The sequence below is a fragment of the Streptomyces sp. NPDC043861 genome (assembly GCF_056435905.1).
Window position 1 is genome coordinate 615,993 of sequence record NZ_JBWKDP010000001.1, and the last position, 57,671, is coordinate 673,663.

General features: G+C 70.9%; 52 protein-coding genes and 3 pseudogenes (2 of these 55 cut by a window edge). 27 read left to right on the forward strand and 28 right to left on the reverse strand.

Translation table 11 applies throughout. From position 1 onward, the window contains the following. From AC068D_RS02490 to AC068D_RS02515, 6 genes are all read right to left on the reverse strand, one after another. Positions 1–2,103, reverse strand: partial view of a type I polyketide synthase gene (locus AC068D_RS02490; RefSeq protein ID WP_478821046.1) — the start only. Its footprint begins 2,496 nt before the window's first position; only the first 2,103 of its 4,599 coding nucleotides appear in the window; the start codon lies at positions 2,101–2,103; its stop codon lies off the left edge, out of view. Next, positions 2,100–3,983 carry an amino acid adenylation domain-containing protein gene (locus tag AC068D_RS02495; protein ID WP_478821047.1) on the reverse strand — a complete coding sequence of 628 codons (1,884 nt, stop codon included), beginning with the start codon at positions 3,981–3,983 and terminating at the stop codon, positions 2,100–2,102. Before AC068D_RS02495 ends, AC068D_RS02490 begins: the two co-directional genes overlap by 4 nt. Further along, positions 3,973–5,691, reverse strand: a complete 1,719-nt coding sequence (locus AC068D_RS02500; protein WP_478821048.1) for a condensation domain-containing protein — start codon at positions 5,689–5,691, stop codon at positions 3,973–3,975. Before AC068D_RS02500 ends, AC068D_RS02495 begins: the two co-directional genes overlap by 11 nt. Next, positions 5,688–6,038: a hypothetical protein gene (locus tag AC068D_RS02505; RefSeq protein WP_478821049.1), complete on the reverse strand. Its 351-nt coding sequence runs from the start codon at positions 6,036–6,038 to the stop codon at positions 5,688–5,690. The genes AC068D_RS02500 and AC068D_RS02505 overlap by 4 nt, the downstream gene beginning before the upstream one ends. Positions 6,039–6,364: 326 nt before the next feature. Beyond that, positions 6,365–7,363 carry a LysR family transcriptional regulator gene (locus AC068D_RS02510; RefSeq protein WP_478821050.1) on the reverse strand — a complete coding sequence of 333 codons (999 nt, stop codon included), beginning with the start codon at positions 7,361–7,363 and terminating at the stop codon, positions 6,365–6,367. A 412-nt stretch (positions 7,364–7,775) separates the two neighbouring features. Then, positions 7,776–7,994 carry an MbtH family protein gene (locus tag AC068D_RS02515; RefSeq protein ID WP_478821051.1) on the reverse strand — a complete coding sequence of 73 codons (219 nt, stop codon included), beginning with the start codon at positions 7,992–7,994 and terminating at the stop codon, positions 7,776–7,778. Between the two features lie 353 nt (positions 7,995–8,347). Between AC068D_RS02515 and AC068D_RS02520 the strand changes: the two genes are divergently transcribed. The 6 genes and pseudogenes from AC068D_RS02520 to AC068D_RS02545 all read left to right on the forward strand — a co-directional run bounded on the left by AC068D_RS02520 (position 8,348) and on the right by AC068D_RS02545 (position 13,950). Further along, positions 8,348–9,418 carry a DUF8094 domain-containing protein gene (locus tag AC068D_RS02520; RefSeq protein ID WP_478821052.1) on the forward strand — a complete coding sequence of 357 codons (1,071 nt, stop codon included), beginning with the start codon at positions 8,348–8,350 and terminating at the stop codon, positions 9,416–9,418. 207 nt (positions 9,419–9,625) lie between these two features. Continuing rightward, on the forward strand, positions 9,626–9,763 hold the full coding sequence (locus tag AC068D_RS02525) for a hypothetical protein (protein ID WP_478821053.1): 138 nt from the start codon (positions 9,626–9,628) through the stop codon (positions 9,761–9,763). Between the two features lie 2 nt (positions 9,764–9,765). Further along, complete coding sequence (locus tag AC068D_RS02530) at positions 9,766–10,335, forward strand: hypothetical protein (RefSeq protein WP_478821054.1); 570 nt, start codon at positions 9,766–9,768, stop codon at positions 10,333–10,335. Between the two features lie 73 nt (positions 10,336–10,408). Next, positions 10,409–10,630, forward strand: a pseudogene (locus AC068D_RS02535) (IS256 family transposase); the annotation flags it as partial. Positions 10,631–10,815: 185 nt separating this feature from the next. Beyond that, positions 10,816–11,562, forward strand: coding sequence for an SAM-dependent methyltransferase (locus AC068D_RS02540; protein WP_478821055.1), 747 nt, complete (start codon positions 10,816–10,818; stop codon positions 11,560–11,562). A gap of 882 nt (positions 11,563–12,444) precedes the next feature. Further along, a complete protein-coding gene (locus AC068D_RS02545; RefSeq protein WP_478821056.1) occupies positions 12,445–13,950 on the forward strand; it encodes a PP2C family protein-serine/threonine phosphatase in 1,506 nt (501 codons plus the stop codon). A 545-nt stretch (positions 13,951–14,495) separates the two neighbouring features. On the opposite strand, the gene AC068D_RS02550 is transcribed toward AC068D_RS02545, so the two are convergent. Both AC068D_RS02550 and AC068D_RS02555 read right to left on the reverse strand, forming a co-directional pair. Continuing rightward, complete coding sequence (locus AC068D_RS02550) at positions 14,496–14,873, reverse strand: hypothetical protein (protein ID WP_478821057.1); 378 nt, start codon at positions 14,871–14,873, stop codon at positions 14,496–14,498. A gap of 90 nt (positions 14,874–14,963) precedes the next feature. Next, a complete protein-coding gene (locus AC068D_RS02555) occupies positions 14,964–16,151 on the reverse strand; it encodes a hypothetical protein (protein WP_478821058.1) in 1,188 nt (395 codons plus the stop codon). Between the two features lie 267 nt (positions 16,152–16,418). On the opposite strand from AC068D_RS02555, the gene AC068D_RS02560 reads away from it, so the two are divergent. Continuing rightward, positions 16,419–16,811 (forward strand): hypothetical protein, encoded by a 393-nt coding sequence (locus tag AC068D_RS02560; protein WP_478821059.1) that lies wholly within the window; start codon positions 16,419–16,421, stop codon positions 16,809–16,811. 20 nt (positions 16,812–16,831) lie between these two features. Further along, positions 16,832–17,215 carry a hypothetical protein gene (locus AC068D_RS02565; protein ID WP_478821060.1) on the forward strand — a complete coding sequence of 128 codons (384 nt, stop codon included), beginning with the start codon at positions 16,832–16,834 and terminating at the stop codon, positions 17,213–17,215. Positions 17,216–17,285: 70 nt separating this feature from the next. Here AC068D_RS02565 and AC068D_RS02570 read toward each other — a convergent pair whose 3' ends face one another. The 6 genes from AC068D_RS02570 to AC068D_RS02595 form a co-directional block, all read right to left on the reverse strand. Beyond that, positions 17,286–17,696: a hypothetical protein gene (locus AC068D_RS02570; protein ID WP_478821061.1), complete on the reverse strand. Its 411-nt coding sequence runs from the start codon at positions 17,694–17,696 to the stop codon at positions 17,286–17,288. Beyond that, complete coding sequence (locus tag AC068D_RS02575; protein ID WP_478821062.1) at positions 17,690–18,463, reverse strand: M23 family metallopeptidase; 774 nt, start codon at positions 18,461–18,463, stop codon at positions 17,690–17,692. The genes AC068D_RS02570 and AC068D_RS02575 overlap by 7 nt, the downstream gene beginning before the upstream one ends. 61 nt (positions 18,464–18,524) lie before the next feature. Next, complete coding sequence (locus AC068D_RS02580) at positions 18,525–19,532, reverse strand: C40 family peptidase (RefSeq protein ID WP_478821063.1); 1,008 nt, start codon at positions 19,530–19,532, stop codon at positions 18,525–18,527. Then, a complete protein-coding gene (locus tag AC068D_RS02585; protein WP_478821064.1) occupies positions 19,529–20,167 on the reverse strand; it encodes an RNA polymerase sigma factor in 639 nt (212 codons plus the stop codon). The genes AC068D_RS02580 and AC068D_RS02585 overlap by 4 nt, the downstream gene beginning before the upstream one ends. 97 nt (positions 20,168–20,264) lie before the next feature. Further along, positions 20,265–20,924 carry a M15 family metallopeptidase gene (locus AC068D_RS02590; RefSeq protein WP_478821065.1) on the reverse strand — a complete coding sequence of 220 codons (660 nt, stop codon included), beginning with the start codon at positions 20,922–20,924 and terminating at the stop codon, positions 20,265–20,267. Between the two features lie 173 nt (positions 20,925–21,097). Beyond that, complete coding sequence (locus AC068D_RS02595; protein ID WP_478821066.1) at positions 21,098–21,496, reverse strand: hypothetical protein; 399 nt, start codon at positions 21,494–21,496, stop codon at positions 21,098–21,100. A 331-nt stretch (positions 21,497–21,827) separates the two neighbouring features. Between AC068D_RS02595 and AC068D_RS02600 the strand changes: the two genes are divergently transcribed. The 3 genes from AC068D_RS02600 to AC068D_RS02610 all read left to right on the forward strand — a co-directional run bounded on the left by AC068D_RS02600 (position 21,828) and on the right by AC068D_RS02610 (position 25,971). Next, positions 21,828–24,932, forward strand: coding sequence for an AfsR/SARP family transcriptional regulator (locus tag AC068D_RS02600; RefSeq protein WP_478821067.1), 3,105 nt, complete (start codon positions 21,828–21,830; stop codon positions 24,930–24,932). Positions 24,933–25,054: 122 nt separating this feature from the next. Next, positions 25,055–25,522: an SH3 domain-containing protein gene (locus AC068D_RS02605; protein WP_478821068.1), complete on the forward strand. Its 468-nt coding sequence runs from the start codon at positions 25,055–25,057 to the stop codon at positions 25,520–25,522. A 23-nt stretch (positions 25,523–25,545) separates the two neighbouring features. Next, positions 25,546–25,971 (forward strand): peptidase M23, encoded by a 426-nt coding sequence (locus AC068D_RS02610; protein WP_478821069.1) that lies wholly within the window; start codon positions 25,546–25,548, stop codon positions 25,969–25,971. Between the two features lie 41 nt (positions 25,972–26,012). Here AC068D_RS02610 and AC068D_RS02615 read toward each other — a convergent pair. Then, positions 26,013–26,257: pseudogene (locus AC068D_RS02615) on the reverse strand (methionyl-tRNA formyltransferase); the annotation flags it as partial. 45 nt (positions 26,258–26,302) lie between these two features. On the opposite strand from AC068D_RS02615, the pseudogene AC068D_RS02620 reads away from it, so the two are divergent. Then, positions 26,303–26,425 (forward strand): annotated as a pseudogene (locus tag AC068D_RS02620) (MerR family transcriptional regulator); the annotation flags it as partial. A gap of 305 nt (positions 26,426–26,730) precedes the next feature. Here the strand turns inward: AC068D_RS02620 and AC068D_RS02625 are convergent. The 6 genes from AC068D_RS02625 to bfr form a co-directional block, all read right to left on the reverse strand. Beyond that, positions 26,731–28,563: a protein kinase domain-containing protein gene (locus AC068D_RS02625; protein ID WP_478821070.1), complete on the reverse strand. Its 1,833-nt coding sequence runs from the start codon at positions 28,561–28,563 to the stop codon at positions 26,731–26,733. 418 nt (positions 28,564–28,981) lie between these two features. Beyond that, positions 28,982–29,287 (reverse strand): hypothetical protein, encoded by a 306-nt coding sequence (locus AC068D_RS02630; protein WP_478821071.1) that lies wholly within the window; start codon positions 29,285–29,287, stop codon positions 28,982–28,984. Between the two features lie 250 nt (positions 29,288–29,537). Then, positions 29,538–30,608 carry an ABC transporter ATP-binding protein gene (locus tag AC068D_RS02635; RefSeq protein WP_478821072.1) on the reverse strand — a complete coding sequence of 357 codons (1,071 nt, stop codon included), beginning with the start codon at positions 30,606–30,608 and terminating at the stop codon, positions 29,538–29,540. 1 nt (position 30,609) lies between these two features. Then, positions 30,610–32,013, reverse strand: a complete 1,404-nt coding sequence (locus tag AC068D_RS02640; RefSeq protein WP_478821073.1) for an ABC transporter permease — start codon at positions 32,011–32,013, stop codon at positions 30,610–30,612. A gap of 161 nt (positions 32,014–32,174) precedes the next feature. Beyond that, on the reverse strand, positions 32,175–33,224 hold the full coding sequence (locus AC068D_RS02645) for an iron ABC transporter substrate-binding protein (protein ID WP_478821074.1): 1,050 nt from the start codon (positions 33,222–33,224) through the stop codon (positions 32,175–32,177). Positions 33,225–33,447: 223 nt separating this feature from the next. Further along, entirely contained in the window at positions 33,448–33,927 is a 480-nt protein-coding gene (gene bfr / locus AC068D_RS02650; RefSeq protein WP_478821075.1) for a bacterioferritin, read from the reverse strand. Positions 33,928–34,284: 357 nt separating this feature from the next. On the opposite strand from bfr, the gene AC068D_RS02655 reads away from it, so the two are divergent. The 7 genes from AC068D_RS02655 to AC068D_RS02685 all read left to right on the forward strand — a co-directional run bounded on the left by AC068D_RS02655 (position 34,285) and on the right by AC068D_RS02685 (position 40,281). Beyond that, complete coding sequence (locus AC068D_RS02655) at positions 34,285–34,989, forward strand: DUF2470 domain-containing protein (protein WP_478821076.1); 705 nt, start codon at positions 34,285–34,287, stop codon at positions 34,987–34,989. Positions 34,990–35,691: 702 nt separating this feature from the next. Then, positions 35,692–36,252: an RNA polymerase sigma factor gene (locus AC068D_RS02660; RefSeq protein WP_478821077.1), complete on the forward strand. Its 561-nt coding sequence runs from the start codon at positions 35,692–35,694 to the stop codon at positions 36,250–36,252. Further along, on the forward strand, positions 36,249–37,064 hold the full coding sequence (locus AC068D_RS02665; protein ID WP_478821078.1) for a zf-HC2 domain-containing protein: 816 nt from the start codon (positions 36,249–36,251) through the stop codon (positions 37,062–37,064). The genes AC068D_RS02660 and AC068D_RS02665 overlap by 4 nt, the downstream gene beginning before the upstream one ends. Further along, complete coding sequence (locus AC068D_RS02670) at positions 37,061–37,894, forward strand: ABC transporter ATP-binding protein (RefSeq protein ID WP_478821079.1); 834 nt, start codon at positions 37,061–37,063, stop codon at positions 37,892–37,894. The genes AC068D_RS02665 and AC068D_RS02670 overlap by 4 nt, the downstream gene beginning before the upstream one ends. Continuing rightward, positions 37,891–39,270, forward strand: a complete 1,380-nt coding sequence (locus AC068D_RS02675; RefSeq protein WP_478821080.1) for a hypothetical protein — start codon at positions 37,891–37,893, stop codon at positions 39,268–39,270. Before AC068D_RS02670 ends, AC068D_RS02675 begins: the two co-directional genes overlap by 4 nt. After that, the gene (locus AC068D_RS02680; RefSeq protein WP_478821081.1) at positions 39,267–39,839 is read left to right on the forward strand and encodes a hypothetical protein; all 573 of its coding nucleotides are present in this window, start codon (positions 39,267–39,269) and stop codon (positions 39,837–39,839) included. Before AC068D_RS02675 ends, AC068D_RS02680 begins: the two co-directional genes overlap by 4 nt. A 316-nt stretch (positions 39,840–40,155) precedes the next feature. Continuing rightward, complete coding sequence (locus AC068D_RS02685; protein ID WP_478821082.1) at positions 40,156–40,281, forward strand: hypothetical protein; 126 nt, start codon at positions 40,156–40,158, stop codon at positions 40,279–40,281. A 174-nt stretch (positions 40,282–40,455) separates the two neighbouring features. Here the strand turns inward: AC068D_RS02685 and AC068D_RS02690 are convergent, their stop codons facing one another. Continuing rightward, positions 40,456–40,971, reverse strand: coding sequence for a cupin domain-containing protein (locus AC068D_RS02690; protein ID WP_478821083.1), 516 nt, complete (start codon positions 40,969–40,971; stop codon positions 40,456–40,458). Positions 40,972–41,286: 315 nt separating this feature from the next. Further along, entirely contained in the window at positions 41,287–42,024 is a 738-nt protein-coding gene (locus AC068D_RS02695) for an SDR family oxidoreductase (RefSeq protein ID WP_478821084.1), read from the reverse strand. A 598-nt stretch (positions 42,025–42,622) separates the two neighbouring features. Between AC068D_RS02695 and AC068D_RS02700 the strand changes: the two genes are divergently transcribed. Beyond that, positions 42,623–43,069: a cupin domain-containing protein gene (locus AC068D_RS02700; RefSeq protein WP_478821085.1), complete on the forward strand. Its 447-nt coding sequence runs from the start codon at positions 42,623–42,625 to the stop codon at positions 43,067–43,069. Positions 43,070–43,269: 200 nt separating this feature from the next. Here AC068D_RS02700 and AC068D_RS02705 read toward each other — a convergent pair whose 3' ends face one another. From AC068D_RS02705 to AC068D_RS02715, 3 genes are all read right to left on the reverse strand, one after another. After that, positions 43,270–43,668 carry a DUF6221 family protein gene (locus AC068D_RS02705; RefSeq protein WP_478821086.1) on the reverse strand — a complete coding sequence of 133 codons (399 nt, stop codon included), beginning with the start codon at positions 43,666–43,668 and terminating at the stop codon, positions 43,270–43,272. Positions 43,669–43,881: 213 nt separating this feature from the next. Beyond that, a complete protein-coding gene (locus tag AC068D_RS02710) occupies positions 43,882–45,456 on the reverse strand; it encodes a sensor histidine kinase (RefSeq protein ID WP_478821087.1) in 1,575 nt (524 codons plus the stop codon). Next, positions 45,449–46,195, reverse strand: coding sequence for a response regulator transcription factor (locus AC068D_RS02715; RefSeq protein ID WP_478821088.1), 747 nt, complete (start codon positions 46,193–46,195; stop codon positions 45,449–45,451). Before AC068D_RS02715 ends, AC068D_RS02710 begins: the two co-directional genes overlap by 8 nt. 95 nt (positions 46,196–46,290) lie before the next feature. Here AC068D_RS02715 and AC068D_RS02720 point away from each other — a divergent pair, with 95 nt between their 5' ends. Together AC068D_RS02720 and AC068D_RS02725 are read left to right on the forward strand one after the other, a co-directional pair. Further along, complete coding sequence (locus AC068D_RS02720; protein ID WP_478821089.1) at positions 46,291–47,721, forward strand: DUF2079 domain-containing protein; 1,431 nt, start codon at positions 46,291–46,293, stop codon at positions 47,719–47,721. Positions 47,722–48,087: 366 nt separating this feature from the next. After that, the gene (locus tag AC068D_RS02725) at positions 48,088–49,971 is read left to right on the forward strand and encodes a hypothetical protein (protein WP_478821090.1); all 1,884 of its coding nucleotides are present in this window, start codon (positions 48,088–48,090) and stop codon (positions 49,969–49,971) included. 452 nt (positions 49,972–50,423) lie between these two features. Here AC068D_RS02725 and AC068D_RS02730 read toward each other — a convergent pair whose 3' ends face one another. Further along, positions 50,424–51,296, reverse strand: coding sequence for a dienelactone hydrolase family protein (locus tag AC068D_RS02730; RefSeq protein ID WP_478821091.1), 873 nt, complete (start codon positions 51,294–51,296; stop codon positions 50,424–50,426). Between the two features lie 237 nt (positions 51,297–51,533). Between AC068D_RS02730 and AC068D_RS02735 the strand changes: the two genes are divergently transcribed. The 4 genes from AC068D_RS02735 (at position 51,534) to fusA (ending at position 56,647) form a co-directional block, all read left to right on the forward strand. After that, on the forward strand, positions 51,534–52,064 hold the full coding sequence (locus AC068D_RS02735; RefSeq protein ID WP_478821092.1) for a GNAT family N-acetyltransferase: 531 nt from the start codon (positions 51,534–51,536) through the stop codon (positions 52,062–52,064). A gap of 288 nt (positions 52,065–52,352) precedes the next feature. Then, positions 52,353–52,718: a hypothetical protein gene (locus AC068D_RS02740; protein WP_478821093.1), complete on the forward strand. Its 366-nt coding sequence runs from the start codon at positions 52,353–52,355 to the stop codon at positions 52,716–52,718. Between the two features lie 630 nt (positions 52,719–53,348). Next, positions 53,349–54,131, forward strand: a complete 783-nt coding sequence (locus AC068D_RS02745; protein WP_478821094.1) for a thioesterase II family protein — start codon at positions 53,349–53,351, stop codon at positions 54,129–54,131. Between the two features lie 446 nt (positions 54,132–54,577). After that, positions 54,578–56,647, forward strand: a complete 2,070-nt coding sequence (gene fusA / locus AC068D_RS02750; RefSeq protein WP_478821095.1) for an elongation factor G — start codon at positions 54,578–54,580, stop codon at positions 56,645–56,647. Between the two features lie 203 nt (positions 56,648–56,850). On the opposite strand, the gene AC068D_RS02755 is transcribed toward fusA, so the two are convergent. Beyond that, complete coding sequence (locus AC068D_RS02755; RefSeq protein ID WP_478821096.1) at positions 56,851–57,138, reverse strand: ribosomal protein L7/L12; 288 nt, start codon at positions 57,136–57,138, stop codon at positions 56,851–56,853. A 144-nt stretch (positions 57,139–57,282) separates the two neighbouring features. On the opposite strand from AC068D_RS02755, the gene AC068D_RS02760 reads away from it, so the two are divergent. Then, a protein-coding gene (locus AC068D_RS02760) for an HD domain-containing protein (RefSeq protein WP_478821097.1) crosses the window boundary here: on the forward strand, positions 57,283–57,671 show its 5' portion. The gene runs 208 nt beyond the window's last position; only the first 389 of its 597 coding nucleotides appear in the window; its start codon is at positions 57,283–57,285; the stop codon falls past the right edge of the window.

Consider the following 57,671-nt stretch of genomic DNA (forward strand, 5'->3'; position numbering starts at 1 on the left):
CGTGCCCGCGACCACACACGAACCGGGCGCGTTGACGGCGGCGATCACGGCGCCCGACCCCTGCAGCGCCTCGGCGGCGGACGCCTCGTCGAGCAGCACGGACAGCATCCGGCCGGGTGGCAGGTCCTGCATCAGCCCGGCCCGCCGCGCCACCACGCGCAGTGCGTCCTCCAGGCTGAACACGCCTGCCAGGCAGGCCGCGACCAGCTCCCCGAGGCTGTGCCCGGTCATCGCGTCCGGGAACACGCCCCAGGACTGCAGGAGCCGTGCCACGGCGTAGTCCACGCAGAACACGGCCGGTTGGGTGCGACTGGTCTGCCGCAGCCGCTCGCCCGCGCCCTCCTCGTCCGCCGCGAAGACGAGTTCGCGCACGTCCCAGCCGGTCAGGGGCGCGAGGATCTCGGCGCAGGCGTCGAACGCCTCGCGGAACACCGGCTCGGTGCGGTAGAGCTCCGCGCCCATCCCCGGGTACTGGGCACCCTGCCCCGGGAAGAGGAACACCACTGCGGGCGCCTGACCGTCCTGGGCCGCCGGCTCCGTCACCGCCGCTGCCCTGCGCAGCGCGGCGGCGGCCTCGGCCCGGCCGGAGGCGACGACGGCACGGCGATGGGGGAAGGAGTCCCGTCCGACCTGGAGGGTGTACGCGGCGTCCGCGAGACCCGTCCCGGAGCCGCCGTCGAGCGCATCGGCGAGCCGGTCGGCGGCGGCCCGGAGATCCTCGGGCGTCCGCGCCGACAGGGGCAGCACCTGCCATCCGTCGGCGTCCGCACCGTCCTCGACCACGGGCGCGGCCTCCAGGACCACATGAGCGTTGGTGCCCCCGATGCCGAAGGCGCTCACCGCGGCGCGGGGCGGCTCCTTCGTCTCCGGCCACGGCAGGCCCTCGGCGTCCACCCGGAACGGGCCCTTGTCCAGGGCGAGCCGTTCGTTCGGCGCGGTGAAGTGGGCGGTCGGGGGGATGTGCCGGTGCTCCAGCGCCAGCGCCGCCTTGATCAGGCCGGTCACTCCGGAGGCCGCGTCCAGGTGGCCCACGTTGGACTTCACCGATCCCAGGTGCACCGACCCCGCGGGCAGCCCGGGCCCGAACACCTCGGTCAGCGCCTGTACCTCGATCGGGTCGCCGAGCGGTGTGGCCGTGCCGTGCGCCTCGACGTACTGGATCGAGCCCGGCTCGACCCCGACCACCGCGAGGGCCTCGGATATGACGTCCGCCTGGCCGCGAGCCGACGGGGCCGTGAATCCGATCTTGTCGGAGCCGTCGTTGTTGACCGCCGAGCCCCGGATCACGGCGTGGACGTGGTCACCGTCCGCGACCGCGTCCTCCAGCCTTTTGAGGACCACCACGGCCACGCCGTCACCCGAGACCGTGCCGCTCGCCTCGGCGTCGAACGGGCGGCAGCGCCCGTCCGGGGAGAGGATCGCCCCCTCCTCGTACAGGTAGCCGCGCGGTTCGAGCTCCCTGACCGCCACACCGCCGGCCAGCGCCATGTCGCACTCCCGCGAGAGCAGCGACTGCACCGCCAGGTGCACGCCCACCAGCGACGACGAGCAGGCGGTCTGCACGGTGAGGCTCGGCCCGGTCAGGCCCAGCTTGTACGAGACGCGCAGCGCCGGCATACCCGGGTCGTTGCCGATCCCCACCTGGATCTCGTCCGACACCCGGCCGTCCGGCCCGCCCTGCGGAACACGCTCCCGCAGATGGCCGTTGGCCGCGACACCCGTGAACACCCCGGTGCGGGCGTCGACGGAACCCGCCGGGTACCCCGCTCGCTCCAGCGCCTGCCACGCGGTCTCGAGGAGCAGCCGGTGCTGGGGGTCCGTCAACTCCGCCTCGGAACGGGACATCCCGAAGAAGGCGGCGTCGAAACGGTCGTGACCCTCCAGCGGATAACCGGACTTGACCAGCGCCGGGTCCTCGAGGAGTGCCTCCGGCACCCCCGCGGCCCGCAGCTCCTCGTCGCTGTACCGCGTGGCGCCGTCGGCGCCCGCCACGACCATGCGCCACAGTGCGTCGACGTCGGGGGCACCGGGGAAGCGCCCGCTCATCCCGATGATGGCGACGCTCTGCTCCGGAAGCCCCGCCCCGTCCCTCTCCTCGGTCATGCGTTCCCCCTGTCGGTGTCGTTGTGGCATGCGGCGAGCAGGTCCTCCAGACCGCTCGCGAGTTCCCGTACGGTCGGACGGTCGAAGAGCATCCGCAGCGTCACCGGCACCCCGAGCCGCTCCTTGGCCACGGCCACGGCCTGTGTGGCGAGCATCGAGTGGCCGCCCAGCTCGAAGAAGTCGTCGTCGAGTCCCACCCGGTCGACCGACAGCAGCTCGCCCCAGATGTCGGCGAGGGTCTTCTCCACGGGTGTGGCCGGCGCCGCGAAGTCCGCGCCGAGCTCGGGCCGTTCGGCCTCCGGCGCCGGCAGCGCCCGCCGGTCCACCTTGCCGTTGACGGTCAGCGGCAGCGCGTCCAGGGCCACGAACACGTTCGGCAGCATGTACTCGGGCAGCGTCCGGGCCAGGTGCTCCCGCAGCCGCGTCGTGCCGACCGCGCCCTCGGTGCCCGCTGCGGCCACCCAGTACGCCACCAGGCGCGGGTCGCCGACCGTGTCCCGGTCCACGAGCACCACCGCGTCGCGGACCGCAGGGTGCCGGGCCAGGGTGTTCTCGATCTCGCCGAGCTCGATCCGGTGACCGCGCACCTTCACCTGGTGGTCCAGACGCCCCAGGTACTCGTGGTCGCCGCCCTCGGCCGAGCGCCGCGCGCTGTCGCCCGAACGGTAGCGACGGGCACCCGGCACGGCCGCGTCCGGGTCCGGCAGGAACCGCTCGGCGGTCAGTGCCGGGCGGCCCAAGTAGCCGCGGGCGACGCCCGCGCCGCCCACGTGGAGCTCGCCGGGGGTCCCGGCCGGGGCCTCCCGGCCGTCGGCGCCGATCACCCGCAGCGACCAGCCCTCGAACGCCTCGCCGATCACGGAGGCCGAACCGTCCAGGTCCGCGGCGGTCATCCGGCGGTACGTGGAGTGCACCGTCGTCTCGGTGATCCCGTACATGTTCACCAGCTCGGGGCAGGAGTCGCCGAGCCGGTCGAGCCACGGCCGCAGCGTCTGCGGCGCCAGCGCCTCACCGGCGAACACCACGACGCGCAGCGCCAGTTCCGCCGGCTTCGCGCCCCGCTCGGCCAGCTCCTCCTCGTACCCGACCAGTTGACGGAAGGCGGCCGGCGTCTGGTTGAGGACCGTGACCCCCTCGCGGTGCAGCAGGGCGTGGAAGTCCTGCGGCGAGCGGCGCGTGTCGTCCGGGACGACCACCAGCCGCCCGCCGTGGAGCAGCGCACCCCACACCTCCCACACCGACACGTCGAACGCGGCGGACGAGAACATCGACCACACGTCGTCCGGGCCGAACCCGAACAGGTCCCGCGTGCCGGTGAGCAGCGCGGTCACCTGGCGGTGCTCCACCATGACGCCCTTGGGCGTGCCCGTCGAACCGCTGGTGTAGATCACGTACGCGAGGTTCGCCGCGACCGCGCCCCCGTCGGACGGGGCGGAGTCCGGGTATCCGGACAGATCCGTGCCGCCCGGACCGGTCAGCACCGTGGACACGGGTCCCGCGCCACTGTCGGCCCGGTCGGTGACAAGCACCCTCGCACCGGCGTCGGCGAGCATGAACTCCCGGCGCTCAAGGGGGCTCGCCGGGTCCACGGGCAGGTATGCCCCGCCCGCCTTGAGGACCGCCAGCAGCGCCGTGACCAGACCGGTGGTCCGTTCCATGCACACCGCGACCGGGACCTCGGGGCCGACACCGAGCGACCTCAGACGGTGGGCGAGCCGGTTGGCGTCCCGCTCCAGCTCCCGGTAGGTCAGCCGCCCGTCGACGCCGCTGACGGCGACGGCATCGCCGCGCAGCGCCACCTGCCGGGCGAACCAACTGTGCAGGGTCCCGGCCGGATCAGCGTCCGGACGTGGCCCGGAGACCCGTTCGTCAACGGTCAAGGTCGCTCTTCCTCTCGATGCCGGGGACGACGGCCCGGCCGTTCTCGGGGGTACGGGCGGCGATGGACCGGACGACGGGCAGCTCGGCGACCGGGGTGTCCGGCGAGGCGACGGCCTCCGCGAGGATCCGCTCGTACGCGGTGAGCAGCATGGCTGCCGTGTCCGGCCCGTACAGGTCGGTGTCGTACTCCAGGGACAGCTCCACGACGTCGCCTCCGCGCTCCTCCACGTAGAGGCTCAGGTCGTACTTCGCGGTGTCCTGCGGTCCCGCCAGGTCCAGTTCGCACGGGCCGAGCCCGGCGAAGACCGGCGGGCGGCGCTCGCCCAGGTAGCTGAACATGAAGCGGAACACCGGCATGAAGTCCCGGCCGCGCCGGGAGACGAGCGCCTCGACGAGCTTGTCGAAAGGCAGCTCCTGGTGGGCGGCTGCGTCGAGCACTGCCGCCCGTGTCCGGCCGACCATCGTCCGGAAACCCGGGCCACCGGACAGCCGGGCCCGTACCGGCACCATGTTGATCAGGCAGCCGACCAGTTCCTGAAGCTCCAGCCGGGTGCGGCCGGCGGCAGGGATGCCCACCGTCATGTCGTCGGCCCCTGACCAGCCCGCCAGCAGCGCGTACACCGCCGCCAGGTGCGTCATGTTCACGGTGGCCCGCTCGGAGCGCGCGAACGCCCTTACCGAGCGCACAAGTTCGGCAGGCAGGACGCGGCCGGCGACGGCGCCCCGGAAGCTCTTGCCGACCGGCCTCGGGTGGTCCGTCGGCAGCTCCGGGGCACGCGGGTCGTCGCCGAGGACGGAGCGCCAGTGGTCGATCAGGACCCTCAGCACGTCGCCGGTGAGCCGATCGCGCTGCCACCCGGAGAGGTCCGTGTACTGCAGGGCGGGTGCGGGCAGCGCGTCCGGTGAGCCGTACAGCAGACCCAGCTCGCGTAAGAGGATCTCCACCGAGGCGCCGTCGACGGCTATGTGATGGAACGTCAGCAGGAGCCTGTGGTCGTCGGGTGCGACCCGCACCAGACGGGCGGCCAGCGGAGGAGCGGACGCCAGGTCGAACACCCGCCGGGCCTCATCGGCGGCGATCCGCCGCGCCTCCGCCTCCGGGTCGCCGGTGCCGGACACGTCGGTGCACGGCAGGGGCACCGTTGTGGGCGGGGAGATCACCTGGTGCGGTACGCCGGAAGTCGCCCCGTACGTCGTGCGCAGCACCTGGTGGCGGGCCACCACCCCGTCGAGCGCCCGGCCGAGCGCCGCCCGGTCCAGCATGCCGCGCAGCCGCAGCACGGTGGGGACGTTGTAGAGGGTGCTCTCGGGGTCGATCTGCTGCATGAACCACAGCCGCTGCTGGGCGAAGGAGAGCGCGGGCCGGGCATCCGGGTCGTCCGGCAGCGGTCGGGGCCCGTCCGAGGGGGCAGGGGAGGCCGTGCCCGACCCGGCCCGCGAGGCACCTGAGCCGGTGGGCGCGGAGACGGGGGCCTTCATGGCGGCGTGGACCACCGAGGCCATGTCCTTCAGGGTGCCGGCGTGGAGGAGCGCGGCCGGAGACACCCGGGCGCCGAGCTCCTCGTCGATCAGTTCGGCGAGCCGTGCCGCGGTCCGATTCCCACCTCCGAGTGCGGCGAACTCCGCACCGGGCTCCACCTCCCGCACGCCGAGCAGCTCCGACCAGAACCGGGCGAGCTCCTCCGCGACGAATCCGCTCGAGGTCATGCGAACCGGACCCCCTTCCGGGCGTTGCGCACGGTCTGGTGGAGCAGATCGAGGAAGCGCCGGGGGAGTGAACCGAGGAAGCGCCGGGGGAGCGAACCGAGGTGGAATCGGCCGCCCTCGAAGAGGTGCGCCTCGGCGTCGCCGACGGCCGAGTGACGGCCCCACAGTCCGGCGTTCGCCGCAGGAGGGTTCGGGTGCTCGTCCGCCGCGAACACCGGGACCGGGCACGGCACGGTCACGTCGGGAGCCACCCGGTACCGCATCGGCGCGGCGAGGTCGGCGCGGAGGGCGGGCTCGTGTAAGCGGCGGACCCAACGATCCGCTTCGCCGGCGTTGTCGTGCGTCAACGTAAACGTGCCGTCTCTGTCCGACCGGCAGTGTGTCGCATCAGGCCCCCGAATGTGTGTGCGGTCCCTCGCTGTTCACGGAACCGATCACAGCCTTGATCATGAAGATCAACGAGGTCAATCGATCACAGGGTGACATTTTTGATCGCAGGCATCGAAGAAAACGATCGACGCGAAACTGCTGGCAGACCGGAATGAGCCGGACCGCAGGGCCTGGCAGCGCCGCAGTCATCGCCACGGCGGTGCCGAACCGGCGGCCGGCCCCGGTAGAGCCTCCAGGACGACCGCCGGCAGGGCCCGGCATCTGCACCGTGTCGCAGTCGCGGTCAATCCACGAGCTCGAACTCGGGGCGCACCCCTCGCAGGACGAGCGGATCCGTCCCGTCCTCGACATCCCGGTCCAATGCGTACGGCAAGCCCGCGCTTTGAGGAGAGTACGTCCCGCACGATGCCGCGGACGTCCGGTCGATGAACGCCCGCATGGCGCGGGTGAGCTGCCGGCTGCGCCGCCAGGCGACTTGGGTGTAGACCTTGAACGGCGGCTGCCACTCCAACTCCACCAGGCTTCCCGCTGCGATCGCGTCCGTTGCGGCGACCTCCGGCACGACGCTGGTGCCCAGCCCGGCGGCGACCCCGCGCTTGATGGATTCGACGGTGCCGAATTCCAGGAGCGCGGCCCCGGACCCGTCGTTGGCGTCGGCCAACTCGGCTTCCAGCAGTCGTCGGTAGCAGGCGCCGGGTTCGGGGACCAGGACCGGAGTGCTGCCGAGGTCCCTGGTGGTGGGTCCGGACATCCCGGCGAGACGGTGCCCGGGCGCGGCTATGGCGACAAGCGGCTCGGCCCCGAGGACTTCGGTCTGCAGCCCCGAGTGCTCGGTGCGCGCGTCCATGAACAACCCCATGTCCAGTGTGCCCTGCCGCAACGCCTCGCAGATCTGGGCGGCCGATCCAGGACGCACCGAGAGCCGCAGTCGCGGATAGTGGTGATGGAAGAACTCGAGAACCGGCGGCATCCGGTACGAGGTGAGGCTTTCACTCGCGCCGATGGTGAGCACACCGGAGGGTTCGACCCAGCTCGCGGTCTGCTCCCTGGCTTCGTCGACGAGCGACAGGATGCGTTCCGCGTACGGGGCGAGCTGCTCGCCGGCCGGGGTGAGCCGGACCTGGCCCCGCAGGCGCTCGAAGAGTTCCACCCCCAGCGACACTTCGAGATTCTTGATCTGACTGGTCACGCTGGACTGGGCGTAATTCAGCTCGGATGCGGCCTTGGTGAAACTGCGCAGTGTCGCGACGCGGTGGAAGGTGGCGAGCTGCCTGAGATCCAACGGGCCCACTGCTCGGCTCGGCCGGCTCACGGGCATCGCTGCCCTACCGGTTTCTCCCCGGACCGCGCTCTGGACGGCCACGTCAGGGCTGGTCGGATGTGCACCGCGGTGACGCGGGCAGTGCCGTAAGCCGCACTTGTGTCATGTGTGTGGAACATGGCGCATCCTTCGGGTTCATCTTCCCGGGGCAGGCAGGTGAAGCAGCCACCGCCCTTGCAGTGGCCAGACGATAGTCACGCATCAGCCAACTCGCACATGGGTTTTGAGGGATCGTCAAGTACGGTCAAGTACGTGCTCTGCCGCTGGACTGCGGGCGCGGGCGGCCGTCCGGCGGGCGTTGTGAAGGGCTCGTCGCCGCGTCGGGCGGGCCATGGCAGGCGAGTGCGCCACCAGCGCACTCGCCTGCCATGCATCAGCTGACGGCGTCCCGTCGCACGCTCAGTGGCCGCTGGTCCGTCCAGACCTGCTCGACGTGCGCGAGGCACTCCTCCTTCGTTCCGGCGAACCCTGCCTCCCGCCATCCCTCCGGCAGCTCGCGCCCCTCGCCCCAGATGGAGTACTGCTCCTCGATGTTCACCACGACCACGAACCGGTCGTTCACACCCGTGCTCTGCACCGTGATTCCCTCCACGACTGACTCCACTGCGAAAACACCCTCAGCGTGCGCGCCCCGCACCACTCCCGACAAGATCCCTTCGATGGAGGACCCCGGGCCCTTCCGAGTTCGACCGAGACTCACGACGGTGACTGTGGCCTGGGCTTTCGTGGCTTCATGGGCAGGCTTGGTCGTCTCGTGGCCGACGGGTGGGACGTGTCCGATGTCACCGTGGAGGCAGCGGTGGCACGATCGGAGCTGATCGCGGTGCGGGCCTGACGGGGTGACAGACGTGCGGTCCCGGATTCGCCTACGCTGGCAGCGATCACAGATCCATGGGGGAGGCAGGAACTTTGGGACGCCCGATCGCGCGGCTCTGCATAGCCGGTTTGAGCATCTTGCTGGGGTTGTCGACCGGTTGCACAGCAGAAACTTCAACGCACGGTGGCGCGAAGCCACCGTCCCCAACTGAGCCGACCCCAGTCATCGCGACGGACGAGGCCAGAAGCGTCTACGAGCGCTACGACCGCGAGATTGCGGCCGCCGATGCCGCGCTGGACGATGCGGCCGCCGGCAAGGTCCAGACGGGCGTCCTGCTGAAAGAGTCACTCGCCGGGTACACGATTCACCGCGCGGCGAAGACCAAGGAAGGAGTCTTCCACCTCACCCAACCCCGCTTCCTGATCCCGACCGTGCAGGCCGGTGCACCCTACCCCCGGTCCTTCGCTGTCCTGAGCAAGTGGAAAGGCAGGGAGACGGACCGGTCCTCGCAGCTCCTGTATTTCACCCAGTCGGAAGCAGGAGGCGCCTGGAAGGCCGCCGCGGCCGGATGGGTTGTCACAGAGCCTGCCAAGAAGTCAGCGACCTCTTCGCCGACGCCTTCTCCGGCCCCGACCAAGAACGGCAGGACTGTCGTTCGTCTGCGGCCGAAGGTGCTGCCTGACATTCGCCGCGGCGCCTCCGGAACGGCGCAGCTGTCCGCGACCGCGGCAACCGACCGCACGGTGTGCGACAGGTTCGCCGACTACCTCAGCTTTGCGCCTCCGCTCGGTCGTCCCACAACGGACCGCTTCACGGAAGGCGGGTTCACGAGCGACCTCGTCCGGTTCCACAACGACTGGGCGCACGAGGACCTCGAGCGCAGCTTCTCCTACGAAGTGACCGGCACCGACCTCCCGGTGTTCCGCCTTTCCACAGGCAGTTCGCTCGTCGCCTGCACCTTCGTCCGGCAGCACCGCGTCGCCGGTGCTCCGCCTCACGGCACGGTCCAGTTCGACAAGGGTTCGGACACGGATGTGCTGCTCGGCGGCGGCGGAAAGGAATGGCGCCGGGTCGAGGAGACGAGGAGCATGACGGCATTGATCGAGGTGCCGGCGGGGAAGGCTCCGCCCGCCACGGTCCTGGCGTGCGACTGCTACGACCCTCAGCTGCTCTCGGCGAGCGGCGTCCGTCCCGATTAGCGCGGTCGCGGAGAAGCGCGGGTCACCTGCCCAGTCGGTACTCGGCAGTTGCCCGGTACACGGGCCGGCGCAAAGGGGGCGGTGACCACGCGCGCCGTGCAGAACTCCACCCGGCACCACGCATGGCCGGTATCCGGCAACCGCGCAGCCTTACTCGTCCCTCACGGCTGCGCGGGACCCGGCGCCGGAACCGTCATGGTCCATCGGATGCTCCCCAAGGGTGACCGGTGCGAGGGCCGCCTCGCCCGTGCGGCGGATGCGGTTACGACCATCGAAGGACGCCCGGGCGCAGCGGTGTTGGCGACGATCGACGCGTACGTCATCACCGCCTGGATCGGAGCCTGACCGTGCTGAAGCAGACCCTGCGCGTCGCCGCCGTCATCGCCCTCGTCGCCGCAGTCGCCGCCCCCGCTGTCGCCGCCCCCGCCCCCGCCCCCGAGGCCCCGCCCGCCGCCGCACCCACCACGTTCGCCTCCTCCCTCGAGGGGGAGGCGCGGCTGGGTTACGAGATCGCCGAGGAGGAGGTGCGGGTCACCGTCGACGCCCACTCCACCTACACCGCGGGCAGCATGCCCACCCGCTCCTGGGGCACCTTCCGCATCTCCCACGTCATCGACGGCCGTGACTACTGGGGCGACTTCGAGGTCGACTGCCTCACCACCGGCGGCCCCACCGCCACCGTGACCGGCCGACTCGTCCGCACCAGCGCCGGCCACCCGTGGCAGACGCACCTGGACCCTCACACCCGCATGGGCGTGAGCTTCTACGTCCCCAGGAACGGCAAAGCACGCGCCGGGCTGTCCGGAGCGACCGCCAAGCGCGCGCCCCTGCTGACCAAGTGCATGGCACCCGCCGCCGACATGGCGGTCACCGACGGTGGCTACACCCTGCGGGACAGGGAGACGCGGACCTCCTAGGCCGTTTCAGATCGACCGACTCACCTGGTGAGGGATCGTTCCGGCCGATGTGGCGCGGGTGATCTTTCCGATGACGCCTGGGCTCGAGACGACCTTCGCAACCGTTCACCTGCGTACGAAGGTCACCCGCGGCCCCGGCAGCGCGGCCGCTGCCGGCCATGGTGGTGAAGCTCGTCGAGTCCGCCCGGGCGCGCCGGCGGGCCGTGAACGCACCTCATCTGTCGCCCTCGTACGTGCCGGAGCCCGCTTCGAACGCGGTCAGTTCGTCGGACGTCCGGCGGCCCACATCGCATGACGCGCCTTTCGGCAGGACGTGAAATTCGATGGACGTGACGATCCCAGTGGCCGTACCTTCGACCGGTCCCAGCCTTCACGCGTCCGAAGAGGTGCATTTGATGACGGTTCAGGTAATCGCGGCCAACTTTCAGCGGCCGCCTTCCCCAGCCGTTGTGACCTCCCCGGACCGAAGGAATCCCCATAGTGGATCTGCCACGTAGCTTCACCATCCGCGAGAGCAGCCATCGCCTCTGCAACCCGTTCACCAGCGAGAAACTGGCCATCCTGGGCCAGGCCATCAGCCCGTCCCCGGGCACCCGTGTGCTCGACCTCGCCTGCGGCAAGGGCGAGATGCTGTGCACCTGGGCACGCGACCACGGTGTGACCGGCACCGGAGTGGACATCAGCACCGTCTTCATCGACGCCGCCCGCGCGCGGGCGGTGGAGCTGGACGTGGCCGACCGGGTCGGCTTCGTGCACGCGGACGCGTCGGACCACGTCGCCGACGATCCCGTCGGCATCGCTGCCTGCATCGGCGCCACCTGGATCGGCTCCGGCGTGGCCGGCACCGTCGAACTCCTGCGGCGCAGTCTCGCTCCCGGCGGCATGATGCTGATCGGCGAACCCTTCTGGCGCCGCGAGCCCCAGGACCAGGTCACCGTCGACGGCTGCCACATGGCCCGCAAGGACGACCTGCTCCTGCTGCCGCAACTGCTCGAACAATTCGACGCCCTGGGCTGTGATGTCGTCGAAATGGTCCTTGCCGACCAGGACAGCTGGGACCGGTACGTCGCGGCGCAGTGGCTCAACATCCGCCGCTGGCTGGACACCAACCCCGACGACGAGCTCGCCGACGAGATGCGTGCGGAACTCGCTGCGGCTCCCGTCCAGCACGCCAGGTACCAGCGCGAATACCTCGGGTGGGGCGTTTTCGTACTGATGGACCGCTGACACACCGCTCCGAGTGAGCCCCGGCGCCACTTGCCGGGGCTCACTCGGACACCACCCAACCTCGAACGCCCCGACACCCCGTGGGCTGAACACGCGCCACGTCATCCACCGGTCCCGACAATCACTCGGCACTGTCCTGCCGCCGGGCTGACCGGGCAAGGGGCAGGGGAGCGCCCGGGGTACTGCCACCGACTGCACGGCTCCACGTCACGCAGCCAGCGGACCGCGAAGGAGGCGCAAGTGGTGCGCTCCGGGACGTGCGATCACCGTTGGCGCGATCGCCGGGTCGAGCAGACGCCGGCGTCGGGATCGCGCGGTCCGGCGCCATCACACGCGGGCGACAGCTGAAGCGAATGAAGCTGATGCACCGCGGCGACCGGCCCGCACCGCGGCGCACGGGCCCGCACTGCGGCGACCGCCCCGCAGCGCGCCGGCCGCGCCGGTACCGTCGGGCCCTCGGATGGGTCAGGCAGCAGAGGCACGCAGCAAACGCTCCACACCCCTGTCGACGGACTGGGGGATCTTCCCCCACCAGCCGGCCGCCCATGCACACCGTCGCGGTCGGCTCGTCGGCCGCACCGGTCCCGTTTGCGCTCGGCCGAGGCCCTGGTGGGGCGGGGCCTTTCCTCTCGACGTCGGCTGCATGGATGCGCTGTGCGATGCATCGAGGACTGTCGGTGATCCTCCGTGAACTCCATCCCCGGAGACGCTGCCACCAGCGCCGTTGCGATCCCCGTGTGCAGGCATGAGCGTCGAGGCATGGCGGCGCGGCATGCACGAGCGGCCGGAGGAGAGGGACGATGGGTGAGCCGGCTGTGTACGGCGGCACGGTGCCTGACACCAGCGTCATGCCGGGCGATGGCCGAAAGGAGGTCCCGGAGCATGGGTGCGAGTGGACCCTTGTCTGGTGACCCTGACTCGACCCGGATCACTGCGTCCGGGCCGGGCGGCCTGCTCGATGTGCTGAACGTGGCGGCCGTTCTGCTCGACGCCGAGGGCAGGATCGACCTCTGGAGCCCGCAGGCCGAGATCCTGTTCGGCTACAGCGCAGAGGAGGCCCTGGGACGTCACGCGGGCCCCCTGCTGGTCCACGAGGAGAATCTGGAGCAGGTCCTGGAACTGTTCACCCACGTGATGGAAGGCGGCGAGAGCTGGGCAGGGGTGTTCCCCGTCCGGCGCAAAGACGGCAGCACCCGGCTGGTGGAGTTCCGCAACATGAGGCTGCAGGACGATCAGCAGGACTACTACGCCCTGGGCCTGGCCACGGACCAGACGACCCTACGGCAAGTCGAACGTGACCTGGCGCTGTCGGCCCGCCTGGTCTCCCAGTCGCCGATCGGGCTGGGAGTCCTGGACACGGACCTTCGCTACGTCTCGGTCAACCCGGCGGAGGAGCGCATGAACGGCGTGCCGGCCGTCGATCACATCGGTCGGCACGTGGACGAGGTGCTCCCCTTCCTGGACGAGTCCTTCGCGGCGGCGATGCGCGAAGTCCTGGCCACCGGCATCCCCATCGTGGACCAGTACACCGTGGGACGCACCCCCGCCGACCCGGACCACGACCACGCCTGGTCGATCTCCTTCTACCGGCTCGAGGCGACCAACGGGAAAGTGCTGGGCGTGGCGACCTCCAGCGTGGATGTCACCGAACGGCACCGCGCAGTCGAAGAGCAACGCCGCACCGCCCTCACCCTCCAGCGCAGCATGCTGCCTCACCCACCGCCGCGGCGGCCGGGACTGGAAATCGCCACCCGCTACCGTCCGGCCCAGGCCACCATCGAAATCGGCGGGGACTGGTTCGACGTCATACCCCTGAGCGGTGACAAGACTGCCCTCGTCGTCGGCGATGTCATGGGCAGCGGGGTGAGGGCAGCGGCCACCATGGGTCAGCTCCGCACCGCCACTCGGACCCTCGCCGATCTCGACCTGGACCCTGCCCAGGTCCTCCACCACCTCGACCGCATCACCGACAGTCTGGGGGAGACGATCGCGACCTGCCTCTACGCCATCTTCGACCCGCACACCGCGAAGTGCCACGTCTCCCTCGCGGGGCACTTGCCGCCCGTCCTTCTCCGTCCGGACGGCGAGTGCCTGCTTCTCGACCTGCCGGCCGGCGCGCCTCTGGGCGGTTGCGGCGTCGCCTTTCACACCACCTGTCTCGACATCGAGCCGCGCGCCCAACTCGTCCTCTACACCGACGGCCTGGTCGAGACGCGCGACCAGCCGATCGACGAACGTCTGGACGCTCTCGTGGATGTCCTCGATGATCCCCAACGCTCGCTGGACGACACCTGTGACCTGCTGCTGCGCACCCTGCGCCACCCCGGGGACCATGACGATGTGGCCCTGCTCATCGCGCGGGCCGAACCGGCACATCATCCTTCATGAGCTCGCACACCTCCTGCTGGACCACGGCACCGCAGGTGCCGGCGGGTCCGGGGCGGGCATGGAGTGCCTCTTCCCCGGTCGGGGGCGTACGGACCACTCCGAGGCCCAGGAGCAGGAGGCCCGCCGTTCGGTCTGGGCAGTGCAGGCGCTAAACGAGCGGGCCGAGTGGTCCTTGTCCGCAAGGACGCGTTCGGGCCGGGTCCGGGGCCTCCCCGGACCCGGCCGCGGACGCGGATGCGGCTGATGACGGCCTCGGCCCGGGTGCCGTCCCTGCGGGTACCGGACGTGCCGGAAAGCTCGCTGCGTCCGGTGCCCGGGTGGGGTCCCCCCCGGGGCCGCCAGGGCCGAGGGGAAGCATCGCAGTGGTGGGGGCACTCCCCCTTGGCTTCGCCGGGGGCGCCCCACCCGTCCGGAGGCCGGGAAGAGCGCCCTCGTGCCGCGGACGTACTCGGGCGATTCCGGCAACGCGGCGTGGCGGTACCTCCCAGCGGCAGCCGTTGAGCCGTGCAGGGCGTCGCGAGCCGGTGACCCTTCCGGTCACCGCACTAGCACTCGCCGCGCCATGTCACCTTGGTGAAGACGGCGTTGGCGCCGAAGCTGCGGGAATACCCGCCCGGGCCGGGGTTGTAGTGGAGGCAGTCCGAGAAGTGGCCGCCGTCCTCCCAGCCCCATTCGACCTGGATGTGGTCGTATCCGGGGAGAGGCGTGCCGTTGTTGAAGATGGACATGCCGATCGCCCTGCCCGACCAGTTGCCGGACGACTTCAGGACGAGCCGCCCCTCCTCCATGATGTCGGAGTAGATGCAGAAGTAGCCCTTCCCGCAGCCCGGCGGATTCGGTTCGGCCGAGGCCGCCGGCGCCGTCCCCAGCACGCCCGCGACGGCCGCCACCGCGGCCAGGGCTCCGACCATACGCCTGGTCATCGTCGTTCTCCTCACTCGTAGGTCGTCTCACCACGGGGACGGCGTGCGGGCACATGTCGTATGAGCCCCTCGCCGTCGCTCGCCGCCGGGTCAGCAGACCGGCACTCCTGGAATCTGGTTCTCCGGAACGCTGAGATAGATGTTGGTCATGTAGCCCCCGTACTGCGGCAGATAGGCCCACCAGTCGTTGACGTAGGGCGGTGCGCTGACCTGCTGGCCGCGCTTCTGGCAGCCGACCAGTACCTCGGCGCCGGCGGGCAGTGTCGTGACCGCGCCGGAGGCGGTCGTCGCCTGGGTGCGGACACGGACGCCGCTGCCCCAGGTGCCGATCCAGGTACCTGCCGGGCGTGACGCGCCGGGGACGTTCAGCGAACGGGTCAGGCGCCCCACGTCGGTGTACGCCTTGCCGTAGGACGAACCGCTCGGGTGCAGGGTGAAGACCGCCACGATGGAACGGTCGCCCGCGCCCACCACCCCCGTCGTGTGCAGTGCCGGACGCGTGAGGTCGACCGCATCGGCACGCCTCGGCGTCCGTGCGGCCGATCCTGCCGGCTCCATTGCCGCCGCAGCGGTGGTCGCCGTGCACCCGCCGGAGCTGAAGCCCGACCAGCCCTGCTTGACGGCCCAGGGACGGTTGAAGGAGCCCGCGATGCCGAAGTGCTGGTCGTAACCGTCGGTGGCGCAGCGGGTGGACTCCCGCAGGTTGCCGAGGACGTAGTCGCGTACCGCGGCCGGGGCCGAGTCCAGCAGGTAGCGGTAGATCTTCACGGTGTCGCGGGCCGAGAGTGCCGTGTAACCCCAGTAGCCGGGGTGGGTCGACGGCGGCCGGGCGGTGTCCGTCAGGCCGAGGCGCGCGACCATCCGGTCGACGATCGCCCCCGATCCGTTGTTGGCCCAGAAGGTGCTCGCGGCCGCGTCGTCGCTGCTGCGCAGCATGGCGTCGATGCGGGCCCGGTCGGCGGCCGGGAGGGCGTCGGGGCCGCGGTTCCAGAGCATGTCCAGGGCGATCAGCAGTTTGACCACGGACGCCGACCGGAACTGCCCCGCGGTGTTGAGCTGCTCGGTGAACGTCCCGGTGTGGCGGTCGAAGACGGCGACGCCCGCCGTCACTCCGGCCGGCACGTCGGCTCTGACCGACGGGCGCGGCGAGGGGGACTCGGCGATTGCGGTGTTCGCGGTGGTGCACACGAGTGCGGCGAGAGCGGCGGCCCACACGCCCGCCCGTGTCGTGCCACGACGAATGGACCGGGCGACGCCCCGTCCCTGCGTGCTGTTCAAGGTCATCATGGTGGTCCTCGGATTCGGTGGAGGTGCGTCCGTTCGCACCACCGGCGAGACGGCGTCACGCCCTGCGCCGTATGAGGACCGGACGGGCTGCCGGTCGTACGAGGGTCCCAGCCTCTCGTCGCCGGGACCCTCATACGACCGTCAGCCCGCGCCCGTCAGCCGGGCAGGGGCCGCAAGCCGCCAACCTCCGTACGGAACAGCGGCTTCGCCCCGACACCCATCCGGCCCTCACCGGGCCCGACCCTTCCCGGAGCACCCATGTCCCAGCGCAGTACCCGCCTCGCCGCCGCGGGCCTCGCCGTCGGCGCCGCGCTGTCCCTGTTCGCCACGACGGGCACCGCCCACGCCGACGCCGCGGGGTTCTACGTCTCGCTGCAGACGAAGAGCAACGTCCGCTCGGCGCCCGGTACCCAGAACGTGCCGCTCCTCAACACCGGCTCCATCAAGGACCGTTACTACATGGACGGCGTCTGCTACGTGCACGGCCAACCCGTCACCGCCGGCGGCTACCACACGGACGTCTGGTACCGCGGCACCGTCCACGACTCCGTCGACCTCGGCAAGGGCCCCTACCGCAACGTCTGGGTATGGGGCGGCAACGTGAACGTCGGCAAGGACCCCGCCGACTCCGTCGGCGTCTGCCCGAACTGATCCCCCGAGAAGACGACACCATGGTCGAGCACCACGCTCGGACCGCCGCCGTCAGCCTCGCGCTCGGAGGCGCCCTCACCCTGTCCGGTCGTGGCGCGGGCACCGCCCAGGCGCGTCCCGACGGGCTCGTGGCGACGCTTCGGACGCACAGCAACGTCCGCGACCTCGTCTCCACCCATGGCGATGTGTTCGTCAACACGGGGACGACGCCCGGCCGGTTCTCCCAGGACATCCTCTGCTGGTACCCGGGCGAGCGCGTCACCGCCGGCGGCTGCACGACCGCAGTCTGGTACTGGGGCTACGTCACCGATTCCGCCACCGGCAGGCAGTACCAGGGGGCGTGGGTCCGGGGCGGCAATGTCGATGTCGGCGCGGACCCCTCCCCGTTGGTCAAGGAGTGCTGAACTCCACGCGGACGCCCCTGGGACCGATGTCGTGGTCCCAGGGGCGTCATGTGTGGTGCGCGGTTGTCGTTCAGCAGGTCGGCAGACCCGCGTCGGGCTCGTCGTCGCGGCCCCCGACGAGGAAGATCTCGCTCATGTAGGCGGACGGCGCCATGCCCACTGCCGGGGTCTTCACCCACCAGGTGTGCCAGTAGCCGCCGTAGGTCGCGCGACCGCCCTTGACCTGGCACAGGACCCTGAGGAATCCGCTGTCGGGTGACGTCGCGATGACGGGGGCCTGCTGGTTGGGGGCGGAGCGCAGGTTGACGTTCGCTCCCCAGATCGGGCACCGGAACGTTCCCGGGTAGTCGGGGTCCGGGGTGCAGGGTGCCGAGTCGGCGGCCTGCGCGGACGGGGTGAGGCCGGGGGAGAGGAGTGCCGCGGCGGTGGCCAGGACCACCGCCGCGACACCCCTCGCACCGGCACGGACGCCGGTCAGCATTCGCGGACCCCCGGCAGCCAGGCGGCGGGGTGGTCGATGTAGATGTTGCTGATGTAGCCGCCGAGCGCCGGGATGTAGGCCCAGGCGTCGTTGCTGTAGCCCTCGGCGTTGACGACGTCACCGTGCTTCTGGCACTCCACGAAGACGGGCGTGGGCCCGCTCAGCGTGCGCACGACCGCCGCGCTCAGCCGTGCGTCGGCGCGCACCCGGACGGAGGTGCCCCACGTGGTGAAGTTGGTCCCGGGCGTTCCCCCGCCCGGCGTGCACGGCAGGCTCACACCGCGCGCCGCGAGATACGGCACCGGGTCCATGCCCCGGCTGCTGGACGTGGAGCTGTGCGCCTCGAAGTGCAGGTGGTTGCCGGAGGAGTCGCCCTCGGAGCCCATGCGCGCGATCAGCTGGCCGCTGCTCACCCGCTGGTTCACGGAGACGAGACGCTCGTACATGTGGCCGTACTCGGTGACCGTGCCGTCATCGTGCCGGATGCGGATCCACTGGCCGTAGCCGCTGGCCGGGCCGGAGGCGATGACCGTGCCCGGCCCGGTGGAGTTGATCGGCGTACCGCGGTTGTTGGCGATGTCGACGCCGTCGTGCCCGGAGTGCCACCCCTGGGTGACTCTCCCCGCGGCCGGGCAGGACCCGGCATAGTCGGCGGGCTTGGCGGGCGGGGCGGCGTCGGCCGCGCCGGCCGTGAGCGGGATCAGCCCGGCCGCGGCGACCGCGGTCGCGAGCATGCCGAGGGACGTGGTGCGATTGGGGATGCGCATGACGAGAACTCCTTCGTGGGGAAGGGCGGTCGGATCGAGAGGGGCGGGCGGGGCCCGCGGATCAGCAGGTCGGGACTCCGGGCAGCCACGCCGCCGGGTCGTCGATGTAGATGTTCGAAATCCAGGCCCGGTACTTCGGCAGGTACGACCAGGCGTCGTTGCTGTAGCCCTCGGCGTGGACCATCTCGCCGTGCTTCTGGCACTGCACGTCCACCGCCGTGGGCCCGGGCAGACGGGTCACCGGGGGCTTCTGGGTACCGGCCTCCGGACGGAGACCGACACCGGTGCCCCAGGTCATGAACCGCTTCGTGCCGGCCGGGGGCTGCTCGCCGCCCGCGATGCGCAGGGCGCCCGCGTACTGGGAGTTCAGCCGCACGTCGCTGACCATCACGAGCGTTCCCGACTCGCGGGCCTCGACCATCTTGCCGGCACCGAGGTAGACGGCGATGTGGTGGACGGAGCCGAGGTTGCCCGGGTCCGACGCCCAGAGCAGCAGATCGCCCGGCTGCAGCGGGCCGAGACCCTGGTCGCGGGAGAAGCGGGCGGTGGCACCGCTCCACTGGGCCTGGTTCCATGAGCCTTCCGGCAGGGCGATTCCCGCCCCCTGCCACGCCGCGTACTGCACCAGGTGCGAGCAGTCGAAGCCCTTCACCTGGCTGTCGTGGGCGCCAGGACCGCCGCCGGGGTAGTCCTGACCGTACGTCGGCCCGTGGATGGAGCCGCCGCCCCACGAGTAGGGCACTCCGAGCTGCGAGCAGGCGGCGTTGACGACCGCCTGCGCCTGGTCGGGCGCGTCCGCCAGGGGACGGCAGTCGGCGGCGGCCGCGGTCTTGGCGGAGACCGGTGACGCGGCGGCCATCGCCGTACCGGTACAGCTCAGCATGGTGGCGAGCAGCAGTCCTCCTGCCACCGTCAGTGTGCGGTTGGTGCGGTGCATGCGGGTCCCCCTGAGGTGGTTCGCGCGCTGTGCGGATGAGGTGTGTGCGGACGGATCGTGCGGCTGCGGGGTGTCCGGCAGGTGGACGGTGTGCGGCAGCCGGTCGGGCTGCCCCGGGCCGTCGCCGGTCACGCCGTGGGTGTGGGCCGTGAGGGCCCCTTCGTGGAGGAGACGGGAGCGGAGGCCGGTTCGTATGCGTCGAGTACGGCGCGCATCTTGGCGAGGCCGCGCATACGGTTGCGCTGCACCGTTCCGCGGTGGGCGCCGAGCCGTTCCCCCGCCATGTCGTGGGTCAGGTCCTCGATGTCGATCAGGATCACCGCGGCCGCCTCCTTCGGCGACAGCCCGCGCAGCAGCGCGGTCGCCACCGCCTCGGCCTCCCTGCCGGCGAAGCCGCCGTCCCAACTCTGCTCGGGCAGCCGGTCGGTGCAGCGTTCCTGGCGCGAGGGGTGCCGCCACAGGTCGCGCAGCAGGTTCAGCGCCGCCGCGCAGGTGTAGGCGTACGGCTGCTGCTGTCGCACCAGAGTGCGGGAGCGCGCCCGGCGCGAGAGCCTCAGGTACGTCTCCTGCAGAAGGTCGTCGGCGTCGTGCGGATTGCCGGTCAGGGCGAGCAGCCGGCGTCGCAGCCTCGGCATCACGGCGGTGAAGGCCTCGTCGAACTCGGCCGCGGTCATGTGATCGGTGATGGCCGGCGTGTCCGCGTTCGTGCTCGCGGTCTCGGCGAGCAAGGACGACTTGGTCATCGTCGTCCCGCAGGTGTTCGTCACTGTGTTCCCCCCAGATCTGTCTGTCTCGGACTGCAGTCGGCCCCTGTGCCCCCGCAGCCGTGTGGCGGAGCTGTGCCTTCGAACTGCGGCGGCGGCGCTACGGGTGGCCTGACGTGGCGGGTCCGTACAGGGCCGCGGGCGCCTTGGTCATCAGCGCCCAGTACCGGTCTCCGTACGACCAGTGCCACCATTCGGTCGGGTAGTTGACGAACCCCGCGGCCCTCATCGCCCGGCCCATCACCCCACGGTTGGCGCGGGCCTCGGCGTCGAGGCCGACCGCGGCGGTGCGGCAGCGGCCCCCGCTCTCCTCGGGAGTGGCGTTGACCTCGGTGCCGAGGGGGAGCTCCGCACCGTCCCCGGTGCAGAGGGTCAGATCCACCGCGCCGCCGCTGACGTGCGGGGCGACCTCCGGGGGCGAGATGTACGCGCTCGCCAGTGCGCGTATCCGGTCCGCAGAGGCGTCCGGGTGGGCGGTGCGCAACGTGGCTGCGTACGTGTCGAAGTAGCGGCGCTGCAATGCGGAGGGCCGGAAGCCCTCCACCACCAGCAGGTGGATGCCCGAGGGCAGCGCGTCCTGCGCGAGCAGGAGCCGGCGCAGCACTTCGGCTCTGAGGTGCGCGTACGAGCCGTCGTCGTCGGCCTTGCGCGGGTCGATCCGCAGCGCGGTGACCTCCCGTGCGTCGACGAGGGGTTCACCGTTCTCGGCGACATGCGTTTCGGCCACTCGGTGGTCGGAGAGCAGAATGATGTCCGTCACGCTCACAGCGTGGAGGCGGGCTCTGCAAGAACGATGCAGATCCGCTGCAGGGCGTTTTGCAGCGGTTGTACGGAGCGGGCGGTGCGCGGAGCGAAGTGGCCGGAAAGGCCGTCATCGCCCCGCGCACCGCCCGCCCGATAAACCGTGCCGTACGCGTCTGTGATCGCTCTCTGTCAGAAGCAGTCTTCGAAATTCTCGGAAACTCCGGGAATTGGCTTCATGTTGTCGCCCCCGCGGACGTACACCGCACTGATCCAGCCGCGGGGTCCGCCGGCATCCACCTGGACCCAGTAATTGTTCTTGTACGGCCCGTCCGTGACGGTGTCACCCGTGCTCTGGCAGTACGCCGTGACGTACATCCTGCTGACCTTGATCCCGCTGTACGGGGGGCACGAGTACGAACTGCACGCGCGCATGTTCACGCCGGTCGCCCAGACGTAGACCCTGGTCGTGTCCGCGGCCTGCGGAGCCGGTGCCGCCGCGACCAGGGACAGTCCGGCGCCGCATGCCGCTGCGGCGGCGACCGCCGTCCGGCGTGTTCGGCTGGTTCGCTTGGTCGTTGATCCGGTCATGGAGCCCTCCCGGTCGGTGCGTGTCGGGTCGTCGATGCGCCCGGGTGACGGTTCCGGGGGGCAGGCCGTATGCGTCACCCCGAGGAACGCTCATACGGCAGGGCGGTCATGGCGGTCCCCATGTCGGAAGTCGGACCGTCCTTTCGGTGAATGGGGGAATCCACATCGGATAGCCGGCGATATTCAGCCAACCGCCCTGTCACACCGCTCTGTCGTGCCAAGACAGGCAGGGCGGTAAGAGGCATGCCTGTCGGCGGGTGCCGGTATGTTGTCCCTGACTCGCGGGAACGTGAAATCGGGGGACACGGTGGAGGTTCGCCTTCTGGGTCCGGTGGAAGTATCGAGCGGGGGACAGCGGATCCCGCTGAACGGTGCGAAACCGACGGCAATACTTGCGGCTCTGGTCGTGCATCTCGGTGAGGTCGTGTCCGCCGAACGGCTGGTCGACCTGATCTGGGAGGAGGAGCCGCCCGCCACCGCGCGGGCGCTCGTCGCCTCGCACGTCTCCGGACTGCGCCGTGCCCTGGGCGGCAGGGAGGGCGGCGACGCCATCCGCACCCGTTCCCCGGGCTACATCGCCGAGTTCCCTGCCTCCGCCGTGGACGTCCGGTGCTTCGAGGAGGCGTTCACCGCCGGCCGGAACGCGGCCCTCGAGGGGCGGGCCGAGGAGGCCGTCGACAACCTCGGGACGGCGCTGCGCCTGTGGCGCGGCAGGGACGCCCTGGAGGGACTGGGTCAGAGCTTCGCCCGCGTCGAGGCCATGCGCCTGACGGAACTCCGCCTGGAGGCACAGGAGTTCCGCTTCGCCGCAGAACTGGGCCTGGACCGTCGCACGGACCTCGTCGCCGAACTCGTCGCCCACGTCGCCGCCCACCCGCTGAGGGAACGGCCGCGCGGCCAGCTGATGACCGCCCTGTTCCGCACCGGCCGCGTGGCCGAAGCCCTGCGCTGCTACGACGAGGGCCGCCGTCTGCTCGGTACGGAGCTGGGCGTCGACCCCGGCCCGGAACTGCGGGCACTGCACCGGGCCCTGCTCCGGGCGGACACGACGGTGCTGGGGGAGCCGTCCCGCCGCGCGGCCACGTCATCCGGGAAGAGACCCGCACACGAGGGGACGGCAGTCCCTGCGGACACGGACGGAGTCGCCCCCGTACCCCCTCGTTCCCCGCAGTCCCATGACGGCGCGCACCGCCCTGCTCCCTCCCAGCTCCCGCCCGACGTCGCCGACTTCGTCGGCCGCACCGAGCAGGTCGCCTGGGCGACCGCCCTCCTGGAGCAGGTACGCGACCCGCTGCGCACCGCGCCGCCCATCGGCGTGATCTCCGGCCGGTCGGGCACCGGCAAGACCGCCCTGGCCGTCCACGTCGGCCACCGCGCCGCCGCCCTCTTCCCCGACGGACAGCTCTTCCTGGACCTGCGCGCCTCGGACTCCCAGCCGGTACGGACCGTGGATGCCCTGGCCCGTCTGCTGCGCGCCCTCGGGGCGGATCCCGGCACCCCGGCCCGTGACGAGGAGGACCTCCTCGGCCTGTACCGCACGCAGCTCGCGCGCCGCCGGCTCCTGATCATCCTCGACAACGCCGTCGGCGAAGCCCGGCTGCGCCCCCTGCTCCCCCCGGGCGGTGGTTCGGCCGTGCTGATCACCTGCCGCCGCCGCCTGGTCGCCCTGGAAGGCGCCGCCCACCTCGACCTGGGCGTGCCCACCGAAACGGAGGCGCTGGACCTGCTGGCCCGGGTGGCCGGCCCGACACGTCCCGCCCTTGAGCCCGACCGGGCCGCCGAGATCGTCGCGCTGTGCGGTCGGCTCCCGCTCGCCGTCCGTGTCGCCGGCGCCAGACTCGCCGCCCGCCCCCACTGGACACCGGCCCGGCTCGCGTCCCGCCTCCAGGACGAGCGGCGCCGCCTGGACGAACTGCAGGCGGGCGACCTGGAAGTGCGCGCCAGTCTCGGACTCGGCTACGCCGACCTCGACCCACAGGGGCAGCGCGCCCTGCGCCGTCTGGCCCTGATGGATCTGCCCGACTTCGCCGCATGGATTGCCGGGCCGCTCCTCGACGTGAATGCGGAGGAGGCCGAGGACGCGGTCGAACGACTCGTGGACTGCCACTTCGTGGAGGTCGTCCGCACCGACGAGACGGGCCGGACGCGGTACCGCATCCACGACCTGGCGCGCGAGCACGCCCGGGAACGCTGTCTGGCCGACGAGGACCCGGAGGAGCGAGAGAGGGCGGTACGGAGGCTGGTCGACCGCTGGCTGAGCCTGGCCCGCAGCGCCGCAGCCCGCGGTCCGGGCGGTGCGTCGCGGCTTCTCCCGATCACCACGACGGACGAGTCGGCACCCCTGGTCGGCGAGCCGACGGCGTGGTTCGCGGCCGAGCAGCGGTGCCTGCTCGGTGCGGTCACCCACTGCGCCGAGCACGGCATGTCCGATGCCGCCCGCGAACTCGCCGCCGCCCTCATGGCCGCCTCCGCGGCGCTCTACAACCAGTTCGACGCCTGGTCCCGCTCCCACGACGTGGCTCTGGAGGCGGTGCGCCGGGGCGGGGACGTCGAGGGCGAGGCGTGGCTGCTGAACGGCCTCGGCCAACTCCGCCTGGAGCAGGACCGTTTCGACGAGGCCCACGCCTTCTTCACCGCGGCACTGCGCCTGTTCGAGGAGCGGGCCGTGCGACGGGGACGCGCGGAGGCGTTGGCCGGCATGGGCGCGGTCCGCCGCGAGCAGGCCCGCTTCGACGAGGCCCTGACCCTGCTGACCTCGGCGCTCGCCCAGTACCGGGAGCCGGAGGACATCGCGCCCGTGGCCCACACCCTGTACGGCATCGGGTCCGTCCACCGGGACCAGGGGCGTCACGAGGAGGCATGGGACGCCCTGTCCCGCTCACTCCGCCTGTACGTGACCGCCCGGGACCGCCACGGCGAGGCACTCGCGCTGCGCTCACTGGGTCTGTGCCACCGGGCGCGGGGCGACCTGCCGGCCGCGGAGGCCCTGCTGCGGCAGTCCCTCGCCATCTTCGAGGAGACGGACGACGCCTTCGGCGTCATGTACGCGAGTCAGTCCCTGGCCAAGGTCGAGTTCCGGCAGGGCCGGATGCCCGAGGCCCGACAACGCCTCGACCGGTGCCTGGACATCACCCGCGAGCGCCAGGACATGTTCGGAGAGGCTCTCGTCCTGCGCACGATCGGCGAGTGGTACCTCGCCGCGTCCGACTGGGAGACCGCCACCGAGACCCTGCAACTGGCCCTCGGGCTGTGGGAGAAACTGGCGCTCCCCCTGTGGCGGGCCCGCACCCTGCGAGACCTGGCCCGCGCCGCACTGGCCAAGGGCGCGGCCGCGACGGGGCGCGCGTACGAGGAGGAGGCGCACCGCGTCTTCCGCGAACTCGGCAGCCGCGAGGCCCTGGAGCCCCTGGAGCCGCACGACGCCCCAGGACACTGAGGCGGCCTCAGCCCTGCGAGAGAGCCGGCGCGGTGGTCATACGGGAGACGGCCACCCTCCGTCACCAGGGTGGACGGTGCGGCACCCGCCGCCCGCCACTACTGCCGGGAGATGACTCCACCATGCCGAACACATCACCGCGTACGGACGGACGCGGGCACCGGGACGGACAGGGACGGCGCTACCCCTTCAGGGCTCTGCGCTCCCTCGCCGGACTCCTCGTGGCCGCCGCCTCGATCCTGGTCTCGGTCGCCCAGCCGGCGGCTGCCCACCCGCCGAGTGGGTCCGTGTACGTATGGGCGAGCGACGTAAGGGTGCGTACCTGCCAGAGCACGTCCTGCGACCTCGCCACCACCGAACGACTGACGCGGGTCAGAGTCCAGGCGTACTGCCAGCTCGACGCGGGTGAGTCCGGACGCGTGACCGACGGCCCCTACACCAACACCTACTGGGTTCAGATCATCACGCCGAACCGGACCTTGGGCTGGATCTCGGCGGTGTACGCCAGCGGCGGCTCCAACAACAGGCCGGTGCCCGGTGCCCCGGTCGACGGCCCCTCGGACCCCACCATCGACTGCGAGTACCTTTGAGCGCCGCCGGAATTGGAGGAAGCATGGCCATCGGACAGGCGGTCAGGGCGATGACCGCCGCGGCCCTGGCGGCCGGGCTTCTGGCCCTGGCACCGACCGCCTCGGCAGCCCCCGCCCGACCCGCCCCCACGACCGCCTCGGCCTCGGCGCCGGCGGCCCTCACGTCCGTCTACATCTGGGCGACGAACGTGAACGTCCGCCACGACGGCCAGGACCCGGACTGCGTCTTCCACCCCTCGCGCGGCTCCTGCCCCACCGTCGTCGCCACCGTCTCCCGTACGACGGCCCGGGCCCACTGCCAGCGGGAGGGAGAGCTCATCCGCGACAGCGGCTACAGCAACCGCTGGTGGACGCTGGTCGAGTTGGCCGACGGAAAGGTCGGCTGGGTCAACAACATCTACATCCAGGGCGGCGAGAAGATCGCCGGAGTACCCGACTGCGCCTGGTGACCACCGCTCGCGTACCCGGGGACGGCCGGGTCGGGACAACTGCCCATGGAGGCGAAGTACTCCGTGGCGCCCGACTCCCGGCCGTCCCCGGTGCGTACGGGGGTGGTGACCGTCCCGTGGTTGCGGCCCCTGCGGGCGCCGGATCCGGCGACGATCACCACGCCGCCGCCCTCGTACGGGAAGACCCGGCCGGGAGTCCCGGCGCAGGGGCCCGGGACACCACCGCGACACGCACCTCCGGGCGCTCAACCTTGTGGAAGGTGAAAGCGCTCGGGCACGGCGCGGTCGCCGGACCTGACCGGGACGCCTTCCGCGCTTCCGAAGCGCCCGACAGGCTCGAGCCGCGCGAGGACGGGACGCACTGTGCGACTGGCACGGTCGGCTGTCCGCCCACGGGCGGGCGATGCTGACCGGGGCCGCAGAGCTCGAGGCGTACCTCCGCGGGCGCGGATGAGACCTCGGCCGCCGGCCGAGGGGATCAAGCGTCACCAACGGTTCCCTCGCGGCTCACCCGTCCGCCGGTGCCTGCCTGGGACCCGGCTGAGCCCCCCACTCCTCGTCGACCGCAGCCGGATCACCCCGGGGCCGCAGGGAGCCGGAACGAGCCGCTCACTCAGCCCTCCGTACGGTGGACACCCCTCACGGCTGATGCCCCCTGTGCCGAGGGCTCGTGTGACGCGGTGCAGATCCCGGTGGCGGCTCGCAGGTTGGTGCACCTACTTCGTCTGAGCAAGAGTCGGAGGCGATGACCGGGGCCCGTCAGGCGACGCCGGCTGTGCTTCCCGACCGCGGCGCACGGCGACGCCTCATCTCGATGACGGAGGACGCTACGGACAGCAGCCCCCATGCCACCGCGAACACCCCGGTCTGCGGGCCCGTGCCGAACGCCAGCCAGCTGATGCCGAGTCCACTCAGTGTGAGACCGCAGACGGCCGCGATCACCGAGCGGTGGCGGGGGTGCAGAGCTCTGGCCAGACAGAGAACGGCGAGCAGGACCGCGGGAACGCCCAGGGCCTCATGGGTGGTGTGCTCGTCGTAGTAATAGCTCGCCTCGCCCGAAGCGGAACTGTAGGTGTCGTCGTAGTCCTTCTCGAACACGCTGTAGCCCGAGGAATCCTCGGGAAGCTCCACGTACGAGTCGTCGTCCGGACTGTAGGCGTACAGGGTGCTGTCGAAGTCCGACTCCGAGACGAAGGTGTAGTCGTACCCCTCCCCACGGCTGCCGGACTCGATCCCCGCGAAGACGAGTGCGCCGACGCCCCACCACAGCACGGCGGAGGTCATCGGGAGCCAGCGGCACGCGATGAGCCCGAGCACCACGCCGGCCGCCCACACCGCTGCATACGCTCCCTCTCCGACGCCGAGTACGGCGAAACCGGAGGCGACGATGCCGAACGCCGCTACCACGCGGTCGAACGAGAGCGACAACCGTCGCAGGGTCTGCTTGCCGCCGGACTTCGGCGCAGTCGGGGCCGTGTCCGCGGCGGTCGCGCCGACCGGCGCCGGACCCTGTGCGACCGTTTCGGCCGTGTGCGTGCTCTGCGGGCGCCCACCTTCCGGTATCGCTGCGGGTGATTCGCTCACGCCGGCGTTCCCCGTGCCGCTGTCCCCGCCACCCGCGCCCGGTGCGTACGCCGGAGGCGCCGGAACGGGAGTTTCCGGTGACACGCGGGCCACCGGGACCGCGGTCCGCGTCGGCGCCTGAGCCAGCTCCGTCTGCCCCGGCCCGGCAACCAGTGCGACCGGAGTGGCGCTGTGCACGGGTCTGCGCTCCACGGCATCCGTCAGCGCCCGGCGCATCTCGGCCGCCCCGGCGTACCGCTGCTCGCAGCCCTTGGCCAGGGCCCTCAGGACGACGGCGTCGACCTCCGGGGGAATCTGGGGGCGGAGTCGCGAGGGGTCGACCGGCTCCTTGCTCAGGTGCTGGTTCATCACGGCGAAAGGGGAGTCACCGATGAACGGCGGTCGTCCGGTGAGGAGTTCGTAGAGCAGGCACCCGGTGGCGTACACATCGGAACGGCCGTCCACCGAACGCCCTTCCAGCTGCTCGGGCGAGAGGTAGGCAGGCGTGCCGACGGCCACGCCCGTCACGGTCAGCCGGGTCGAGGTCTCCGCGACGACCTTGGCGATGCCGAAGTCCAGGACCTTGACGTCACCGTCGGAGCTGAGCATCACGTTGGAGGGCTTGATGTCCCGGTGGACGAGGCCACGTCCGTGGCTGTGGGCGAGGGCATCGGTGATGTCCCGTGCGATGGCGAGAGCCCTCTCGACCGAGAAGGGGCCCTCGTTGAGCAGCTGCGCCAAGGTGCGGCCCTCGATGAACTCCATGACGAGGAAGGGGGTTGTCTCGCTGTCCCGCGTGTCCTCACCCACGTCATGGAGCACTGCGATGCCCCGGTGGCTGAGCGAGGCGACCGTGCGTGCCTCACGGCGGAACCGGGTGCGGAACTCCTCGTACCGGGTGAGTTCCGGCGGCAACACCTTGACGGCTACTCGGCGGCCGAGCTCCCGGTCCGTCGCGCTCCAGACCTCTCCCATCCCGCCGCGTCCCACGGTTTCGATCAGCTCGTACCGCTGCGCCAGCACCCGCATCCGTCCGTCCCCCTGTGTCGAAAACCCGGCCACCCGGACGCCGGCCGTCGGCGAGCTCGTGACCGGCCGCCGGAAACGCTAGTGGGGGTACGCGACCTCCTGGGGCTTCTATCCGTCAATGCCGGAATATCTTGCAATCTGACAGATAGTGGTCGCCTCCCTTTCGCCGCGCCGGACACGGCGAGGCCGCCGGGAGCTCGTGGCCCCGCCGCACGGCGGGGCCGCCAGGGCCTTTCGTTCGGATCGTGCCGGGCTCGCGTGCCCCGGCACGCACGCTCGCTGCGTTGTCGTCGGTCGCCCACGCTCCGCGTGGGCTCCTTCCTCCGCCTTGCGATCGCACGCACCGGACCCCGCTCACCGATCCAGCCCGATCCAAACGAAAGACCCTGGCTCCCTGGTGGATGTCCGGGTGCGGAGGTCAGCCGAAGCAGTTGGGTGCTGCGGTGGGTTGGCAGTTGGTGGGGACGTTGTCGGTGATGCGGACTCGGCCATGGGTGGTGACGGTGCCGGCGTTGTGGAGACCGCCTGCGGGTACGGCGGAGGTGTTGCGGGCCACCTCGGCGTCGGTGAGTGTCAGTGCGCTCACGTTGAAGATGCCGCCGCCACTGGCGGTTCGCGCCTGGTTCTCGTTGACCTGGCTGCGGCGGACGGCCAGTGCGGCAATCTCGGCAATGCCGCCGGCAATATTGGCGGTGTTTCCGTTGACCTTGCTGTCTTCGATCACCGCCGGGATCTGGTTCTGAAGGCCGCCGGCCTGGTCGGTGGCGGTGTTCTCGCCGACGGAGCTCTGCCGGATGTACAGAGAACCGCCGCCGATGGACGATCAGCAAGAGCCACGTCGAGCACAACACCGCCAACACCGGAGGGGTGCGCACTCCCGCCCGCGCAGGACCAGCGTGGCGCCACATCGGGCGGAGCCCCGGTCGTCGAAGCCACGAGGTCGGCCCACGAAGACGTTCGCGTACCCGCAGCGGTCATGGGGCGGCGGCCCGAGCCCCCGTCTGCGGGAAGACACGGCCGGTGCCGCGCACTCGAAGGGTGACCTCCTCTCCGAGTGCGGGCGGGACGGTGGCCGGGTCGACGAGGATCCGGGCCGACACCGGCGTGCCGTCGCCCAGGCGCAGGGCGAGCACCGCGTCGTGACCGTAGAAGTCGCGCCGCACGACGGTCGCGGCGACGGCGTCCGGAGCCCCGGGTGGGGCGAGCGTGATCTGCTCCGGCCGCAGCAGCACTCGCACCGGACCGTTCGGCATACGGTGGTCGACGGGCCCGAGCGGCACGGCGCCGAGTGGGGTTCGGGCGAGGTCGCCGTCGATCACCGCGGACAGCCACACGGCCTCGCCCACGAAGGAGGCCACCCACGGATCGGCCGGTGTGCTGTAGAGGAGTTCGGGGGAGCCGCTCTGGACGATCCGGCCTTCCCGCATGACGGCGACATCCTCGGCCATGGACAGGGCCTCCGACCGGTCATGGGTGACGAGGACGGCCGTTGCGCCGTCGGAGCGCAGGGCCTGCCATACGTCCCGGCGTACCTCTGCCCGCAGCACCGCGTCGAGCGCGTTGAACGGCTCGTCGAGCAGGACCACCGGCGGGCGTGGCGCGAGTGCGCGGGCGACGGCAACGCGCTGCTGCTGCCCCCCGGAGAGTTGGTGCGGCATCCGGTCCTGGAAGCCGGAGAGGCCCACCAGGTCCAGCACTGCGGCCGCCCGGCCGGCCCGCCGGGCGGCGCGGTCGAGTCCGTAGGCGACGTTGTCCCGGACCGTCAGGTGTGGGAAGAGCGCTCCCTCCTGGGGGACCACCGCGATCCGCCGCCGCTCGGGCGGCACCATGGCGCCGGGGACGGCGACGCGGTGGCCGTCGACGCGGATCTCGCCGGCGTCCGGCGCCTCGAAGCCTGCGATGCAGCGCAGAAGGGTGGTCTTGCCCGAGCCTGAGGGGCCGAGCACCGCCACCAGCGAGCCCGAGCGGACGGTGAGGTTCACTCCGGACAGCGCCTGGACGCGGCCGAATGCCTTGCTGACGCCGGCGATTCGCAGTTCCGCCATGTCAGCTGCCTCTCCTGCTGAGGACACCGGTGCGTGCCGACAGCCACCAGGTGGGCACAGCTGCGATGAGCACCAGCAGAGCCGCGTACGGGGCGGCGGCCGCGTAGGCGGAGACCGATGTCCGAGTCCACAATTCGGTGGCGAGTGTGTCCCAGCCGGACGGGCGCAGCAGCAAGGTGGCCGGCAACTCCTTCATGCAGGTGAGGAAGACCAACGCGGCCCCGGCACCGACTCCGGGAGCGGCAAGTGGCACGGTCACCGTGCGCAGCACGTAGGACCTTCCGCGTCCGAGGGAACGTGCCACTTCCTCCAGCCCGGGTGGGGCCTGTGCCGCGGCGGTGCTCACGGACGCGACCGCGAGAGGAAGGAAGAGCGCCGCGTAGGCCAGTGCGAGGAGCCACAGCGTCTGGTAGAGCGGGTACACCACGTTGATCCCGAAGGAGACCAGTGACAGCCCGATGACCAGGCCGGGCAGGGCGTGCGAGAGGTAGGCCAGCCGGTCCAGCGCGATACCGAAGCGGCCGGGGACCCGGGCGGTGAGGAGTCCCAGCGGAAGCGCGAGGAGCATGGTGAGGCCCGCGCCGGCGAGCGATACCCACAGCGAGTTTCCCGCTGCTGCAGCCATCCCGGTCAGTGACCCGGGCCGCGAGACGCCCTCGCCGGACCACCGCACCAGGCTCGCGGCCGGGACGCCGAGGGACAAGGCAACAACGCCGGAGATCACGAGCGTGGCCGGCCACCGCATGCGGTTCAGCCGCAGCCGCGTCTGTGGCCGGGGTGCTCCGCTGCCGAGCCGGATGCGGCGTGCCCCGTGTCGGCGGGTCAGCTGCTCGGCCCACAGGATGACCGCGGTGAGGGCGACGAGCAACGTGGCGAGAACCAGCGCGCCGGTGCGGTCGAAACCGAGGTTGATCGAGGTGAAGATGGACCGGGTGAAGACGTCGACCCGGACGATGGAGACGGCGCCGAAGTCGGAGAGCACGTAGAGCGCGACGAGCAACGCGCCCGCCGCCACCGCTGGTCGTACCTGGCGCAGCGTCACACCGCCGGCCGTTCGCCACGGCCCCCGCCCCAGCGACCGTGACACCTCCTCCTGGGACGGGTCCGCGCCGGTGAGCGCGGCCGCCACGGGCAGGTAGACATACGGGTACGAGACCAGCGTGAGTACGAGAGCGGCCGCCCAGAAGCCCTCGAAGCCCTCGACGGTGGATACCCAGGCGAAGGCGGCGACGTAGCTCGGGACGGCCAGCGGAAGCGCTGCGAGCACCCCGAACAGCCTCCGCGCCGGCACGTCGGTTCGGGTGACCAGGAACGCGAGGGCGACGCCGAGTGCGGTGCACGCCGCGGTGACGACCGCCGCCAGCGCCAGGCTGCGGACCAGGAGTGCTGCGGTGCGCGCCGTCATCAACTCACCGGCAATCCGGGCCCACCCCGCCTCGGTGATCCGTACGCCGAGGTACGCCAGGGGGACGAGAGCGATACCGACCCCGAGCGTCGCGGCAGCGGCCAGCGCCGGGCGCGGGAGGAGTCGCCGTACCCGACGGAGGGCAAGTGCGGGCCGAGTGCTCAGACGAGCCCCGATTCCTTGATCATTTCGACCGTTGTCTCCAGATCGCTCAGGTCGTTCAGGTCGATGTCAGGAGGGCTCAGCGAGGACAGCTGGGGCAGGCCCGGGGCGCTGGCGACACCGGGCACGAGTGGGTACTCGTACGTCTCGTCCGCGAAATAGGTCTGCGCCTTGGTACCCAGCAGGTAGTCGACGAAGGCGCGCACCTCCGGATCGTCGGCGGCGTGCTTCAGGACGCCGACACCGGAGACGTTGACCAGGCTGCCGATGTCTCCGTCGGGGAAGAAGTGGTTCTTCGCCTTGAGTTCCTCGACGGTTGTGCCCTCTTCCTTGGCCAGTTCGTACACGTAGTACTGGTTGACCAGCCCGGTGGCGATCTCGCCCTTGTTGACGTCTGCGACGATGGGCGCGTTGCCTTCGCGGATCTGTGCGTCGTTCTCCTTCAGCCCCGCAAGGAATTCCTTGGTCTTCTCATCGCCGTGCTGCACGCGCATGGCCGTGATGAACGCCTGGAAGGAGCCGTTGGTCGGCGCAATGCCGACCTTGCCCTTCCACTGGGGCCCGGTAAGCTCGAACACCGACTTCGGCAGGTCGGCACGGGGAACCTGGTCCCGGTTGTAGACCATGGTGCGTACGCGGCCGGTCACCCCGACCCATTCCCCTCCGCCGTCCCGGTAGGCGTCCGGCACCCTGTCCAGCACCTCGTCGGGCAGCTTGGCGAACAGCCCCTGCTCGGCCACCGCTCCCAGGGCTCCGGCGTCCTGTGCGAGAAAGACGTCGGCGGGGCTCCGGTCCCCCTCCTCCTGCAGTTGGGCGGCCATGGCGGCGGTGTCGCCGTAGCGCACGTCGACGGAGATGCCGCTCGCCTTCCGGAAATCGTCGAGCACCGGCTGGACCAGGGACTCGCTCCGCCCGCTGTACACAATGATCTTCTTGTCGGACCGTGCCTCGCTGCGGGCTTCCTGATCCGCGCCGCAGGCGACGGCTCCGAGAGCCGAGAGACCGCAGAGGGCCGGCACCTGCATGAGTCGCATCCAGGGGGTACGCACGATCCCACTCCTACTCCGCACGGCATCCGGCCATGAGCCGGACATATGCCTCTCATCGGAAAGTCTGGCACTTATTAGGTCAGGCTAACCTTAGACGCGGTGCGGGCCAGGTGTGCGTGGCGAGAGGGTGAACCTCCCTCCCTGCAGGAAGTGCAGCGCGTGTGCGGGGTGGATGCTGCGATCCAGGTCACGGTGGTCCGACCGGCTCTCGACCAGCTCTCGATCAGCTCTCGGGCTGCTCGACCACCTGTGCGAGGTAGAGCGATTCGCCGAGCTTCTCGATGAGATCCAGCTGCGTGTCGAGGTAGTCGATGTGGTGCTCCTCGTCGGCGAGGATCGACTCGAAGAGGTTGGCCGAGGTGATGTCACCCTTGGAGCGCATGACCTCGATGCCGCGCCTGAGCCGGTCGATCGCCTCGAGTTCGACTTCACGGTCCGACCGGAACATCTCCGTGACCGACTGTCCCACCCGCACATGGAAGAGCCGCTGATAGTTGGGCAGGCCTGCGAGGAGGAGGATGCGGTCGGTCAGGACCTCCGCGTGATTCATCTCCTCGAACGACTCGCGCCGTGTATTTGCCGCGAGCTTCGTCCAGCCGAAACTCTCCTGCATCTTGGAGTGCAGAAAATACTGGTTGATCGCGGTCAGTTCCGCGGTCAGTTGCTCGTTGAGGAACTCCAGGACCTCGGGATCGCTCTGCATGACACCATCCTTCCGGAGTGGCCGACATCTGCCGCAGCCTCTCGGGCCACGGCTGTCGCGGTCGGCCGGAAGTCCGATCCGGCTGCCCGCGCTGTCGTGTGCGCCCCTCTTTCGACGATAACCCCAGACGTCGCAGGGCCACTGAAGTGCTGTCTCCTCGTCGTTGCGGAGGCGCGGGGGGCACCGGCATACAGGACTCATGGAGGGTGTCGATGTCGCCGCCACAGCTCCGTCCGGGCGGTCGGCGCGCATGGCACCCGGCAGTCTCGTCCTGCACCCGAATCCTGAGAGTGAGTTAGGTTAGGCTTGCCTAACTGATTGGCCAAATGTTCCCGACGGCTCCTCTGGAGAATCCGGATGCGTCCCTTCCGTTCCCGCGTCCTGCAGCCGACCCCCGCCGAGCGCGTGCGGTCGATCCTGGCCGCGGCCCATTCGATGACCGTGGTGACCGACGGGATTCACACCGAGGTCCACCGTCTCGACGCCATGGGAGCAATGGGGCACATCCACCTGCACGACCCGTCCGAAGCCGGCCGCTTCCGGCAGGCCACCCGTACACCGGTCCGACTGGAACTCACCGATGTTGCGCCCACGCCCGTACGCGAGCGACTGCGCGCCCGCGTCACGGTGACAGGGCTACTGGCGGCCCCCTACGAGGCGGAGTCCGCGGAGAGCACCTGTATGGAGTTCGGCCAGGCGGTCCTCGAGGACTCCGAGGGGCGTACGTTCGTCACGCTGGACGCACTGCAGGCGACTGATCCCGATCCGATCGCCACGCGCGAGGCGGGCATGCTGACCCATCTCGTGGACGGCCATGGCGAACTCGTACCCCTGCTGCTGCGCCTCGTCCGGCCGCGGCCGGAGAAGGGGATGGTGCGCGCCGTCCCGGTGGCGTTGGACCGCTACGGCGTGACCCTCCGCCTCGAATACCCGGAAACCCACCACGACGTCCGGCTGCCCTTCCCCACGCCCGTGACCGACGTCGACCAGGCCACGCCGCGGATCCACGCCCTCCTCGCAGCGGCGCGTCGTGCTTCCCACTCCAACCGGCTGCCGACCTGACCGCAGGGGCGGGCCGCGGCGTTCAGGGGCGCCGATCGCATGCGCCACCGGTCGGGGAAACCCAACGCGGAGTCACGACCGTCAGGTGCTCCGTGGCCGCGGCCAGTTGCTGTCGAAGGGGTGCAAGCGCATCCGGCATCGGTGCTCCGGACGAGTCCCGACCGGCACACGCTTCGTCAACCCCTCGCCCGAGCCGGGAGCCCGACCGGTACAGCCGGTGTGCGTCTCCCTCGGCCCCACGGGCCTCGGCACTTTCCTGCCGAGCCCGTCGGTCGGCGCGGAATCTGCCTGGTGACACTGCTTGGTGATCGCATCACAGGGATCTGCCGGCCAGGAATGGGGCGGCTCGCCGCCGCCTTTCGGCGGCCGCCGCTTCTCCCACTCATGGTCGAGGGCGATGAAGTGCTCCTCGCGTGCACGGCAGAACTCCTGAGGAGTTGGCACTCGCTCGCCCATGAGCAGGATGCGCTGCGGCGTCACGGATGGCCGTCCCCGTGAGCCTGCCGACGGCACCCGACGGAAGTACCTGCTCCGGGCGCCTGGTGACGACGTTCGCCAACTCGGGAGGCGATCCTGCCCGCACAGCCGCCGGCGCGTAGAGGTCGAAGACCTCGGGAGAAACTGGGCTGTCGGGGAACGTCGTGTGTGACGGGGGTCACGGCGTGGGGAAATCCAGTCGCCCGTGTCCGGCGTCTAGAAGGTGTGAGATCAGTGAGGAAGGCACCGGGCGAGTTGGACGAGGAGCATCTCGTCCGGCTCGTGGCCAAGGGGAACCGGGCGGCGTTCGAGGAGCTGTACCGGCGTACGTCGCCGTGGTTGGCGGTGCGGCTGCGCCGACGATGCTCCGACGAGCAGATCGTCGCCGAGGTCATGCAGGAGACCTATCTGGCGGTGTGGCGCGCGGCGGGCGCGTTCGCGGGGTCATCGGTGGGCGGGACGGCCGTCGGATGGCTGTGGACGATCGCGGCGCGCCGTCTCGTCGATGCGTTCCGGCGCCGGGCCCACCACGCCGAGCCGCCGCCGGCAGCCGCTCTCCCCGACGCGGCGCCCGCCGCCGAGGAAGAGGTGCTCGCGGCGAGCGTCGGCGGGGACGTCGGCGACGCGCTGCGGCGCCTGGCACCGGAACTCGGTCAGGTATTGCAGGCCATGGTCCTCGACGGACTGTCCGTCCGGGAGACCGCGGTCCTGCTGGGGCTGCCCGAGGGCACGGTCAAGACCCGTGCCCGCCGGGCCAGGATCGTGATGCGGGAGGCGCTGTCATGAGTGTGCAGCACGCGTCGATGCGGATCATCGACGGCTACGCGCGCGGCGACGCGGACCTCGCCGCCGACGAGCTGTGGGCCCTGGAGGCCCACTTGGAGGCGTGCGGGCTCTGCCGTGACCGGCTGTCGGCCGCCGTCGCGGCAGAGGCGCCCGCGGTGGCGGCGCTGGTCGACACCGTGTGGTCCGGCCTCGAACCGCAGCTGGCCGACACCACAATGCCGCGCCAACGGCGCTGGTCGGCGCGGCTGTCGAGGTGGCTGACGCCGACGATGGTGCCGTGGCTGGCCATGGTCGTGAGCGTGACACTGCTCGCGCTCCTGCTCGATCTGGTCGGCACCGGCTTCGGCGAGGTGCCGCTCGTGCTGCTGCTCGCCCCGGTGCTGCCCGTGCTCGGCGTTGCGGCGTCCTGGTCGCGCGGCCTCGACCCGGCGTACGAGCTGACGGCCTCCGTGCCCAGGGCCGGGCTCCATCTGGTGCTGCGACGCACTGCGTCCGTGCTCGCCGTTGTCCTCCCCGCGCTGCTGGTCGGCGGATGGGTGACGGGGGTGGTGGTCGCGCAGTGGCTGCTGCCCTGTCTGGCCTTCACCTCCGCGACCCTGGCACTCGGCGGTGTCGTCGGCGTGACCCGCGCCGCCATTGCGCTGGTGGCCGTGTGGGCCGCCGTGATCGTGGCACCGACCCTGGCCGACGGCCGTGCGACCTTCGTCCTGCACACGGCCGGCCTGCCGGTGTGGGGACTGACCCTCGCGCTCGGCACCGGTGTGGTGATCGCCCGCAGGGGCGCGTACTCCGTGCTGGGAGCCCATCGATGACCATCGGAAAGGACCATCACACCATGCCCGCGGTGAACGCGGCCGACATCGCACCGACGGCCTACGCCTGGGAGATCCAGGCCACCGGGCTGAAGGTCAGGGTCGGCAGGAATCGTATGGCCGTCGACGGGCTCGATCTGTCGCTGGGTACCGGCGTACACGGTCTGCTCGGCCCCAACGGGGCGGGCAAGACCACCCTCATCCGGGCGCTGGCCACCGTGCTGCGCCCCACAGAGGGCACCCTGGAACTGCTCGGCGAGTCCGCCGGCGGCATGGGCGAGCACCGCGCGCTCCGCCGCCGGATCGGTTACCTGCCGCAGGAGTTCGGCTACTACAGGCGCTTCACGGTGCGCGAGTTCGTCGAGTACATGGCGTGGCTGAAGGAGGTGCCCAAGGCGGACATCCCCGCGGCGGTGCAGCGCGCCGTGGAGCGCGTCGGACTGGCGGACCGTGCCGACGAGAGGATGAAGGCCCTGTCGGGCGGCATGGTACGGCGGGTCGGCATCGCCCAGGCCATCGTCAACGACCCGACGGTCCTGCTGCTGGACGAACCGACGGTCGGCCTGGACCCGGCGCAGCGGCTGCGCTTCCGCGAGCTGCTCCAGGAGTTGGGCAAGGACACGTGCGTGGTGGTCTCCACCCATCTGGTGGAGGACGTCGCCGCCGCCTGCACCGACGTGGTGCTCTTCGCCGAGGGCCGGCTGGTCTTCCAGGGCACCCCGGACGAGCTGGCCGCGGCGGGCGGCCCCGAGCACGTGGGCGACAGCCCGCTGGAGCGCGGCTACTCGGCGCTGCTGCGCAACCCCGAGCAGGGAAGGGGCACCTGGTGAACTCCCGTGTCCTGCGCATCGAACTGAAGCGCTCCGTCGCCCCCTGGGCCGGCATCGTCAGCCTGGCAGTCGCGCTGGCGTTCCTGTACCTGATTCCCGGAATGTGGTGGACCGGCACTGCGCGATGGACGGCCCAGTGGACGTCCATGGCCATGTGGACCCGCTCCCTGCTGATCCTCCTGTGGCCGCTCGCCGTGGGGCTCGGGGCACTCCAGGGGCTGCGGGACCGACGCTCGACGATGTGCGAACTGCTGTCGAGCACGCCGCGGCCCGCCCGGCACCGCGCCGTCGCACTGGCGGGAGCGACGGCGACCACGCTGGCCTCGGCCTTCGCGCTCCTCGTTCTCGTCGGCTCGGTCCAGGTACTCGCCGACGGCGCGTACACGCACCTCGGCTGGCTGCCGATCTCGCTGGTGGGAGCACTCTCCCTCATCGCGGGGGCCGTACTGGGCATGGGGGCCGGGCGCGCCCTGCCGTCGCCCCTCACGCCACCCGCGCTGGCCGTGGCCGCCTTGGTGTTCACCAACCTCCTGCGGGTGTCGGAAAGTCCGGCGGTGCCGGAAGCCGCGGTGCCGAACCGCCTCTCGTTGCTGTCCCCGGCAGTGGCCATGGTGCGTGAAGTGCTCCTCACGCTCTCTGCCTCCGTACACATCGGGCAGACGGTCTGGCTGCTCGGCATGGCCGCGACGGGCTTCGCCCTGCTGCTCGCCGTGTCCCTGCGCGCCCGGCTGCTCGCCCTGGCACCTCTTCTGGCGGGCGCGGCGATCGCCCTGCTCATCCTCCCCTCCGACCCGCGCCGCACGTATGTCGTCGACGAGGCCGGCGCGGCGATGGTGTGCGAAGGCCCGGTGTGCGTGACGAAGACGCACGAGGCACGACTCGCCGACATCGCGGGCCCCGGAAAGAAGGCGCTGCGCCTCCTGCACGACGCCCTGGGCAGCCAGGCGCCGGTCTCCGTCCGTGAGATCGCCGCCCCACGGGCGCGCGGCACCACCCCGGAACGGTCCCGCACGGCTGTGCTCATCGACTTCGACGACGGGATCCTCGCCACCGACAAGGACAAGGAGCTGACCCGGGCCCTGGTAGCCCTGGGCATGGCCCCGACGTGCGTCCCCCGCGGTGCCGGCCAGAGCGGAATGCCGGACGAAATCGCCGCGCAGAGCATCGCGGCGGGCTGGGTCCTCGGCGACCTCGAGCCACTCGGCGGAACCGACCACTCTGCGTCCGACCAGCTCTACTTGGCCGACCCGGTGTGGAAGAGGCTCAAGGCGCTCCCACGGGCGGAACAGCTCTCGCGGATCAACGCGATGCACGCCGGCTCGCTCTCTTGCGAGAGCCACCCGCTCCTCGAGCTGGACGGCGGTGAGTCCCGGTGAGATGGCTGACGTTGTACGCGCGCTCACGGCAGGTGCCGGTATCGCTCGCCGTGGTGGTGATCAGCGCGCTGGCGGTGTGGGCCCTCGCCCAGGACGGCAGTGGGCCCAATGACCCACAGTTGCCCCTGTTCGCCCTCACTGCGGGGGTGACGGCGGCCTCGATCGGGCTCGGCGGGCAGGACCCCGCGCTGGACCGGACGGCAGCGATCCGCTGGGTGCCCCGCAGGGCGACGCATGTGCTGGTTGCAGGCGCGTTCATCGGCGCCGTGCTCCTGGCGGTGCAGACGATGGGCGATGACCTGGCCACCGGCGCATTCATCGTCCGAGACAGCGCAGGGCTGATGGGGGTCGCCGCCCTCGGGGCGGCGGTGCGCGGGGCGCAGTACGCATGGACGCTGCCGGTCGCCTGGCTGTCGTTCTCGCTCTTCGCCCCGTCCCCGACGGGTGTGCCGACAGAGGCGGCGAATTGGATGCTGCTGCCGCCCGACAGCACGGTGGGCACCTGGACGGCCCTGGTCATCACGGTCGTCGGCACCGCGGCCTACGCCGTCGCGGGACCCAGACGGTAACCAGGCTGGGGCAACCGGCCCGGGGCACGGCCGTGATCGTGTGCGGATCCACCCCAGTTGAGTGCCGCGGCGGCTCCGCCGCGGCACACACGGAGCGCCGTCCCGTGCGCGTCGCTCCACTCGCCCCACAGAGTCAGTGCCGCACCACTCCAACAGGGAGCAGCCATGCGAACCCCCATAAGTGTCACCGATGTTGTCGCGATCGGCGTCCTGATCCTCTGCGCCGTGGTCATGATCGCCCTGATCAACCGTCGCTGAAATCCACCTTCACACATCCACCATCACCACCGGGAGTCGATCCACCATCAACACCTCCTTGCACAGCGGTGCAGGTTCGGAAGACAGGCCCCTCACCCTGAACCTCGCGGCGGAGTTCTTCACGGACGAGTACGCGACCGTCACCCAACGGCAGAGCGAAATGCAGCACGCGCTCGGCTCCTGATCCCGGTTCCGGGAGCGTCCGGCCCGTGGGGACCTGGCCGGCGCACCGAGAGCCGACAAGGGCGGCGGCGGGCATCCCCCAGCCCTCCGCCGCCCACCGGCCCGTGTCCGACTGCGCCCATCGGCTCCGTCGGGCACGGGCCGAACTGCCCTCACTCCCCGCCCGAATCCCGTGTCAGGCCTTGCCGGGCCCGCCCTCCGTGTCGACGAAGAACGAGTCGTGGCGAACGAGGAACTCCGCGAACTCCTCGCCGCCCTTGCGTGCCATCTCCGCGACCTGCTCGAAGTACTCCTCGCGCGGCGCACCCGGCGCGAAGAGCAGCAGCATCGACGCGGGCGCGTCCGCATCGTTCCGGAACGCGTGCAACGCGCCGACCGGGACGTACAGGAAGTCTCCCGCGCGCCCGGTCGTCCACCGCTCGCCGTTGAACAGGCTCACCTCTCCGGCGAGTACGAAGAACGACTCCGAGATCGACCGGTGGAAGTGTGTGCTGGGCCCGGGCGAGCCCGCAACCATGTCGACCCGGTACAGCCCGAACTCCCCGCCCGTCGAGGCGTGCGTCGCGAGATAGCTCGTCCTGTTCCCCGATTCCGCGGTGAGGTCGGCAGGGGAGTCCGCCGGCCGGAAGACCGCGTTGACCTCACCTCCTTCCCCGAGATACCGCGGCTCCGGATACATGGGGTACGACATGACCGGCTCCCTTCGCGTAACGGCTCATGGAGTACGGTCCGGGTCCCGTCACCCGTCGGCACCGGGGGACCCTCGGTCCCGGGGCGTCGGTGTCGATCGGGGGACTGCGCGGCCGCCTCAACCTCCACTGTCGCGCGCGCGGTCGGAGCGCGCTGCCCGGCATGCGATGCCTGGGCGCGCAGGCACCTCACCCCTGTCCCGGTCCTCGATCGCTACTTGGGGCACTTCACGTATCCGCAGGGCAGGGATGGCCGCCCGCGGGCATCCGTCACCCTGAGGTCTGTCGAGTCGATGGAGCCGGGAAGGGGACAGCCCTTACGGGGCCGCAAGCCATTCCCGGTAGTACGTCGGGCCCAGGTCGGCGCCCTCCGGCGCGGTGAGCACGTCTCCTGCGACCCCGGCGAACATTCCCGCCTGATCGTCGGTGACCACACGGCGACCGTCGGCGCGGGCACCAAGGGTGATCCGGCCCAGCTCGTCGAGCGGGAACACCTCGGGGCCAGCGACGTTGCGGATGCCCTGCAGCGGGGCGCCGGAGGCGGTACCCACGACTGCCGCGGAGACGTCGGCGGCCGCCATCGGCTGAACGGGGGTGGGAGGCAGCCGGACCAGATCGCCGTCGGTCGTCCAGGACATGATGGCCTCGACGAACTCGAAGAACTGTGTGGCCCGTACGATCGAGTACGGCGTCTGCCCGTTCGCGAGGATGTTCTCCTGCGTGACCTTGGCCCGGTAGTAATCGAGCTGGGGCACCTGGTCCACGCCGACGATCGAGAGGATCACCTGGTGGCGTACGCCGGCCTTCTCCGCCGCGGCCCCGATGGTGTTCATCGAAGTTTCGAAGAAGTCGATGGAGGATGCGTCGAAAGCGGGGGAGTTCGTCAGGTTGATCACCACTTCGGTGCCCGAGAGAACCTCCCCCAGACCCTTGCCGCTGAGCACGTCGACCCCGGTCGACAGCGAAGCCGGTACCACTTCGTGGCCGGCCGCCGTAAGTCGCTCGACGGCCTGCGCGCCGATCAGGCCGGTTGCCCCCAGGACCGTGAACTTCATGGCGCACCCCTTCGTCGAGTGTGTGAGCAGGTTCCCGATGCGTCCAGGGAAGCGTTCCGTGCCGCTGGGCAGCGAGACGACACAAGGACGACAACAACGACTTGGGTCGAACGGCCTGTTGCGGGGCGGGGCCGCCGTCGTCGTCCCGGCGTGCGTTTGTCGCACCGCGCCGCGCACGGCCGACTTCCCGGTGGCTCCTGATCGGAACCCGTCGCCCTGTGACCACGGTACGCCCCACAGTGCGACGGCCGCAGTGCGACCAAGTCGGCCGTCGGGCCGTCGCGGAGCCTCGGCACCGCTGGGCGAGCCCTGGGAGCCGTGGTGACGAGAGCACCAGGTGAGCGGCCGGTACCGTCGAGCACGGTGCCCAGGAGGCCGCGACGAGGGGTGGCCGGTAGGGAGGCGGAGTAGTCTGGCCTACAACGCCTGTCCGCTCCGGTGCCCGGCGCCGGCTGCGGTCGGCGGTTGCTCGGTCCACGCGACGAGACGACACCCGCGCCGCACCATCGGCCGACGCCGTTGTGTCTGATGCGGCCACCCGTGACACAACCGACCCGATCAGGCTCCCCATGTCGGCGCCCGGACCGGAGGTGGCGTGATGGCGAACGACAAGCCTGCGGCCGGCCCTTCAGCGGATCAAGGGCAACGGTCCGAGGCCTGGAAAACTGCGGTCACCGTGATCCAGGAGGCGAAACCACCCGTCGTTCCGGAGGGTGCACACGCCATGACCGTGCTGGTCGAATTTCCTCCCGGGGACCCCGGCACACCGCCCCACCGGCACTTCGGACCGGCCTTCGGCTATGTGCTGGAGGGAGAGATGCTGTTCGAGCTGGAGGGAGAGCCCGAGAGGGTGATCCGGGCGGGGGAGGCGTTCTGGGAGCCGGGTGGCGATGTGATCCATTACCAGGACGGCAACCATCGCGCGGACGTACCGGTCCGTTTCCTCGTCACGATGATGTGTCGGCCCGACAAGCCCATGCTCGTGCTCGTCGACGACAAAGAGCTGGAGCAGCGCAAGCACAGGCGCGCGCCCCGGCCGTCCTGAACGGCGGGGCGCCGGGGGCGGCGAACTGGGCGCCGAAGGTCATCGATCGGTACCGGGCCCGGTCCCGGGGAATGAGCCGGAAACGGGGGAACAGAGGCCGAAGCGGCCGGCGCGCTTGAGGTCGTCGAGACCACCGGCGGCCTGCCGTCGCGCCTCGGTGGGCGGACGGAGGACCGTGGCCCGGCCGCGTCCTGAATCCGCTAACGGAAGAACCGGGGAAGCCACTTGGCGGTGTAGTCGGGATGCCCGGCGTACTCGGCCGCCAGCTGCCGTACCGCAAAACCGAGACCGACGGCGTGCCCGGAGGCGAAGTCGTCGTCCGGCCGGTCGGTGTCCCGGTCCGACACCTCGGCGTACTCGCTCAGCAGGACACGACAGGTCTCGATACGGGCCAGGGTCCGGGACGGATCCTGGAGCGCGATGTGCCGGTCGTAGCCTGCGTCGCGCACCGTGAAGGCGATTCCCGACGTCCGGTCGTGAACCTCCCCGGGCGCATCCGCCCGGCACCGCCAACTCGCTCCTCCGGCAGCCCGCGCGACCTCTTCCTCCTCGGCCAGGCGTGCTTCGATGAAGGCCACCATGTCTGCATTGCCGGCCATACGACGGCGCTTCCTCTCATGAGGCGTTCGGGCAGGGAACTGCGCAGCCATTGTGCGGGACACCCCGCCACGCACTCGAACCGGTCCCGGTGTGCCGGCACCTTCCGGACCGACCTCGAACGCAGTCGTCGTCCAGGTCCGTACGCAGCACCGGGAATCGAGAGCGGCGATCAGCACGTCACCACCCTGCTCCGCCGGGCAGTTGCGGCGAGCTCAGACCGGCCATGACGGAGCGGCACCCGGGGTGGTCGTTGAACGGGGCGGGGACGCGCCGGTCCCCGGACGTCCCGGTGGCATGTGTCCCTCCGGGAGCCGGCCCAGGGGAAATCGGCCTTCGAGGCGTGCACCCGGGGCGCTGTCCGCGATCGTCAGCGTTCCGCCGTGTCGCGCGGCGATCTCGCGGGCGATGGCCAGGCCCAGACCGGCACCGCCGGAGGCACGCGTCCGCGCCTCGTCGAGGCGGGTGAAGCGCTCGAAGACGCGCTCCCGGTCGGCCTGCGGAATGCCCGCGCCGTCGTCCTCGACCTCCACGGTGACGGTGCCGGTGCAGATGTCGTGACGGGTGCGCACCACCACGGTACGGGAGGCGTGGCGGCAGGCGTTCCCGAGCAGATTGCGCAGCAGCCGCTCCAGTTGCGAGGCATCGCCCATGACCGGGGCGGGGCCCTCCGCCTCGCACTTCAGTTCAAGGGCGCGGGCGACCGGCAGGTGCTGGTGCTCGCGTACGAGGTCCTCGGCGATCGCCGACAGATCGACCGCCTTCGGTTCCAGGGCCCGGTGCAGGGTTCCGTCCATCCGGGCCAGCAGCAGGAGGTCGTCGGCCAGGGCCTGGAGCCGTACGACGTCCGCCGCAGCGTTGTCGACCACCGACGGCCACTCGACCGTCTCGGGGTGGCGCAGCGCCGACTCGAGTTGTGCACGCAGCCCGGCGAGAGGGCTGCGCAGTTCATGAGCGGCGTCGGCGACGAACTGCCGCTGCCGCGCGGAGGCCTGTTCCAGGCGGTCGAGCGTCTCGTTGGTGGTGCGGGCCAGGAGGGCGATCACATCGGTGCCGGCCGGCACCGGCACCCGCCGGTCGAGGGACTGGCTGGTGATGTCCTCCATCTCCCGCCGGATGGCCTCGACCGGACGCAGTGAACGGCGCGCGGTGTAGTGGACCAGGATCCCGGTCAGCAGCCCGGCGAGTGGCACCCCCGTCGTCAGGGTGATCCCGTAGACGTTGTCGATACGGCCCCATTGGTCCTGGACCTCGCGCAGCAGGTGCACGGCGATCAGGAGCAGGGTGGCGGTGGCCGTGGCCGCGGTCAGCACCTGGCGCCCCCGCCCCGCTCCCTGGCCCAGCGCGGTCCTGGCGGCCATGCCGGTGATCAACCCGGCTGTCGGCGCGATGAGGATCAGCGCCCAGCCCAGCCCGGCGTCGGCCGTTGCGTACGGCAGGTCGAGGTTGTAGTCCGCCAGCCACTTGGCGTCGGTGAAGAACAGCAGCCCGGAGGCGCCGCCCGCGGCGAGCGCCGCGCGGATGCGCAGGGCAGCCGGTTGCCCGTAGGCGGCCGCCCAGCTCATCACCGCGACGAACAGCGCCCCGAGCAGAAATCCCGGCCAGACCAGCAGGGCCACGTCGGGGCCGACGCCATCGGTCTGGAACAGCTCCGGACGGAACGGTTCGAGCGCTCCCGCGCGCCCGTCCGCGAACCTCAGCCAGCCGATACCCGCCATCACGACGAACGCCGCGGCCATGCCCGCGCCCCAGGCCGTACGCGACGGGGGCGGCGTTGTCGGCTCAGCCACGAGGGGCACCGTGAGGGTCGTCCGGCGCATCGGGTGGCGCCACGGCCGTGCCGGACGCGGCGCCCGTCGGTACGCCCGATATCCGGTAGCCACCGCCCCGGACGGTCTCGATGGTCTCCCGTCCGAAGGGCGCGTCGATCTTGCGACGCAGTGCGCTGATGTAGACCTGCACGATGTTCGGGTCGCCGGTGAAGTCCGCGGACCACACCTCGTCGAGCAGGTCCTGCTTGAGCACCACTTCGTCCATGCGCTGGAGCAGGCTCTGCAGCACTGCGAACTCCTTCGGGGTCAGTGGGATCGCCGACTCGCCCCGTCCACAGGCACGCCGTGCCGGGTTCAGCCACAGGTCGCCGCATTCCAGGACCGTGTGCGCACGAGGTCCGCCGCGCCGCAGCAGCGCCCGCAACCGCGCCTCCAGGACGACGTACGAGAAGGGCTTGGCCAAGTAGTCGTCCGCCCCGGTGTCCAGGCCCTCGGCCTCGTCGTACTCGCCGTTCTTCGCGGTGAGCATGAGCACCGGGACGTCGATCTCCTCGGCCCGCAGCCGTGAGCAGACCTGGTAGCCGTTGAGGCCCGGCAGCATGATGTCCAACAGGACCGCGCCGTAGCGGTGCTCACGGGCGAGGTGCAGCCCGGTGATGCCGTCGTACGCGACGTCCACGGCGTAGCCCACCGCCGAAAGACCCCGTTGCAGGGAGGCGGCGAGCCGCTCCTCGTCCTCTATCACCAGCAGTCGCACCCACCGAGTATGACCCGGGCATTCGCGCACATGCTGAAGAAATCCTCAGCCTTCTTCAGCCTTCCTTCAGCGGTGATGGCGCAGGGTCCGCCCGTATGCAGCTCATCACTCCGCCCGCCGACGTCGCCACGGACCCCCGGCAGCCCGGTGCATTCGGTTCCTGCGAACCGTCCCGCGTGCGGGTACGGTTCGACCCCTCGTCCCGCACCCTTGCCCTGCTCGTCTCGGGGCCCCTTTTCGCCTTGTACGCGGTCTACGCCCTGAGGGTGCATGCGTTCTTCGGGACGACCGGCTACGACCTGGGAATCTTTGGACAGGCCGTCCGCTCCTACGCCGAACTGCGTGCACCCGGGTCGGAGCTGCGCACCGCCACCGCCCCGGCGGACTTCACGGCCGACACATACCCACTGCTCGGTGACCACTTCCACCCCGTCGTGGCCGTGCTCGCCCCGCTGTACCGTCTCGTCCCGCACATCGAGGTCCTGCTGCTGGCACAGGCGGCACTCGTCGCGGGATCGTCCTACGTGCTCACCCGCGTCGCAGGGCGCCATCTGCGGCGGCGGTCGGCGGCCGTGTCGATCGGCCTTGCACACGGACTGTCCTGGGGGTTGCAGGAGCTCATCGCGTTCGACTTCCACGAGGTCGCCTTCGCCGTACCGCTGCTGGCTCTGGCCTGCGGTGCCTACGTCGACGGCAGGTGGACGGCGGCCGCTTGGTGGGCCGCCGGGCTGCTGCTGGTCAAGGAGGACCTCGGGATCACGGTCGCCGTGTTCGGTCTGCTGCTGATGCGCCACCGACGCCGTCTCGGGCTGGCGCTCTTCGCGGGCGCCCTGGCGGCCACCGCGCTCATTGTGTGCGTCCTGATCCCTGCTCTCGCGCCGGACGGCCGCTACGGCTATCTGAGCCAGCAGTACGCCCACGGGCCGTTCGACGGCTGGTCGGTCAAGGCGCTGACGCTCGCCCTGCTGCTCGCCGTCACGGCCGGTCTGGTGGTCCGCAGCCCGCTGGTCCTGCTGCTGCTCCCCACCCTGGCCTGGCGCTTCACTTCGCCCAACCCGGCCTACTGGGGCCCGGGGTTCCACTACTCGGCCGTGTTGATGCCGATCGTCTTCGCCGCACTGATCGATGTGCTGCGCAAGGGTGTGCGGCTGCCGCGCTCCCTACCGCTGTTCATCGCTGTTGCGCTGCTGCCCACGCAGCCTCTCACCGAGGTGGCCAACCCTGGTTTCTGGCGGGACGGCCCGCGTCAGACCGCATCGCGCGAGGCGCTCTCGCTGATCCCGGACGGCGCTCGCGTCGCCGCGAGCAACAGGCTGGCGCCGCACCTCACTGACCGCGCCACGGTCCATCTGGTGGCGGACGGAGTGCTGTCCCGCCACCGTGATCTCGACTGGATTGTCGCCGACACCCATGAGTTCTTCCCCCCGGGAGCGGTCGGCAGAGTGCTCCGGCAGGCGGAGCACGCCGGGTGGCGACGGGTGTACGAAAGGGGCGGGGTGGTCGTGTGGGAACGGGTGGCGAGGTGAGGGCCACATGGGTCCGCTGCGCGGGTCCGTCTGCCCGGGTCTGGCTGCGTGGGTCCGGCGAAGGACGGCACCCGGTCGCCTCGGTGGCCCGCCGCGTGGATCCACAGGTGTCCACGGCGTTGGAGTCGCCAGAGCACAGGGATGGCGGGTGTTCCCGTTGTGTCGGCGCAGGCGACGGCGCAACTCGCCGGTCTGTACGGGGTGGTTGGGGCGGTTGGTCCTCGGGCCGACGGCAAATCCGGTTCCGTCTCTCTCAACTCCCCTGCTTTACTTCGTCATTGAGGTGCATGCCGGGAGTCCGCACCGGCTGGCGGCCACCCGGCCACGACCGCCGTCCGCGCCGGGACCGGAGAGGACCTGACACTGGTGACGCCGTCCCTCAGCCCGCCGGACCACTGGACCGCCGACGAGCAGCTCATGTGGCGGCAGTACCGTCGTGGTGGGTGGTGCGAGGCCGACGAGATCGGGGCGGAGGCCGTACGCTCGCTGCTGCTCACCGCTCCTGCGCCGGAGGCCGGTCATTCGGCGAGGCTGCACCTGCGGGGTGCCCGGATCACCGGGGCGCTTGACCTGGCCGATGCCGGTATTGGTGTGCCTGTACGGATGCACGGGTGCAGTTTCGGGAGTCCGCTGGTCCTGCGGGGTGCCCGCTTGGACGCTGTGGAGCTCGTCGGTTGTGACGTGCCGGGACTCGTGGCCATTGGCGCCTCGACCGCCCGGGAGCTGAAGATCGTCGACTGCACGGTGACCGGCACGCTCGACCTGCGCTCGTTCAGAGCCGGGGCGTGGTTGAGCCTGGACGACTCCCGACTGGAAGCCCTCCCAGGCCGTCCGGCCCTGGACGCCCAATCGCTCAGTGTGGAGCAGGGGATGTCCGCCGGCGGACTTCGCTGCACCGGCGCCGTCCACCTCAACAGCGCGAGCATCCAGGAGTACTTGGGCTTCCGCGGCGCGCGGCTGCTCGGCCCGGAAGCTCGCCTCCGGGCATCCGAACTCGTGGTCGGTGGCAGCCTCCACCTCGACCGGGGCTTCCTCAACGAGGGGCCGATCAACCTCTACCGGGCTTCCATCGGCGGCTCGCTCCACATCGAGGAGGCGACACTGACCGGTCGCGGCACCGGCCGGGGCCAGACGGCGCTGGGGCTGGTGTGCGCGACCGTCGACGGCAACCTCCAAGCCGGCAAGGGTGTGCGCGTGAGCGGTTGCGTCGACCTGCGCGACACCCAGATCCGGGGAACGGTCAACCTGGACGGCGCCCGAGTGGTCAATCGTCACGGTCCGGCGGTCAGGGCGTTCCGTATCCAGGTCGGCGGGGATCTGCATGCACGCGACGGCTTCGTCGCGGTGGGAGTGATGGAGTTGTCCGGGGCGAGGATCGGCGGTTCGCTGCAGTTGGACGGCGCCGACCTCACCGGGCACGAGGGGATAGCGGTGCGGGGACGCAACCTGGTGGTCGGCGCCCGGATCGACTGCTTGGACGGTTTCACCGCACGTGGCACCGTGTGGCTCAGCAGCGCCTCCGTAGGGAATCGGATCTCCTTCGCCGGGGCGGCGATCCCCACCTCCGAGGGCGAGGATGCCCTGATCCTGCGCCGCGCCGACGTCCCCGAACTGTCACTGGGACTGCGCGAGGCGCCGGTCGGCCGCATCGACCTGAGCTTCGCCAGATTCGGTGTCCTGCGCGACGACGCCGCCACCTGGCCGCCCGTCCTCATTCTCGACGGCCTCCAGTACGACGCGCTGCCCGGCCGCGCCGGAACGGTCGAGCGGCTGGCCTGGCTCATGCGGGACCCGGCGGGCTTCGTCCCCCAGCCGTACGAGCAGCTCGCCGCCCACTACCAGCGCATGGGCCGCGACGCCGACGCCCGGACGGTGCTGCTCACCAAGCACCGGCGGCTGCGGGCCACCCTGCCGCTGCCGCAGCGGCTGTGGGGGCTGCTCCAGGACCTGGTCATCGGGTACGGGTACCTGCCCCGCCGCGCCGCGTGGCTGCTCGTCCTGCTCCTGACTCTCGGGTCGACCGTGTTCTCGGTGCATCACCCGAGCCCGGTCGGCGACGGGCCGTACCCGGCCTTCAACCCCCCTCTCTACACGCTCGACCTTCTCATCCCGCTCACCGATCTCGGCCAGGACCGCTTCTACGCGGCGGACGGCCCGCTCCAGTGGTTCGCCGTCCTGCTGATCTGCGCGGGCTGGCTCCTGGCAACCGTCGCCGCAACCTCCGCCAACCGCGTGCTGCGCCGGAGTTGACCCACGTCACGGTCGGCCTCCCCGCACCAGGATCACCGGTGCGAGACCTTCCACTCCAGCGCATCGTGGACCTCGCCACACGCTGAGCACGATGCCGTGGGGCGCCGGTGCGGGCCCACCGGCGCCTCCCGGAAAGTTCCCCTGCCAGTCCTCCACCGGTGAACATCACCGCTGCCCTCAGGAACGTGCGGGGGTGCGGTCCACCGCCGGCACGGCGGCGCCGAATACCTCCGATCCGCCCGGGCGCGCCGAAAAACGAGCTGCGACGGCTTCTCGACCCGCGAGCCAGGGGGTTGGCAACTCGCTCGAACTGAATTGTGGCGTGAGGACACCCGGCGCTCCCGGGGTGCCTCCGGCATCGCCTCACCGCAACACGTATGCACCCTTGCTCGTACATACGCGCAGCGCGCCCGGCCGGCCGCCCGCATGGAGCCGTGCGTGACCGTGCCCTTTCACAGGACACCGTCTCCGGGGACGGCCGACGGGCCCGCGGCGGGGCCGCCGTCCGGCTGGAGCAGTCTGGTACGGAGGAGGTCGAGCACCTGGTCCAGTGCCGTGCGTGTCGGCTGGCCCGGTTCGTCGACGAGGTGCTCGGTCAGTACGGAGTGCGGCGGCATGACACCGTCAGGGTTCGCCGCGGTGCCGTCGATTTCGACGGCGATGAAGGCGTCACCGAGTTCACGGCGCAGGAATGCGAACCGGTCGCCGGGTACGAGCCGGTCTCCACGGAATCGCAGCCCCATCACTTCAAGACCCTCGCGCTCGCAGCGCCCGCGGACGGTGGCGAGGTCCTGGGCGGAGATGTCGATGCCGGCGGCCCTGCTCCTGGTGATGGCCAGCGGCAGCGACGGCTGGGACACGACCGGAGCGAGAATACGGTCGTCGGCGGCCATGGCCAGGGCGAAACCGCCGGTGAGGCACATGCCGACGGCCCCGACCCCGCGTCCGCCGCAGCGCTGGTGCTCGTGGGCCGCCAGGGCGCGCAGCCACCCCACGACGGGTGAGGCCTTCCCCGTGACCAGCAGCGTGAACTCGCGGCTCACGCACACCTTCCAGAACGTGGAGGCCGTGTAGAGCCCGGACTTCAGCCGCCCGTGGGCCTCGGGATGCGGGTCGCGTCCAGGTACGCCGAACAGTACGGGGAGCACGGCGGTGCAGCCGAGCTCAGCCACTCGTTCGGCGAACTCCAGCACTTTGGGAGTGATGCCGGGTACTTCCGCCATCACGATCACAGCGGGTCCTGAGCCGCGCCGCAGGACCTGGCGGGTGGAACCCTCGTGCGTGAACGTGCAGCGGTCGAACCCGGTCAGATCATGGTCTGCCACGGTTACCGCCGCCCTGGCCGGTCGCTGCGCGCCGATGTCATCGTTTCTCCTGGCCGGTGTCGAAGTGGTGCAGCCGGACGGGACGTTCGGGAGAGTCGGCCTGAAACGTCACCGGCATGTTCTCATCACTCGCTGCGGCCGTGAGTCGTTGATCGCGGATTCCTGGAAGACGGTTCTGCAGGTTCCGGCTTCGGCCGGTGATTCTGCGGCCCGCTCGACAGCCCTTAGCCTTCCCTCGTGAACGACACAACACACGGCATACGGATCAGACCGGGCAACCTCGCCGACGCACCGGTCATTCTGGACATGCTCGACACCGCCGTGTCCTGGATGAACGAGCGCGGCAACACCGAGCAGTGGGGCACGACACCGTATTCGCAGAAGCCCGGCGGGGTGGCGCGTGTTCAGCGGTACACGACCGAGAACGCCCCCTACATCGCGGAGCTGGACGGAGCACCTGTCGGTGCCCTGGTGTTGGACTCCGGGCCCAGCCCGCAGATGCCGATCGCGCCGGCCGACGAACCCGAGCGGTACGTCCGGCTGCTCGTCTCCGACAGGCGGTGCGCCGGTCTGGGCATCGGGGCGGCGCTGCTGGCCCATGCTGCCGAGGAGACCCGCCTGGCCGGTGTGGAGCTGCTGAGGGTCGACTGCTGGGCGGGCGGCGGGGGCGAACTGGTCGCGTACTACGAACGCAATGGTTTCCACCCCACCGGCCGATTCCAGTCCGAGGGCTGGCCGGGACAGGTACTGGCCCGGCGGGTCGGCTGACGGCGCGGTCGGGACACCCGTCGACGAACCCGTCCGGTGGGTCGGGCGTCGAGTGATTGCAGCGGCTCAGGGAGGGAACGCCCTGCATCTGCAGGAGGTGCCGTCACCGGCCTGCCGACGTTGCTGATGCGTTGTGCGTCCTCCGCGGGAGGAAGCAGGGCGCGTGATCGTGACAGCGCCCATTTCGGTCACGATGGGCTCAGTCCGATAACCGACTACTGCCGCATGTGGAGGAACAGTAAGGATTGTGGAGTTCGCGTACCCATCGATGAATTGTGAGGAACCACCATGGTGCGTCTCCGTTCGGCCTCGTTGGCCGTGCTGACCGCTGCCGCATGCGTCGCGCTCACCGTGCCATCGGCCTCGGCCGCCCCCGGCGACACCGCGACCATGTGCTCGAGCTCCTTGACGCCGTCCGGCTGGGTCGATGTGCAGTGGTGGAACAGTTGGGCGTGCGGGACTACGTTCGACCCCAACCAGAAGAAGATCCAGCAGGTCTCCGGCATGCCCATCGGCTCCACCGTGAACGCCTGCGCCTCCACGCTGCCCCCGGAGGGCTGGGTGCAGGTGAGACGCTTCTACAGTGGCGCCTGCCGGTACTCGGCGGTGCCCAGCTTCGACCCCAACACCTGGACGATCAAACGGGTTTCCTGAGGCCGGACACCTTCCCTCGTGAAGGGCCCGGCCGCGCCAGGCGCGCGTCTGCGCCATCGAACGGCGCATGGTCGAGGTGGCTCCGCCGCAGTGCACGGCGGAGCCCCTCACCGAGCTCGACCCCACAGCGGCAGCAGTGGGGCATCAACTGCCATTCCGGTCGGCGGTTCCGGGCCTACGATCCGTCGAACCGTGCCTGACGGCAACTGGGCGGTGGTGGCCGGGAGATGTAGAGGCCCCGGTTGCCGACCGGCTGTGCGCCAGTGGTGTGGAGACGTCGGGCCGTATCAGTCACCATCGCAGCCAGGCGGTCCGGACCGACGGCGATGCGGTCGGGCGTGAGGGCTCTGACGGACAGTCGTGTGCCGGCGGCGCGGGCAGCGTGTTCATCCGGCACGCCTGAGCCGGGGCACGTGCCTTGAGTGCGTGCCCTGCAGTGACGAGGCGCGTCCGACCCCTGGAACACAACGCGGTCACCCATCGGGTTCCCGCTCAACCTCTGTGGAGCGTGCACGGGGAGGCAGGGCTGTGGTTCCGGCCCTGGCCCGGCCTGCGGAATCGCGCCTCGGGTCCGGGGTAGTGTGTCGGCTGAAAGATCGTCTGCGGGTGACAGGTCTCGTCGGGGGTGGCGTGAGTAATTGGATTCGGTGCTTCCATCCTGCTCCGGAAGCCGCGACCCGTCTGGTGTGCTTCCCGCACGCCGGCGGCTCGGCCAGCGCCTACCACGCCCTGTCCAAGGCCCTCGAGGGCCGCGTGGAGACGCTGGCCGTCCAGTACCCGGGACGGCAGGACCGCTACGGAGAGCCGTTCGCGCAGGACCCGGACGGGATCGTCGACGCGGTTCTGGACGAGCTCGGGCCGACCCTCGCCGATGGCAGGCCCCTTGGTCTGTTCGGGCACAGCATGGGTGCCGTCCTGGCTTTCGAGACGGCGCGCCGTCTCCAGCGCATGGGCGTCCCGCCCATGGTGCTCTTCGTGTCGGCGAGGCAGGGGCCACGGCTGCCGTGGCCACCCCCGGGCGTGCCCGAGCTGGACGATGCGGATGACGAGACGCTCCTCGGCGAGCTGCGACTGCTCGGCGGTATCGACGGCGAGCTGCTGGCACACACCGAACTGCTCAGGCTCGCCCTGCCCGCGCTGCGCGCCGACTGGCAGCTGCTGCGCACATGTGTGTACCGGCCCGGCCCGCTGCTCGACTGCCCGGTGGTGGGGCTCGCAGGCGACAGCGATCCCCGTGTGCCGGTCGACGGCATGCGGCCCTGGGAGCACGAGACGTGCCGCTCCTACGAGCTCCACGTCATGAACGGTGGCCACTTCTACCTCGACAGCCGGCTTGCGCAGGTGGCCGAGATCATCGACGCCGCACTGCCGGGCCGGACGGATGAGGCTGCGGCCGACGCCCCGCGGCTCTGATCCGTCCTCCTCGGACGCGTACTGCTCCTGCGTGCGGACCGGAGCCAGGTCGGCACCCGTTCGCGTCACACGGTCCGCCCCGGTCCGTGTCCCGCCCGGGAGCGGCGCGGTGGGGGAAGAAAACCCGGTGCACCGTCCGCTCCGAGATCACTAGACTCGCCACCGAGCGCGCCACTGAGCCAACGCGGCGCGCATCGTGACGAGTTGACGAATGAGGGGAGCGAGCCGTGCGTGACCGCACCGCTGTCGTCGTCCCCCCGTCGCTGCACGAGGTGATCCTGGTGTCTTCGTACGCCCGGTTCCGGCTGCGCGGCCGGAACCGGACGTCCGCGACGAACACCTGACTCCTGGCCTGTCGCGCCAGGGTTCGCACAGTGGCCCGACCGCGGGCCCTTTCGTCCGGAATCGCGCTGCCCGATCCGGAACCATCTGAAAGGCCATGGGCCGTGCGCACCGATCTGCACCGTCATGCCATCCATCCCCTGACCGCCGTCCGCAATCTGGGCATCCTTGCCCATGTCGACGCCGGCAAGACCACCATCACCGAGCGGATCCTCTACGTCACCGGCGCCACCTACAAGCGCGGCGAGGTCCACGACGGCACGACCGTGACCGACTTCGACCCGCAGGAGCGCGACCGCGGCATCACCATCTTCGCCGCGGCGGTGAGCTGCGACTGGGACGGTCACCGGTTCAACCTGATCGACACTCCGGGCCATGTCGACTTCTCCGACGAGGTGGAGCGCTCCCTGCGCGTGCTCGACGGCGCGATCGCGGTGTTCGACGCCGTTGCCGGGGTTGAGCCGCAGAGCGAGTCGGTGTGGCGTCAGGCAGACCGGTACGGGGTTCCGCGGATTGCCTTCGTCAACAAGCTGGACCGTGCGGGCGCCGACCTCGACACGGCGGTCGAGTCCATCAGGGATCGGCTGAAGACGGTCCCTCTCGTGGTCCAGATGCCGCTGGGGCACGAGGACCGGTTCACCGGAGTGGTGGATCTCCTCGGCATGCGCGCGCTGGTCTGGGCCGACGGGCGCGGCGACGTCGAGGAGGGCCCGGTGCCCGACGAGTTCCGGGACGAGGCGAACCGCCGCCGAAGGCTGCTCGAGGAGGCAGTGGCGGAGCTCCACCCTGCCGCGCTGGAGGAGTACTGCACGCAGTCGACGGTCTCCGCAGGGACGCTGCGCATCGCCCTGCGCGACCTGACCCGTACCGGTGACGGCGTGGTGGTGCTGTGCGGCTCGGCCTACCGCAACCGCGGGATCGAGCCGCTGCTGGAGGCGGTGGTGGCCTACCTGCCGTCGCCGCTCGACGTGCCGGCCGTACGCGGCACCCGGGGCGGCGAGGCGGAGGAGCGGGTGTCCGACCCGGCGGAGCCGTTCGCCGGACTGGTGTTCAAGGTGAACTCGACCAGCACGGGGCGCCTGACCTATGTGCGTGTGTACTCGGGAACGATCCGGAAGGGGGACGCGGTGCTGGACGTACGTGCGCGACGCACCGAGCGTATCGGCCGGATCCTGCGGGTCCAGGCCGACCGCCACATGGACGTCGACCAGGCGGTGGCCGGTGACATCGTCGCGGTGGTCGGGGTGAGGGCTGCGTGTGCCGGAGCCACCCTGTGCGACCCGGCGGCGCCCCTCGTCCTCGAACCGCCGACCGTGGCCGAACCCGTCGTCACCATGGCGGTGGAGGCCCGGAGGAGCACCGACACCGACCGGCTCGCATCAGCTCTGGCACGGCTGGTCGAGGAGGATCCCTCGCTGGCCGTGCGTACCGACCCGGAGACCGGCCAGACGGTGCTGACCGGGATGGGTGAACTGCACCTGGAGGTCGCGGTGGAGAAGGTCCGCCGGGCCCACGGGCTGGAGATCTCCGTCGGCCGGCCCCAGGTGGCGCACCGGGAGACGGTCGTCCGCGGCGTGACCGGGCTGGTGTACCGGCACGTCAAGCAGGACGGCGGGGCCGGGCAGTTCGCCCATGTCGTGCTCGATGTGGAGCCGACCGAGGGTGATTTCGAGTTCCGTTCCACCGTGGTCGGCGGACGTGTGCCGAAGGAGTTCGTCCGGGCGGTCGAGGCCGGCTGCCGGGACGCTCTGGCGGAAGGTCCCCTCGGCGGCCATCCGGTCAACGGAGTGCGTGTCACCCTGACCGACGGAGCTACCCACTCCAAGGACTCCTCGGACATGGCGTTCCGCACCGCGGGCCGGTTCGCGCTCCGCGAGGCCTTGCGTGCCTGCACGATGGTGCTGCTGGAACCGGTCCTCGAGGTCACGGTCACCGTGCCCGACGACGCCGTCGGCGGCGTCCTCGGCGATCTGGCCGCGCGCCGTGGCCGGGTCTCCGGCTCGACCGCACGGGCGGGCACGGCCGTGGTCACCGCGACCGTCCCGCTGGCCGAGCTCTTCGGTTACGCGACCCGGCTCCGCAGCCGCACCCAGGGCCGCGGCACCTTCACCACCCGCGCCATCGGCTACGCCCCGGTACCGGGCACGGTGGGCGACGGGACGCCGAGCCGGTAGTCCCCGGAGCCGGCCCCGCCGTACGGCGGGGCCGGCGCCCTGTCTGCTTCATCGGAAGGCACTCGGCACGGCACTCAGGGAAAGCCGTGCCGAGTGCGGAGAGGAGCTGCCGGGGCTCCGGGGTCACGGCTGTCCGTGCCGAGGAAGGGCCCGGCCGTCCGGAGACCGACACAGGTGTACGGCCGTTCTGCCGTACGGACCGCTCAGTGACCGGCTTCCAGGCGCTCGACAGCGTCCTTCGATTCCTTCAGACCCTCGCCCGTGATCTTGCGGTAGGCCTTGATCGCCTCGATCTTCCTGCCCTCGCGCACCAGCGCGGCCACCTGGTCCAGTTGTGGGTCCTCGTCCTGGATCCCGAGGTGGTCGAGGATACGGTCGACCTTGCGCTCGAGCCTGGAGAGCCTGCGGTCCACGCGGCTCACCTTGGTCTCGAGGGATCCGCTCAGCATGCCCACCACGACGATCACGAGAAGCAGCAGTGCTGTGTCCATGCGGGGTGATCCTACGCCAGGGCGGTGTACGTCGATCCTGGCTGATCGTCCGGGCACCGAAGGGACTCCGAGCCTCCTTCCCGATGGCCGCCGCCATGTGGCCGGCATCGACCTGTATGCATGAGGGGACAGTAGCCTCACCGGATGACGACGCGCCCCGACCTGCTGACCCAGGCTCTCCATCAGCCCTGGGACCCGCCTCTGCGACCGGTGCCCCGGCCTGTGGCGGACCTCCTCGTGGCACTGCAGGCCCCACCGCGGCTGGCGGCTCATCTCCGGGCCGTCCACGATGTCGCCCACCAACTGCTCGACTGGGTGCAACACCGGTGTCCGGTCCTCGCGCCCGACCGCGAGGCCGTCCTTTTCGGGGCGGCCACACATGACATCGGCAAGGCCGTGCACCGTGAGGAGCTCTCCGGACCGGGTTCCGCACACGAGGAGGCAGGGCGGACGCTGCTGCTCGAGCACGGCTTCGGCCCGGAGCTGGCCCGGTTCGCCGGCAACCACGCTTCGTGGACGGTGAAGTCGACCAT

Bases quoted from the DNA above. Each gene is read 5' to 3' on its own strand.
- AC068D_RS02670 (WP_478821079.1), top strand. From the start codon at position 37,061: ATGACCATCGGAAAGGACCATCACACCATGCCCGCGGTGAACGCGGCC.
- AC068D_RS02695 (WP_478821084.1), bottom strand. From the start codon at position 42,024: ATGAAGTTCACGGTCCTGGGGGCAACCGGCCTGATCGGCGCGCAGGCC.
- AC068D_RS02640 (WP_478821073.1), bottom strand. From the start codon at position 32,013: ATGACGGCGCGCACCGCAGCACTCCTGGTCCGCAGCCTGGCGCTGGCG.
- AC068D_RS02550 (WP_478821057.1), bottom strand. From the start codon at position 14,873: ATGACCAGGCGTATGGTCGGAGCCCTGGCCGCGGTGGCGGCCGTCGCG.
- AC068D_RS02570 (WP_478821061.1), bottom strand. From the start codon at position 17,696: ATGCTGACCGGCGTCCGTGCCGGTGCGAGGGGTGTCGCGGCGGTGGTC.
- AC068D_RS02560 (WP_478821059.1), top strand. From the start codon at position 16,419: ATGTCCCAGCGCAGTACCCGCCTCGCCGCCGCGGGCCTCGCCGTCGGC.
- AC068D_RS02610 (WP_478821069.1), top strand. From the start codon at position 25,546: ATGGCCATCGGACAGGCGGTCAGGGCGATGACCGCCGCGGCCCTGGCG.
- AC068D_RS02545 (WP_478821056.1), top strand. From the start codon at position 12,445: ATGGGTGCGAGTGGACCCTTGTCTGGTGACCCTGACTCGACCCGGATC.
- AC068D_RS02635 (WP_478821072.1), bottom strand. From the start codon at position 30,608: ATGGCGGAACTGCGAATCGCCGGCGTCAGCAAGGCATTCGGCCGCGTC.
- AC068D_RS02595 (WP_478821066.1), bottom strand. From the start codon at position 21,496: ATGACCGGATCAACGACCAAGCGAACCAGCCGAACACGCCGGACGGCG.
- AC068D_RS02665 (WP_478821078.1), top strand. From the start codon at position 36,249: ATGAGTGTGCAGCACGCGTCGATGCGGATCATCGACGGCTACGCGCGC.
- AC068D_RS02605 (WP_478821068.1), top strand. From the start codon at position 25,055: ATGCCGAACACATCACCGCGTACGGACGGACGCGGGCACCGGGACGGA.
- AC068D_RS02565 (WP_478821060.1), top strand. From the start codon at position 16,832: ATGGTCGAGCACCACGCTCGGACCGCCGCCGTCAGCCTCGCGCTCGGA.
- AC068D_RS02655 (WP_478821076.1), top strand. From the start codon at position 34,285: ATGCGTCCCTTCCGTTCCCGCGTCCTGCAGCCGACCCCCGCCGAGCGC.
- AC068D_RS02705 (WP_478821086.1), bottom strand. From the start codon at position 43,668: ATGGCCGGCAATGCAGACATGGTGGCCTTCATCGAAGCACGCCTGGCC.
- AC068D_RS02740 (WP_478821093.1), top strand. From the start codon at position 52,353: ATGGTGCGTCTCCGTTCGGCCTCGTTGGCCGTGCTGACCGCTGCCGCA.
- AC068D_RS02625 (WP_478821070.1), bottom strand. From the start codon at position 28,563: ATGCGGGTGCTGGCGCAGCGGTACGAGCTGATCGAAACCGTGGGACGC.
- bfr (WP_478821075.1), bottom strand. From the start codon at position 33,927: ATGCAGAGCGATCCCGAGGTCCTGGAGTTCCTCAACGAGCAACTGACC.
- AC068D_RS02720 (WP_478821089.1), top strand. From the start codon at position 46,291: ATGCAGCTCATCACTCCGCCCGCCGACGTCGCCACGGACCCCCGGCAG.
- AC068D_RS02690 (WP_478821083.1), bottom strand. From the start codon at position 40,971: ATGTCGTACCCCATGTATCCGGAGCCGCGGTATCTCGGGGAAGGAGGT.
- AC068D_RS02525 (WP_478821053.1), top strand. From the start codon at position 9,626: ATGCTCCCCAAGGGTGACCGGTGCGAGGGCCGCCTCGCCCGTGCGGCG.
- AC068D_RS02500 (WP_478821048.1), bottom strand. From the start codon at position 5,691: ATGACCTCGAGCGGATTCGTCGCGGAGGAGCTCGCCCGGTTCTGGTCG.
- AC068D_RS02575 (WP_478821062.1), bottom strand. From the start codon at position 18,463: ATGCGCATCCCCAATCGCACCACGTCCCTCGGCATGCTCGCGACCGCG.
- AC068D_RS02755 (WP_478821096.1), bottom strand. From the start codon at position 57,138: ATGGACACAGCACTGCTGCTTCTCGTGATCGTCGTGGTGGGCATGCTG.
- AC068D_RS02700 (WP_478821085.1), top strand. From the start codon at position 42,623: ATGGCGAACGACAAGCCTGCGGCCGGCCCTTCAGCGGATCAAGGGCAA.